The 56415-nt window shown below is 65.5% G+C and carries 52 protein-coding genes, 1 tRNA gene and 1 pseudogene (2 of these 54 running past the window's edge); 10 read left to right on the forward strand and 44 right to left on the reverse strand.

Going from position 1 to position 56415, the window contains the following annotated elements:
- Positions 1–765: the 3' portion of an electron transfer flavoprotein subunit alpha/FixB family protein gene (locus LK996_RS05820; RefSeq protein ID WP_230526180.1), read on the forward strand. It extends 174 nt beyond the left edge of the window; 765 of the gene's 939 nt are visible here — the last part of the coding sequence; its start codon lies off the left edge, out of view; the stop codon is at positions 763–765.
- Positions 765–1907, forward strand: coding sequence for a non-hydrolyzing UDP-N-acetylglucosamine 2-epimerase (gene wecB / locus LK996_RS05825; protein WP_230526181.1), 1143 nt, complete (start codon positions 765–767; stop codon positions 1905–1907). Before LK996_RS05820 ends, wecB begins: the two co-directional genes overlap by 1 nt.
- A 3-nt stretch (positions 1908–1910) precedes the next feature.
- Here wecB and LK996_RS05830 read toward each other — a convergent pair whose 3' ends face one another.
- The 16 genes from LK996_RS05830 to LK996_RS05900 all read right to left on the reverse strand — a co-directional run bounded on the left by LK996_RS05830 (position 1911) and on the right by LK996_RS05900 (position 20398).
- On the reverse strand, positions 1911–2627 hold the full coding sequence (locus tag LK996_RS05830) for a DUF6270 domain-containing protein (RefSeq protein WP_230526182.1): 717 nt from the start codon (positions 2625–2627) through the stop codon (positions 1911–1913).
- Between the two features lie 19 nt (positions 2628–2646).
- Positions 2647–3039 carry a GtrA family protein gene (locus LK996_RS05835; RefSeq protein ID WP_230526183.1) on the reverse strand — a complete coding sequence of 131 codons (393 nt, stop codon included), beginning with the start codon at positions 3037–3039 and terminating at the stop codon, positions 2647–2649.
- Positions 3040–3059: 20 nt separating this feature from the next.
- Positions 3060–4019 carry a glycosyltransferase family 2 protein gene (locus tag LK996_RS05840; RefSeq protein WP_230526184.1) on the reverse strand — a complete coding sequence of 320 codons (960 nt, stop codon included), beginning with the start codon at positions 4017–4019 and terminating at the stop codon, positions 3060–3062.
- On the reverse strand, positions 4016–5653 hold the full coding sequence (locus tag LK996_RS05845; protein WP_230526185.1) for an ArnT family glycosyltransferase: 1638 nt from the start codon (positions 5651–5653) through the stop codon (positions 4016–4018). Before LK996_RS05845 ends, LK996_RS05840 begins: the two co-directional genes overlap by 4 nt.
- A 101-nt stretch (positions 5654–5754) precedes the next feature.
- Positions 5755–6231: a hypothetical protein gene (locus LK996_RS05850; RefSeq protein WP_230526186.1), complete on the reverse strand. Its 477-nt coding sequence runs from the start codon at positions 6229–6231 to the stop codon at positions 5755–5757.
- A 44-nt stretch (positions 6232–6275) separates the two neighbouring features.
- The gene (locus LK996_RS05855; protein ID WP_230526187.1) at positions 6276–8471 is read right to left on the reverse strand and encodes a glycosyltransferase; all 2196 of its coding nucleotides are present in this window, start codon (positions 8469–8471) and stop codon (positions 6276–6278) included.
- 16 nt (positions 8472–8487) lie between these two features.
- Positions 8488–11553, reverse strand: a complete 3066-nt coding sequence (locus LK996_RS05860) for a glycosyltransferase family protein (protein ID WP_230526188.1) — start codon at positions 11551–11553, stop codon at positions 8488–8490.
- A 14-nt stretch (positions 11554–11567) separates the two neighbouring features.
- Positions 11568–12878: a UDP-N-acetyl-D-mannosamine dehydrogenase gene (wecC, locus tag LK996_RS05865; RefSeq protein ID WP_255656395.1), complete on the reverse strand. Its 1311-nt coding sequence runs from the start codon at positions 12876–12878 to the stop codon at positions 11568–11570.
- Positions 12875–14275 carry a glycosyltransferase gene (locus tag LK996_RS05870; protein ID WP_230526189.1) on the reverse strand — a complete coding sequence of 467 codons (1401 nt, stop codon included), beginning with the start codon at positions 14273–14275 and terminating at the stop codon, positions 12875–12877. Before LK996_RS05870 ends, wecC begins: the two co-directional genes overlap by 4 nt.
- Before the next feature lie 4 nt (positions 14276–14279).
- Complete coding sequence (locus tag LK996_RS05875; RefSeq protein ID WP_230526190.1) at positions 14280–15047, reverse strand: ABC transporter ATP-binding protein; 768 nt, start codon at positions 15045–15047, stop codon at positions 14280–14282.
- 4 nt (positions 15048–15051) lie between these two features.
- Positions 15052–15837, reverse strand: a complete 786-nt coding sequence (locus LK996_RS05880; RefSeq protein WP_230526191.1) for an ABC transporter permease — start codon at positions 15835–15837, stop codon at positions 15052–15054.
- A 1-nt stretch (position 15838) separates the two neighbouring features.
- Complete coding sequence (locus tag LK996_RS05885; protein WP_230526192.1) at positions 15839–17005, reverse strand: cystathionine gamma-synthase; 1167 nt, start codon at positions 17003–17005, stop codon at positions 15839–15841.
- Positions 17006–17053: 48 nt separating this feature from the next.
- Positions 17054–18424 carry a pyridoxal-phosphate dependent enzyme gene (locus LK996_RS05890; protein WP_230526193.1) on the reverse strand — a complete coding sequence of 457 codons (1371 nt, stop codon included), beginning with the start codon at positions 18422–18424 and terminating at the stop codon, positions 17054–17056.
- A gap of 165 nt (positions 18425–18589) precedes the next feature.
- Positions 18590–18805 (reverse strand): HP1242/YdcH family protein, encoded by a 216-nt coding sequence (locus tag LK996_RS05895; RefSeq protein ID WP_230526194.1) that lies wholly within the window; start codon positions 18803–18805, stop codon positions 18590–18592.
- A 51-nt stretch (positions 18806–18856) separates the two neighbouring features.
- Entirely contained in the window at positions 18857–18979 is a 123-nt protein-coding gene (locus LK996_RS16570) for a hypothetical protein (protein WP_255656396.1), read from the reverse strand.
- A gap of 147 nt (positions 18980–19126) precedes the next feature.
- Positions 19127–20398, reverse strand: a complete 1272-nt coding sequence (locus tag LK996_RS05900; RefSeq protein ID WP_230526195.1) for an OmpA family protein — start codon at positions 20396–20398, stop codon at positions 19127–19129.
- 169 nt (positions 20399–20567) lie between these two features.
- Between LK996_RS05900 and LK996_RS05905 the strand changes: the two genes are divergently transcribed.
- Positions 20568–21680 (forward strand): PilT/PilU family type 4a pilus ATPase, encoded by a 1113-nt coding sequence (locus LK996_RS05905; RefSeq protein WP_230526196.1) that lies wholly within the window; start codon positions 20568–20570, stop codon positions 21678–21680.
- Here the strand turns inward: LK996_RS05905 and maiA are convergent.
- The 6 genes from maiA to LK996_RS05935 form a co-directional block, all read right to left on the reverse strand.
- Positions 21673–22335, reverse strand: coding sequence for a maleylacetoacetate isomerase (gene maiA, locus LK996_RS05910; protein WP_230526197.1), 663 nt, complete (start codon positions 22333–22335; stop codon positions 21673–21675). The genes LK996_RS05905 and maiA overlap by 8 nt on opposite strands.
- Before the next feature lie 39 nt (positions 22336–22374).
- Positions 22375–23355, reverse strand: a complete 981-nt coding sequence (locus LK996_RS05915; protein WP_230526198.1) for a fumarylacetoacetate hydrolase family protein — start codon at positions 23353–23355, stop codon at positions 22375–22377.
- An 83-nt stretch (positions 23356–23438) separates the two neighbouring features.
- Positions 23439–23513, reverse strand: a tRNA-Gln gene (locus LK996_RS05920).
- Between the two features lie 59 nt (positions 23514–23572).
- Positions 23573–23965, reverse strand: a complete 393-nt coding sequence (rpsI, locus tag LK996_RS05925; RefSeq protein WP_230526199.1) for a 30S ribosomal protein S9 — start codon at positions 23963–23965, stop codon at positions 23573–23575.
- A 9-nt stretch (positions 23966–23974) separates the two neighbouring features.
- A complete protein-coding gene (gene rplM, locus LK996_RS05930) occupies positions 23975–24403 on the reverse strand; it encodes a 50S ribosomal protein L13 (RefSeq protein ID WP_230526200.1) in 429 nt (142 codons plus the stop codon).
- A 183-nt stretch (positions 24404–24586) separates the two neighbouring features.
- The gene (locus tag LK996_RS05935) at positions 24587–25021 is read right to left on the reverse strand and encodes an EF-hand domain-containing protein (RefSeq protein WP_230526201.1); all 435 of its coding nucleotides are present in this window, start codon (positions 25019–25021) and stop codon (positions 24587–24589) included.
- A gap of 47 nt (positions 25022–25068) precedes the next feature.
- Between LK996_RS05935 and coq7 the strand changes: the two genes are divergently transcribed.
- Positions 25069–25707 (forward strand): 2-polyprenyl-3-methyl-6-methoxy-1,4-benzoquinone monooxygenase, encoded by a 639-nt coding sequence (gene coq7, locus LK996_RS05940; protein ID WP_230526202.1) that lies wholly within the window; start codon positions 25069–25071, stop codon positions 25705–25707.
- A gap of 52 nt (positions 25708–25759) precedes the next feature.
- On the opposite strand, the gene speD is transcribed toward coq7, so the two are convergent.
- On the reverse strand, positions 25760–26551 hold the full coding sequence (gene speD, locus LK996_RS05945) for an adenosylmethionine decarboxylase (RefSeq protein WP_230526203.1): 792 nt from the start codon (positions 26549–26551) through the stop codon (positions 25760–25762).
- A gap of 175 nt (positions 26552–26726) precedes the next feature.
- Here speD and crp point away from each other — a divergent pair, with 175 nt between their 5' ends.
- Both crp and LK996_RS05955 read left to right on the forward strand, forming a co-directional pair.
- The gene (gene crp / locus LK996_RS05950) at positions 26727–27416 is read left to right on the forward strand and encodes a cAMP-activated global transcriptional regulator CRP (RefSeq protein WP_230526204.1); all 690 of its coding nucleotides are present in this window, start codon (positions 26727–26729) and stop codon (positions 27414–27416) included.
- Positions 27416–27868: a GNAT family N-acetyltransferase gene (locus tag LK996_RS05955; protein WP_230526205.1), complete on the forward strand. Its 453-nt coding sequence runs from the start codon at positions 27416–27418 to the stop codon at positions 27866–27868. The genes crp and LK996_RS05955 overlap by 1 nt, the downstream gene beginning before the upstream one ends.
- Before the next feature lie 72 nt (positions 27869–27940).
- On the opposite strand, the gene LK996_RS05960 is transcribed toward LK996_RS05955, so the two are convergent.
- From LK996_RS05960 to LK996_RS05995, 8 genes are all read right to left on the reverse strand, one after another.
- The gene (locus LK996_RS05960) at positions 27941–28639 is read right to left on the reverse strand and encodes a haloacid dehalogenase-like hydrolase (protein WP_230526206.1); all 699 of its coding nucleotides are present in this window, start codon (positions 28637–28639) and stop codon (positions 27941–27943) included.
- Positions 28636–29424 carry an indole-3-glycerol phosphate synthase TrpC gene (gene trpC, locus LK996_RS05965; protein ID WP_230526207.1) on the reverse strand — a complete coding sequence of 263 codons (789 nt, stop codon included), beginning with the start codon at positions 29422–29424 and terminating at the stop codon, positions 28636–28638. The genes LK996_RS05960 and trpC overlap by 4 nt, the downstream gene beginning before the upstream one ends.
- A 16-nt stretch (positions 29425–29440) precedes the next feature.
- Positions 29441–29788, reverse strand: a complete 348-nt coding sequence (locus LK996_RS05970; protein ID WP_230526208.1) for an antibiotic biosynthesis monooxygenase family protein — start codon at positions 29786–29788, stop codon at positions 29441–29443.
- Positions 29785–30825, reverse strand: a complete 1041-nt coding sequence (gene trpD / locus LK996_RS05975; protein WP_230526209.1) for an anthranilate phosphoribosyltransferase — start codon at positions 30823–30825, stop codon at positions 29785–29787. The genes LK996_RS05970 and trpD overlap by 4 nt, the downstream gene beginning before the upstream one ends.
- 2 nt (positions 30826–30827) lie before the next feature.
- Complete coding sequence (locus tag LK996_RS05980; RefSeq protein WP_230526210.1) at positions 30828–31406, reverse strand: anthranilate synthase component II; 579 nt, start codon at positions 31404–31406, stop codon at positions 30828–30830.
- A 256-nt stretch (positions 31407–31662) separates the two neighbouring features.
- Positions 31663–33135, reverse strand: a complete 1473-nt coding sequence (locus LK996_RS05985; protein ID WP_230526211.1) for a class I SAM-dependent DNA methyltransferase — start codon at positions 33133–33135, stop codon at positions 31663–31665.
- Positions 33132–34664 carry a restriction endonuclease subunit S gene (locus LK996_RS05990; RefSeq protein WP_230526212.1) on the reverse strand — a complete coding sequence of 511 codons (1533 nt, stop codon included), beginning with the start codon at positions 34662–34664 and terminating at the stop codon, positions 33132–33134. The genes LK996_RS05985 and LK996_RS05990 overlap by 4 nt, the downstream gene beginning before the upstream one ends.
- Complete coding sequence (locus LK996_RS05995) at positions 34661–37471, reverse strand: type I restriction endonuclease subunit R (RefSeq protein ID WP_230526213.1); 2811 nt, start codon at positions 37469–37471, stop codon at positions 34661–34663. The genes LK996_RS05990 and LK996_RS05995 overlap by 4 nt, the downstream gene beginning before the upstream one ends.
- 95 nt (positions 37472–37566) lie before the next feature.
- On the opposite strand from LK996_RS05995, the gene LK996_RS06000 reads away from it, so the two are divergent.
- Entirely contained in the window at positions 37567–44133 is a 6567-nt protein-coding gene (locus LK996_RS06000) for an NACHT domain-containing protein (RefSeq protein WP_230526214.1), read from the forward strand.
- On the opposite strand, the gene LK996_RS16740 is transcribed toward LK996_RS06000, so the two are convergent.
- The 10 genes from LK996_RS16740 to LK996_RS06050 form a co-directional block, all read right to left on the reverse strand.
- Positions 44057–44689 carry an Ohr family peroxiredoxin gene (locus LK996_RS16740; protein WP_425493709.1) on the reverse strand — a complete coding sequence of 211 codons (633 nt, stop codon included), beginning with the start codon at positions 44687–44689 and terminating at the stop codon, positions 44057–44059. The genes LK996_RS06000 and LK996_RS16740 overlap by 77 nt on opposite strands.
- Before the next feature lie 189 nt (positions 44690–44878).
- On the reverse strand, positions 44879–45334 hold the full coding sequence (locus LK996_RS06010; RefSeq protein ID WP_305068718.1) for an organic hydroperoxide resistance protein: 456 nt from the start codon (positions 45332–45334) through the stop codon (positions 44879–44881).
- A 50-nt stretch (positions 45335–45384) separates the two neighbouring features.
- Positions 45385–46341 carry an alpha/beta fold hydrolase gene (locus tag LK996_RS06015; RefSeq protein WP_230526216.1) on the reverse strand — a complete coding sequence of 319 codons (957 nt, stop codon included), beginning with the start codon at positions 46339–46341 and terminating at the stop codon, positions 45385–45387.
- Positions 46342–46346: 5 nt separating this feature from the next.
- Positions 46347–47063, reverse strand: a complete 717-nt coding sequence (locus LK996_RS06020) for an aldehyde dehydrogenase family protein (RefSeq protein WP_230526217.1) — start codon at positions 47061–47063, stop codon at positions 46347–46349.
- Positions 47064–47546: 483 nt separating this feature from the next.
- Positions 47547–48707 carry an IS30 family transposase gene (locus tag LK996_RS06025; RefSeq protein WP_230526855.1) on the reverse strand — a complete coding sequence of 387 codons (1161 nt, stop codon included), beginning with the start codon at positions 48705–48707 and terminating at the stop codon, positions 47547–47549.
- Between the two features lie 119 nt (positions 48708–48826).
- Positions 48827–49189: a hypothetical protein gene (locus LK996_RS06030; protein WP_230526218.1), complete on the reverse strand. Its 363-nt coding sequence runs from the start codon at positions 49187–49189 to the stop codon at positions 48827–48829.
- Positions 49190–49208: 19 nt separating this feature from the next.
- A complete protein-coding gene (locus LK996_RS06035; protein WP_230526219.1) occupies positions 49209–49433 on the reverse strand; it encodes a hypothetical protein in 225 nt (74 codons plus the stop codon).
- 36 nt (positions 49434–49469) lie between these two features.
- Positions 49470–49670: a hypothetical protein gene (locus LK996_RS06040; RefSeq protein ID WP_230526220.1), complete on the reverse strand. Its 201-nt coding sequence runs from the start codon at positions 49668–49670 to the stop codon at positions 49470–49472.
- Between the two features lie 55 nt (positions 49671–49725).
- The gene (locus LK996_RS06045; protein WP_230526221.1) at positions 49726–50226 is read right to left on the reverse strand and encodes an Hsp20/alpha crystallin family protein; all 501 of its coding nucleotides are present in this window, start codon (positions 50224–50226) and stop codon (positions 49726–49728) included.
- A gap of 1197 nt (positions 50227–51423) precedes the next feature.
- Positions 51424–51882 (reverse strand): hypothetical protein, encoded by a 459-nt coding sequence (locus tag LK996_RS06050; protein ID WP_230526222.1) that lies wholly within the window; start codon positions 51880–51882, stop codon positions 51424–51426.
- A 637-nt stretch (positions 51883–52519) separates the two neighbouring features.
- On the opposite strand from LK996_RS06050, the gene LK996_RS06055 reads away from it, so the two are divergent.
- Together LK996_RS06055 and LK996_RS06060 are read left to right on the forward strand one after the other, a co-directional pair.
- On the forward strand, positions 52520–52909 hold the full coding sequence (locus LK996_RS06055; protein WP_230526223.1) for a hypothetical protein: 390 nt from the start codon (positions 52520–52522) through the stop codon (positions 52907–52909).
- Positions 52910–53263: 354 nt separating this feature from the next.
- On the forward strand, positions 53264–53674 hold the full coding sequence (locus tag LK996_RS06060) for a hypothetical protein (RefSeq protein ID WP_230526224.1): 411 nt from the start codon (positions 53264–53266) through the stop codon (positions 53672–53674).
- Between the two features lie 670 nt (positions 53675–54344).
- Here the strand turns inward: LK996_RS06060 and LK996_RS06065 are convergent.
- A complete protein-coding gene (locus LK996_RS06065) occupies positions 54345–54536 on the reverse strand; it encodes a hypothetical protein (RefSeq protein WP_230526225.1) in 192 nt (63 codons plus the stop codon).
- Between the two features lie 312 nt (positions 54537–54848).
- Here LK996_RS06065 and LK996_RS06070 point away from each other — a divergent pair, with 312 nt between their 5' ends.
- Positions 54849–55085, forward strand: coding sequence for a hypothetical protein (locus LK996_RS06070; RefSeq protein ID WP_230526226.1), 237 nt, complete (start codon positions 54849–54851; stop codon positions 55083–55085).
- A gap of 158 nt (positions 55086–55243) precedes the next feature.
- Here LK996_RS06070 and LK996_RS06075 read toward each other — a convergent pair whose 3' ends face one another.
- Together LK996_RS06075 and LK996_RS06080 are read right to left on the reverse strand one after the other, a co-directional pair.
- A complete protein-coding gene (locus LK996_RS06075; protein ID WP_230526227.1) occupies positions 55244–56107 on the reverse strand; it encodes an NAD(P)H-hydrate dehydratase in 864 nt (287 codons plus the stop codon).
- Positions 56104–56415 (reverse strand): annotated as a pseudogene (locus LK996_RS06080) (histidine phosphatase family protein) (its annotated part continues 78 nt past the right edge of the window); the annotation flags it as partial. The pseudogene LK996_RS06080 and the gene LK996_RS06075, both read right to left, overlap by 4 nt.

Here is a 56415-nt window from a genome sequence, read left to right on the forward strand (position 1 = left end):
GTGCTCGCGGTGGCCAACGCGGCGAACGCGAATCCGGTCGCGCAGGTGCTCGCGCCGCAGGTGGCGAAGCTCGCCGACGGTTACACGCACGTGTTCGGCCCCAGCACCACGTTCGGCAAGGACCTGATGCCGTGCGTCGCGGCGCTGCTGCACGTCGCGCAGGTGTCCGACGTGATGGCGGTGGAAGGCACGCATACATTCAAGCGCCCGATCTACGCGGGCAACGCGATCGTCACCGTCGAAGCGCCGCAGGGCCGCACGGTGGTCGCGACGGTGCGCACCGCATCGTGGCCGGAAGTCGCGCGCGACGGCAACGCCGCCGTCGAAACCGCGAACGTCGACGCGACGCTGCCGACGCACACGCGTTACGTCGGCCTGGCCGCCGGCAAGTCCGATCGCCCCGACCTGCAGAGCGCGCGTCGCGTCGTCTCCGGCGGTCGCGGTGTCGGCTCGGCGGAAAACTTCAGGATCGTCTACGACCTTGCCGACAAGCTCGGCGCCGCGGTCGGCGCATCGCGCGCCGCCGTCGACGCCGGTTACGTGCCGAACGAACTGCAGGTCGGCCAGACCGGCAAGATCATCGCGCCGGAGCTGTACGTCGCGGTCGGCATCAGCGGCGCGATCCAGCACCTGACCGGCATCAAGGACGCGGGCACGATCGTGGCGATCAACAAGGATCCGGAAGCGCCGATCTTCGAGATCGCCGACATCGGCCTGGTCGGCGACCTGTTCAAGCTGCTGCCGGAACTGGAGCAGGCGCTCTGATGACGTCGAAGAAGAAGGTCATGGTGGTGTTCGGGACGCGTCCCGAAGCCATCAAGATGGCCCCGGTCGTGCATGCGATCCAGGCCCATCCGGCACTCGAAGCGCAGGTCGTCGTCACCGCGCAGCACCGCCAGATGCTCGACCAGGTGCTCGCGATCTTCGCGATCCGCCCGGATGCCGACCTCGACATCATGCAACCGGGCCAGACGCTGCCGGACATCACCGGGCGCATCCTGCAGGGAATGACGCCGGTGTTCGCGCAGTTGCAGCCGGACATGGTCCTCGTGCACGGCGATACGTCGACCACGCTGTCGACGGCGCTCGCGGGCTTCTACGCGCGCATCCCGATCGGCCACGTCGAAGCGGGCCTGCGCACCGGCAACATGCACGCGCCGTGGCCGGAGGAAATGAACCGCCGCCTCACCGCGCCGCTGTGCGCGCTGCACTTCGCGCCGACGGAAGGCTCGCGCGCGAACCTGCTGCGCGAGGGCCTCGCCACCGACCACATCCACGTCACCGGCAACACCGTCATCGACGCGTTGCTCGAAGTGGACGCTCGCCTGAAGGGCGACGAGGCGCTGCACGAATCGATGCGCCAGCGGTTTCCGTTCCTCGATCCGTCGAAGAAGCTGGTGCTGGTCACCGGCCATCGCCGCGAGAACTTCGGCGCGGGCTTCGAACGCATCTGCAAGGCGCTGGCGGCGATCGCGCAGCGCGACGACGTGCAGGTCGTCTACCCGGTGCACCTGAACCCGAACGTGCAGGAGCCGGTGCGCCGCCATCTCTCGCAGCTCGACAACGTGCACCTCATCGAACCGCAGGATTACCTGCCGTTCGTGTACCTGATGCAGCAGGCGCACCTGATCCTGACCGACTCGGGCGGCGTGCAGGAAGAAGCGCCTTCGCTCGGCAAGCCGGTGCTGGTGATGCGCGACACGACCGAACGCCCGGAAGCCATCGACGCGGGCACCGTGCGCCTGGTCGGCACCGACGATGCGCGCATCGTGTCCGCGGTGCTGCAGTTGCTCGACGACCGCGCGGAATACGCGCGGATGTCCGAAGCGCACAACCCGTACGGCGACGGCCTGGCCGCGCGGCGCATCGCCGATCTGGTCGCCGCGCACCTCGGCGCGCAGGCCTGACCGTCAGCGGGCGTCGACGAGCGCCCGCAGCGACGCGATCGTGTGTTCGTAGAAGGGTTGCGTGTAGTGGTACGGCGCGACGCCCCAGCGATGCGCCGGGTCTCCGACGATCAACGCGTCCGGGTAGTCGATGCTCGGCAGCGTCCAGCGCTCCGCGACGACGTCGTAGAGACGGCACAACGTCGCGTTGCTGCGCCGGATCCAGCCCATGCTCGACACCGGGGTGCCATCCGGGAAGTGTTCGGCCCACAACGCGCGATTGAGCACGACTCGCGACGTATCGATCGCGCCGAGGAATTTCTCGAACCCGGCGAGCCACGCTTCGACGAACGCATCGCTGTCCGGCGCGATCGTTTCGCGTCCCTCGATCGACAGCCCGCCCTTCTGCATTTCGCCCGAGTAGCTGTAGAAGCTATCGTCCGCCCGCACCAGCGGAAAGCGTTCGTCGATGCAATCGACGAGCAGCACGTCGTGCGGCGTGGCGGCGATGGTCGCGAGCGTCGTCTTGTCGAGATCGTTGAAGAGCATGCGGCGCTGGAACGCGCTCGGGAGATTCGCGACGACTTCGCGCGCGGACGCGTCGTCGACGCGCGCCATGCCGATGCTCGCCATCGAGGTGCGCGCGAGGTACGCGGCCACTTCGAACGCACCGGGCACCTGCTCCAGCGCATCGCGCGAGACGCAGCTGCCGAGGATGAAGACGCGCTTCAAGGATTCCACCAGGCGTTCCTCCACTCCGTCAGATCGTCGCGCTGGCCGGCCTGCCGTAGACCCAGGTCCGCATCACGACGAAGCTGACGACGGCCAGGCAGGCTTCGACCACGAGTTTCATGAGCCATGCCGGCGCGACGTGCAGGGCATTCAGGCCAATGAGTGCGAGCGTCCCCAGCAACGTCATGGCGCACCAGGTCGCCACGAAGCGCGCGCCCGAGCCGACGCCGATGACGCGCCCGGCATCGCTCGAGAACGTCACCGTGCCGTTGAGCACGTAGCCGAACGCGGCGCCGCACAACCGCGCGGCCACGTTGGCGACGCCGATGTCCACGCCCAGCGTCGTGAGCGACACGAACGCGAGCCAGTCGATCGCGACCTGCACGAGTCCCACCACGACGAACATCATCCCCTGCCGCATCGACTTCACTCCGGGTGCGCTCAGGTCCGATCCATCGGATCGCGCGGCGTGGCGGAAATGTCGTAAGCGAGGAACGCAAGGACAAGCTGCAAGCCGAGGATGATGGACAGCGCCGAGATCATGACCGTGCCCGCGGTGCTGGGCACGTCGGTGCGGATCGACTGCACCCATTCCGATGCGCCGAACACGATGCCGAAACCGAGCAGGCAGACGCCCGCCACCAGCTCCACGCTGGCGATCGAGAAGTCGCGGAGGAAGTAGTTGTAGAAGATGCGCTTGGCGAACGTCACCGCGTGGCGCACCGCGAACTCCGGCAGCACCTTCGTCACCCGCAGGCTGCTCTTCTCGTCGCCGTAGACGGCATCCATGTTGATGTCGCGCACCACCGCACGCAGCGTGTTGAGCCGGAACAGCATGTCGGTCTCGAAGAAGTAGCGCTTGCTGATGCTTTCCAGCGGCAGGTGCGACAACGCGCGGCGGTGGATCGCGGTGTAACCGTTGGTGGGATCGAAGATGCTCCAGTAGCCGGTGGAGAGCTTCGTCATGAACGACAGGCCGGCATTCCCGACCAGGCGCACGAAGGGCATCCTGCTCATCACGCGCAGGTCGAAGAAGCGATTGCCCTTGGTGTAGTCGGCTTTGCCCTGCAGCAGCGGCGCCACGAAACGCGGGATCAGCGCCGGGTCCATCTGCCCGTCGCCATCCACCTTCACCACGACATCCGCGCCGTCCACCAGCGCCTGCGCGTAACCCGCCATCACCGCGCCGCCGACGCCGAGGTTCACCGGATTGCGCAGGACCTGCACGCGCGGATCGCGGCAATTGGCTTGCACGAAATCGCCGGAATGCTCCGGGCACGCATCGTCGACGACGTAGATCCGCCCGACGCTGTCCGGGATGCGCTCGATCACGCCGAGCACGTGCTCGCGCACCCGGTAGGACGGGATGACGACGCAGATCGCGGGCGCCTCAGGGGTCATTGCGCTTCTCCAGTCGGGGTGACCAGGAAAATCTCGGAATGCATTTCGCGCTTCATCCACGGGATGTAGCCCGCGGGAACGCGAGCTTCCTTGTATGCGGCTTCATCCAGTTCGAACTTCCTGACGATCGCGCGCTGCCTGGGGAGCCACCACGTGCCATCGTCCGCATCGGAGTCGGCGAAGTAGTACCCGACGAAATCCAGGCGCCATTCGCCGCGCGCGACGCGCCGCACGACTTCCTGGTTCAACGGCGCCTTCGAAGTCCACAGCGTCTTCGCATCGGTGCCGTACAACAGGAACGGCCCGGGCGGCAGGTGCGCGACGTCGAGCTTGCTCGCATCCGCATCGCGATACCCGGCTTCGGCGAGCAGCAGCAGGCGGCAACGCTTGAGGTCGACGTGGCCGAGTTCGGAGACGTCGTAGATCGGCAGGCCCGGCGCCTTCGACGTCATGTCGGTGATCACCAGGCGGATCGCATTCTGCGCGCGCGAGGAGTAGGCGACGCCCCGCTCGCCGAACTGGCGCGTGACGCCCACGGCGAGCATCGCCACCACGGCGATGCCGGCCACCAGCGCCACGCGATCGCGCCAACCCTCGCGCTTGCCGAGCGCGATGAAGATCAGCACCACGGCGGGGAACATGCACGGCGCGTAGTAGCGCGCCTGCATCACCGGCGGAACGTACTCGTGGAAACTCGCGGTGCCGATCGTGAAATAGACCAGCGGCCAGACGAAGAACAGCGCCGGCACGATCCACTCCATCGCCTCGATGCGCGTGCGCCGAAGGAGCGTCGCAACCGTCAGGACGATGGCGACCGCCAGTGCGATGCCGAACAACGTGGTCGTCCACGGATCCAGGCTGTCGTAGAGGAACGTGAAGCGCTCGACGGGCGTGTGGCCCTGCGCGTCCAGGTAGCTCTGGAAGTTGTGCGACTCGGCGGTGTTCAGCAGCGCGACGTGCCACTGGCCCGCGAAGATCTTGTGCGCGATCGCTTCGGCCGCGAGGAACGCGAGCGCGCCCGCGACCAGCAGGAAACATTCGCGCCATGCGGTGCGCGCGAACTTCCGTCGCAGCAGGTCGATGCCGATGAAGCCGGCGGGAATCAACGCGATGACGGCGTTGCTTTCCTTGACCGCCGCACCGAAGACCATCAACGCACCCAGCGCGACGGCGATCCATGCCCGCGGTTGCCTGCCCTCGCGGTTCGCGCGCAGCCACTTCGCGAGCAGGACCAGCTGCATCGCCACGAGGCACGAGCTGAAGATGTCGGGGAGCAGCGCGCCCGAATTGACATACAGCAGCGGGCACAGGGCCACCGCGATGGAGGCCAGCAACGCGCGCGACTCGCCATGTCGCCGCACGACCGCCCACGCCAGGAACGGCAGGGCGACGTAGAACAGCGAGTACGACACGATGGCCGCGTCGATCGACGTTCCCCCCGACGCCCACAGGAAGAGCGCACCCGGCAGCAGGAAGACGAGCCTGCGCTCGGCGTTCGAATGCAGGTCGATCCACTCGCCGCCGACGATCTTCTGGATGCCGATCAGGTAGCGGGTGTCATCGCTGCAGTACAGGCCCGTGTAGAAGAGATACGCCAGGACCACGGCCAGGGCCGGGCCCACGAAGGGCAACACGTGGCAAAAGCGAGCTGTTGCAGGCAAGAGTCACCCCTCGTGACGTCGAGCAATCCATTTGCGAGGGCGCGCGCATCCGGCGCGCCCGGTGTCGGCAAGGCTTATTCGGGCTTCCAGACGAAGTAGACCGTGCCACGCGAGTCCGCGTTGAGCATGGTCATGCCCGGCTGCGCCTGGGTCGTCGTCGCGGTGATGCGATGACCGCTGTTCCTGCCGTAGTCGCCCACGAACGCGCCATTCGGTTCCTGGAAGGCCTTGTAACGGCGATAGCCCAGGGCGGCCAGCTTCGACTCGATGCGCTTGTCGATCTCCGCCGCGTCGACTTGCTGGAATTCGATCACGAGCTTGCGATAGCGCTCGGCGCCCTGGTCTTCGGTCTTCTTCGAGCGGATCTGGTACTTGAAGTCCGGCACGAACCCGCCCGGGAACTCGTTGCTGTCCGGCGCGACGGCCGGCGTGGTCGCGAGGGCGGCGGCGCCTTCGGCCGCGGTCTGCTTCGGCGCCTGCTGGGCGGACTTGTCCGAGCACGCGGCAAGGGCGGCCACGAGGACCATCGTCCCGATCATCTGCTTGTACATGGTGTGTTCCTGGAAATTGAGGGGAGACATCGACAGCGTGTCGCTTAGGTCAGTGCGCGAAGCGTGGCAGCGTGGTTCGACGTCAGGTGGTGCCAGCTGTTGGCCTGCGCGCGCTCGATTCGCGCGGCGACGGCCTGCTCGCCGGTGAAATCCTCGCCGAGCGCCTGGTGGATCGCATCGACCCATGCATCGGGCCCATCCGCGACGATCAGTGCCGGTGCTTGCTCGGTGATCGCGTCCATGGGCGTCGACACCACCGGGCGACCGGTCGCGAAGTACTCCCACAGCTTCAACGGATTCACCGCATGCATGGCCTCGTTCACCACGAACGGAATCAGCAGCACGTCGTACCGGTTGATCGCGGCCGCACCGAGTTCCCGGCCGACACGCGCGGTGAAGCGCACGTTGTCGAGGCCAGCCAGTTGCCGCTGGAGCTCCCACCGCGTGTCGCCTTCGGCGAGTTCCACCTGGCCGTGCAGGACGAAATCGACCTCCGGCATCCGCCGGCAGACTTCCAGGACCAGCGCCCAGTCGAAGAAGTTCGAAAGATTCCCGAGGTAGCCCGCGACCGGCCGGCCAGGCACGCGATGGTTGCCGAGGTGGTAGCGCGCGAACGTATCGAACGCCACGCCGTTGCCCACCAGGCTTGCCGCTCGCGCCGATGCGGCCTTGCGGTCGAACAGCGGTTGCGACGTGAAGAATACATGCTCGGCCTGCGCCAGCGCCTTCGGCTCGGCGTCGAGCGTGGCCCGATGCACTTCGCCCGTTCCGAAATCCATCGTGTAGTCGTCGTAGACCTCGTACACGTAGCGGCGCTTGTCGCCGAGGCGCAACGCCTGGTCCGGCTTGTAGACCCAGTGCAGGACCCGCGCGCCGCGCCAGTGCTCGGCGACCAGGCCGTCGAGGACGGCCAGCGGATCGTCGCCTTTCCCCTGGTATTTCGCCGATGCGACCTCCGGCGGCATGCCGCCGGTGAACAGGCGGGTCCGGAAGATGTTGTCGTGTTCGTGGACGAGTTCGCCGGCGGCCATGCGCTTCAACTCGGACGCAGGCGCCCAGCCCAGCTTCGCGATGGTCGCGTAGTGGCTTCCGGGCTCGATCACCAGGACGTCGAAGCGGTCGGCCACGTTCGCGGCCAACGCCTCCAGCATTTCGCGCCGATGGAAGTTGCGCCATTTGTCGATGGCCCACACCACCAGCACGTCGCGCCGCTTGCCGGACTTCGCGGGCTGCGCTTGCGCGTCGCCGCCGCCCGACAGGAGTCGATCCCACTCGCCGACGATCTCCGACGTGTCGTAGCGACTGCGGATGATGTCCTTCGCCTGTTGCCGGACACGCGCGCCCGCGGCGCTGCGGTTATGGAATTCGATCAGCGCCGCCGCTTCGCCCGCGTCGCGGACCAACGGGAATTCCGGATAGATGTCCTGCGCGCCTTCGCGCGCCCACAGCACCGGGACCGCGCCCGATGCCGCGCCTTCGGACAAGGCCATGTGGAAGCTCTCGTGGTCCGAAGGCGAGAGGATCGCGCCGATCATCTGCAGCCAGTGATGCACGTCGTTGCCCTGCGGGTCGAAGATGACCCGGTGGCGCAACGGTCCTGCATTGATGCGCGCGTACACCTGCATGTAGTAGTCGCGTTCGGCGGTCCGCGCCCAGAGCCACGGAATGGTCGCCGGGTTGGCGCCCTTCACGCGCAGGCAGTAGCGGTCGTCGCGGCGCGCGAGCAGTTCGAGCGTGTCGATCGCGAGATCCAGGCGCTTGCTCGACGGCGCCGTTCCGATGAGGCCGAGCGTGAACTCCGCGCCACCGTGCTTGGGCAGGTTGTAGCGATCGACGTCGACGAAGTTCGCGAGCACCGAACAGATCTCCGGCGGGATCGCAAATTTTTCGACGCAGTCGTGGAGGATGTGCGCACCGACGAACAGCACGCGCTCCACCTTCGAGTAGTCGATCTGGCCCGGGAACGCCGTGCGGCGTTCCTGCTGGTGCAGGCGGACGATCAGTCGCTGGTGCGGGCGCTTGTGGCGCGCGTAATACACCGCATTGCCCAGCGCCCATTCGGCCACGAGGATGTCGGCCCACTCCAGCAGCGCCTGCGATTGCGCGGGGTCGTGCGCGTCGTGCCCGGTCCAGGCGTCTTCGCGGAACTCGTACTTCCCCGTCTTCTCCAGCGCGCGCTGCAGCGGATACCAGAACTTGAGGTCATGCCCGCTGACCCCGACTCGAATCTTCCTGCTCATTCCCGGTGTTCCCGATTTATTCCACGAGCGCCCGTGCTTCGGCGCCCTGCCCCGACCGCACGAAGTTGGCGGTGTCGCTTGCAAACGTCTTGATGCCTTCGGGCAGCCCGCTCGCGGATTGGCCGAAGAACGATTTCGCGACCCGGCGATTGGCGGCGAGCAACTCGCGACGGCACATCAGCGTGAGCGGATCGAGTGCGATGCCCGACTGGTACTGCGAGTCCTCGCGACCGTCCGCCGGCTTGCCGGTCAGATCGGCGCCGCCATAGCGCGCGGCATGCAGCAGGTCCTGCAGGTAGTGCTGGCCGTAGGCGGCCGTCGGGGACAGGCGCGCGATCATGCCGCAGCCCTCCTCGGCGTGGCCGCGCGACAGCGCGTCCTCCACGCCTCCGTCCACGCGCGCGACGACAACGTGCGGCGCATCGGCGCGGATCTCCGCGGCCGATGCGAGCAACAGGCGCGCGTGCACGCCGGGCGCCAGCGCCTGGCGCTGGAACGCAGCGACCACGGCATCGGCCTGCGCCTGGTCGCCGACGTCGGCGACGACGAGCGCGTCTTCGAACACATCCGCTGCGGGCGACTCGATTTCCAGCATGTCGAGCACCTGGCGGAAGCGGTGGCGATACGTGTGCCGCGCGAACACGGCGCGGATGCCGGCGAGGCTGCGGCGACGCCATTCGGCATCGTCCGTCATCAGCACGCGGATGGCCTCCTCCGCCTCTTCGCGCGTCCGCACATGCCACACCAGGTCGTTGCCGAACGCTTCCTCGGTCCCGCGCGACCACGTGCTGACGATGGGCGTGCCGCACGCGAGCAACTCGAACACGCGACGGGAGAACATCGTCGGCGAATCGATCACCGAGTTCACGTTGAGGAAGACACGGTAGTTGCGATACGCCTGCCCGACTTCCGCGTACGGCAGGCGGCCGCGCACGAAGGGCGAGAAACGTTCGGGGAACGCGAAGTCGGAGGGCGCGCTCGCATTCGCGGAGTAGTTGCGGTCGAAGATGTCCAGGTCGAACGCGGTGGCCGCATCGAGCAGCATCAGCTGGTCGGCGCGACGGTCCTCGAAACGATTCGCGTAATAGCTGCCGGCGAAGCAGACCTTGTCGTTGCGCGCCGCGGAGCCGATCGGGTTGTGCAGCGATTCCTCGGCCGCGAACTGCAGCACGCCCACGCGCGCTTCGGTGCGGGCCTCGTACTCGGGAACGGCTTCCGCGGCCGTGGTCAGGACCACGTCGAAACGCTTGGCGTTGTCGATGAAGTTGTTGAAGTGGACCGGGTCTTCCTTGTTCCAGAAGACCGTGGGCACGCCGCGGCTCTGGAAGCCATCCACCATTTCGCCCAGTTCACGACCCGGCGGATTGGCGTAGCTCGCCACGCGGTACTGCCACGTGCCGTGGTTGCCCTTCCACGAGGACTCGACGAACAGGAAGCGCGGCTTGCACGTCTCCAGCAGTCCTTCCCAGTTGTCCGGGCGCGGTTCGATCATCGAGGCGTGCGGTGCGAAGCAAGCGCGCGAGAACTCGTCCATCACGCTCATCACCGGCACGGTGCCCGGCCGGATGTCCTGCTTCCAGCCGATCGTCGACAACGCGTTGGCCGGATCGCCCGCGGGCATCGCGGGAATCGACGACCTGGCCGCCGATCCGCCCGTCGAGGCCAGCGGCGGGACCACCACGGGCCTGAGTTCGGGCAGCGGAGCAGGCGTGGCCGGGATGCCGTCGCTTCCGCGACGACGGTAGGCACGCGCGGCGCGCACGATCGCGCGGGGAAAACCGATGATGCCGCGCGGGCTGCGCAGGCCGAGGAAGGCCTGTCCGATCGCGAGCGCAACGGAGTGTTTGTAACGCTCGTTTTCCTCGTGGAGGCGGTTGACCACTTCGGTGAACTTGACCGCGCGCTCGCGCTCGGCCTCCAGGTGCGCGTAGTGACCGCTGCGCTTGTGCTGCGCGTGGACGAGTTCCTGTCGCAACTCGTCCATTTTCCCGCGCGTCTGCTTCGCGCTGTCCTGCAACTCGGTCGCGCGCTTCGCGGACGCCTCGAGCTGCTGCTGCATGGCGCGGACGCGATCGGCCTCGGCGCGTTCGCTGCCGCGCACCTTGACGAGCTCCGACTGCAGCTCGACGACCTGGGTCTGCAGGGCGGCGATGCGTTTCGCATCGACCGCATGTTCTTCGCGCAGCGCATGCATCTGCGTCGACTGCTCGGCGTGCGCCTTGTTCGCGGTGTCCAGCGCGGCCTGCAGGCCGTTGCCGCGCTCGGTGCGCACGGCGAGATCGCGTTCGAGTTCGAACGCGCGCGTGGTCATCTTCTGCTGCGCCTCGCGCAGGACCTTGGCGTTCTGCTCGAGGGTCGCGTTGGCCTTCGCGCGTTCCTGCGCGATGGCGCTGAGGGTGTAGTAGCCGGTCTGCACGTCGAGGGCGCCGGTTTCGGTCGCGCGCAGCAGGCCATCCGATTCGTCGCGCGCGGCTTCGCCGGCGGGGCGACGGTCGGCGACGATGCGGATGTAGCCTTCCAGGACTTCGATGGCGTCCAGCGTGAATTCGTCGGCGAGCGCTTCGTGCAGGTGGCGCGGGAAGATCGTCGACTTGTGGTCCGGCCACGGGTGCAGGCCGTAGGGCACGGTGACGACGATGCGCCCACCGGGTGCGACGCGCGCCGCGCCCTGGCGGATGAAGCGCACGGGGTTGGTCTGGTGTTCGACGACCTCGCCCATGATCACCGTGTCGTACTGGCCGTCTCCGAGCGCGGCGAGTTCGCCGCAGCGGAAATCCAGGCGCTCCTGCACCGTCGCGATTTCCTTCGCACGCTCGCCCATCGCGTATTCGATCGCGGGCGGGTAGATGTCCAGCCCGGTCACGCGCAGGCCTTCGCGCGCCATCAGGATCGAGGCGATGCCCTGGCTGCAGCCGACGTCGAGCACGGTGTCGCCGCGCGCCTGCGCGCACATCCAGTTGATGCGTTCGCGCGTCTTCTGGCCGAAGGCGGCGCCCATCGCATCGTAGTAGGCCTCGTTGATGCGATCGGCCCACGGGTTGTCGTCGTGGCCGTCGTGATCGTGATCGTCGTGCATGGTCATGTGGCGGCCTTGCGTCAGGACTTCGTGGTGTTCCAGAAACCGGTGGCGTCGATGACGGCCTTGCCGGCGGGGCGTTGCATGCTGCGGAACGCGGAGTGCCCGACCAGCATGACGATGACGTCGGCGGCCTGCACGGTGGACTCCAGCGGGCCGAAGACGATCCCGTCGGTCGCTTCGCCGGAATGGCCGATCGCATCGGAATACGGGTCGATGCACGTCACGCGGCCCGGATAGCGCGCGGCGATCGCGCGCGCGATCTGCAGCGAGGGGCTTTCGCGGAAGTCGTCGACGTCGGGCTTGTAGGTCAGGCCCATGCACGCGATGCGCGGATTCGGCACGCTCGCCGCGGCGACGGCGTGCGCGACCTGTTCGAGCACGTACATCGGCTTGGCGTCGTTGACTTCGCGCGCGGTGCGGATCAGGCGCGCGCGTTCCGGCGCACCCGACACGATGAACCAGGGATCGACCGCGATGCAGTGGCCGCCGACGCCCGGGCCCGGGTTGAGGATGTTCACGCGCGGATGGTGGTTGGCGAGCGCGATGACCTTCCACGCGTCCAGGCCCCAGTCGCCGCAGATCATCGAAAGCTCGTTCGCGAAGGCGATGTTGACGTCGCGGAACGCGTTCTCGGTGAGCTTGCACAACTCGGCGGTGCGGTCGTCGGCGGGGATGCACGCGCCGCGCACGAACGCGTGGTACAGCGCGGTGACGCGCTCGGTGCAGCTCGGCGACATGCCGCCGATGATGCGATCGTTCTCGACGAGTTCCTGCAGCATGCGGCCGGGAATGATGCGCTCCGGGCAGTACGCGACGTGCACGTCCGGCGCAGTCTCGCCGTCGAGCGGGAAGCGCAGGTCGGGGCGCAGCGACGCGAGCAGGCGCGCCATCGATTGCGTGGTGCCGACCGGCGAGGTGGATTCGAGCACGACGATATTGCCCTTCGCGAGCACCGGCGCGATCGAACGCGCGGCGGCTTCGACGTAGCGCACGTCCGGCGCGTGCGTGTCGTGGTCGGCCGGCGTCGGCACGGCGATGATGAACGCATCGGCCGCGGCGGGCGCGATGGCCGCGCGCAGCGAGCCACCGTCGACGCAACGACGCACGAGTTCCGGCAGGCCGGTTTCCTCGATCGGCGTTTCGCCGGCGTTGACCGCGTCGACGACGCGACGCGCGATGTCGATGCCCAGCACGCGCTTGCCGCTCGACGCGAACATCGCGGCCGTGGGCAGCCCGATGTAGCCGAGGCCGACGACGGCGACGTCGGCGCGCGTCGCGTCCGACCCGGCCTCCGCGGCGCGAGCGGGGTTCTGGATGGTGTCGTTCATCGATGTCCTCTGATCGCGATGCGCGGCGCTTCGTTGGCGTCGGCATGCGCGTGGTCGTTCCGTGGTTCGGTCTCGATGGCGCGCACGAGCGTGGAAGCAAGGCGGTGCCAGGCGTGTCGGGTGATGTCGTAACCGGCGTTGCCGGGACGCGCGACGCGGCCATTGCGCGCCTTCTCGTCCAGCAGCGCGCGCAGGCGCGCGGCCAGCGCATCGGCGTCGCCGCGCTCGCACCATCCGAGGCCCGCGTCGCGCACGAGCTGCGCGCCCGCGTCGTCGTCGATGCCGCCGACCTGCAGGATGGGCGCGCCGGCGCCGAGGTATTCGTAGAGTTTGCCGGGGACCTGCACCGGGTCGTCGTTGGCGATGTTCACCAGCACGTCGCACTTGCGCTGCAGCGCGAGCGCGCGGCGGTGCGAGACGAAACCGAACAGGCGGACCTGCCCGGGCTGCGTGGCGGCTACTTCGACGATCGCCGACGGCACGTGCGCGCTGGCGATGTTGAGGCGCACGCCGGGCGTCGCGGCGATCGCGTGCAGCAACGCATCGACGCGGCGGAACGCGTAGAAGCTGCCGGTGTAGAGCAACTCCAGCCGCTGCGGATCGAAGGCCGGCACGGGGAGCGAAGTCGGGTCGAACGTCGCGTCGTAACCTTGCGTCAGCACCAGGCAGCGCTCGCGCGGCAGGCCGTGGCGCTCCGCGAGCAGCGCGCACGTGCGCGCACTCGTGACGGTGACGAGGTCCGCGCGTTCGCACGTCGCGCGTTCGATCCTGTGTGCGCGGCGACGCCAGCGGCGCGGCGTGTACGGCGCGAGGACCGGATCGCCCAGGTCGGCGATCCAGCGGAAGCCGCGCTCGCGCGCCTGCAGGCCGAGTTGCAGCGTGTTCGCCGGTTCGTGCGAGGTGATCACCGCATCCGGGCGGAACTCGTCGAGGACCGCGTCGAGTCGCTTGCGCGCCCACGGCAGCCACTCGGTGCGCGCGTCGGGATAGAGCACGAAGGCTTCGATCGCCTTCAGCACTTCCATCACGTGGCCCTTCCAGTTCAGGCCGTGCGCGAAGCGGCGCTTGATCAGCTTCTCGGTGCGATCGCGCAGGCGGCCCTTCCAGTTGAGGCCGTCGGTCGACACGTTCCACTCGGTGACCGAGTCGTCGATCGCCCCCTGCGGCTGGCGACGCTGGCGCGAGGCGACGAAGCCCGCGAGCGGACCCGGATACACGCGATGCACGACGACGCTCGCCGGCAATTCGGGCATGCCCGGGCCGCGCGACACGAGATCGGGTGCGAGCACCTGCACGTCGTGCCCGGCGTTCGCGAGCTCGCGCGCCAGGTACGCCCAGCGGATCGCCTGCGGCGACGGCATGGGCGGGAAGTCGTAGGCGACGAGCAGCAGGCGCATGCGATCAGGCCGCGCTGGCCGGCGCGGGTGCGCGCAGGCTTTCTTCGTAGGACTTGATCGCCGACTCGATGTCGCCGAAATGCACGAGCTTGCCTTCCTGCAGCACCAGCCCCTTGTTGCACACGTCGCGCAGCAGCGCGGTGTTGTGGCTGGCGAGCACGACGATCTTGGCGCCGTCGACGCGGCTGCGCATGCGGTCGCGCGCCTTGTGGATGAACGCCGCGTCGCCCGCGCCGATCCACTCGTCCATGATCATGATGTCGTGCTGCTCGGCCGTCGCGATCGCGAAGCCCAGGCGCAAACGCTGCCCGGACGACAGTGTCTTGAGGCGATGGTGCGTCTTGTCCTCGAGTTCGGCGAACTCGAGCACGGGCAACACGACATCGCGGACCTGCGACGCGCGCAGGCCCATCGCGGTGCCGCGCAGGTAGATGTTTTCCAGCACCGTGGCTTCGTTGTTGAACCCGAGCGAGACGTTGAGCAACGCCTGGCGCGAGCCTTCGATGTCCACGTGTCCCGTCGTGGGCTGGTACGCACCGGTCAGGATGCGCAGCAGGCTCGATTTGCCGGCGCCGTTGCGCCCCAGCAGACCGATGCGGTCGCCCGCGTTCGCGGTGAACGACACGCGGTCGAGGATCGTGCGGAACTCGCGGCGCGGCGGATCGAAGGCCGCGCCCCACAGCGTCTTGAACAGCGATGTCGCCGAGCGCGCGTTCTGCAGGAACAGCGGCAGCTCGAGGGTGATGTCGTGGGCGTGGATGTGCGTGCTCATGGCCTTACACCCACACCGGCACGTAGCGCGAATAACGCCGGTACAGCACGGCCGCGGCCGTCCAGCCGATCACCGTCATGGCGGCCATGTAGACGTACGTGAGCGTCTCGATGTGATTGCCGAACAACGGCGCGCGGATGATTTCGATCATGTGGTACAGCGGGTTGGCGCGCATGAACCATCCGTGCGGCGTTCCCCACGGCGCCATCTCCGGCGGCCACAGGATCGGCGTGAGGATGAACGCGAAGATGAAGATGCTGCCGGTGAGTTCGTTGACGTCCGGATAGCGCGCGCCGAGGAGCGCAACGACGACCGAGATCCAGAACAGGTTCGACACCACGAGGAAGAACGCAGCCGGCAACGTCAGCAGCCCCGTCCAGTGCAGCGCCGGCGACAGCAGCAGCACCACGACCACCAGCGGCATCGCGGCGAGCAGGTAGAACAGCGACTTCGCGAGCACGCGGAACATGAAATCGGTGAGGCGCAGGTGCCCGTCGAGGATGAAGCCCGAATGGCCCAGCAGCACCGTGCACGATTCGGTGATCACCGAGGCGAACAGGCGGTACAACAGGTAGCCGATCGCGAACACCGGGATCGACGCCATCGGATCCTTGTTCTGCAGCAACGCGTAGAAATAGCCGATGCCGCCGACGTACAGCATCGGCGGCAACAACAGCCACACCATGCCCAGCCGCGAACGGCGGTACTTGGTGACGATGTCCAGCCAGCTGGAATAGGCCCAGAACCCGGGCTCGCGCACGCTGGCGCGGATGTGGTCGAACAGTTCCATCTCAGGCCAGCGCGCGGTCGAGGTCGCGACGCAGATCGTCGAGGTCTTCCACGCCGACGCTCAGGCGCACGAGGTTGTCGAACAGGCCCAGCTGCTCGCGACGCTCGGGCGGGATCGACGCGTGCGTCATGATCGCCGGGTGGTTCACCAGGCTTTCGACGCCGCCCAGCGATTCGGCGAGCGTGAACAGTTCGGTGCGTTCGCAGAAACGCTTCGCGCCGTCGAGGCCGCCCTTCACGAAGATCGTGACGATGCCGCCGAAGCCGTCCATCTGCTTCTGCGCGAGCGCGCGCTGCGGGTGCGAAGCGAGGCCCGGGTAGGCGACGCGTTCGATCGACGGATGCGATTCGAGCCACTGCGCCAGCGCGAGTGCGTTGTCGCAGTGCGCGCGCATGCGCAGGTGCAGCGTCTTCAGGCCGCGCAGGGCGAGGAAGCTGTCGAACGGCCCCTGCACCGCGCCGATCGAGTTCTGCAGGAACGCGAGCTTGTCCGCGAGTTCGGCGTTGTCGCCGACCACGAGGATGCCGCCGACCATGTCGCTGTGGCCGTTGAGGTACTTCGTCGCCGAGTGCATGACGATGTCGGCGCCGTGTTCGAGCGGGCGCTGCACCATCGGCGAGGAGAAGGTGTTGTCGACCACCACGAGCAGGCCGCGCGCCTTGGCGATCTTCGCGATCGCGGCGATGTCGACGAGCTTCAGCAGCGGGTTGGTCGGGGTTTCGATCCAGACCAGCTTCGTGTTGGGCTTGAGCGCGGCTTCGAACTTCGCCGTGTCGCTCATGTCGACGTACGAGAAATCCAGGCCGGCCGAACGGCGGCGCACGCGTTCGAACAGGCGGAACGTGCCGCCGTACAGGTCGTCCATCGCGACGACGTGGTCGCCGCTGTCGAGCAGTTCGAGCAGCGTTGAGGTCGCCGCCAGGCCCGAGGCGAACGCGAACCCGCGCGTGCCGCCTTCGAGGCCGGCGATGCAGCGCTCGTAGGCGAAGCGCGTCGGGTTGTGCGTGCGGGAGTACTCGAAGCCCTGGTGCACGCCCGGGCTCGACTGCGCGTACGTCGAAGTCGCGTAGATCGGCGTCATCACCGCGCCGGTCGACGGATCCGGCGATTGTCCCGCGTGGATGGCCAATGTGCCCCGGCCGTAGGCCTTGCCCGTCTCGTCCTTCATGTCGCCCTGCCCGGCCGTGAAAATGCCGTCCAGTTTAGCATCGGCCGCTTACTGGACCCTGCGGCGGAGCCAGTTCAGCAAGTCGATCCGCGTGATGAGTCCCAGGAAACGGGTCCCATCCGTGACGATGGCCACGTGGCCGCGGTCGAAGACCGGCAGCAGGGCCTCCATGGGCGATCCCACGTCGAGGATGTCGAGCTTGGACACCATCGCGGTCGAGACCGGGTCGCGGAAGCGGTTCTCGTCGCCGTAGACATGCAGGAGCACGTCCGACTCGTCGACGATGCCGACGATCTTCTCCCCGTCCATGACCGGCAGCTGCGAGACGTCGTACAGCTTCATGCGCTGGTAGGCGGTGACCAGCAGGTCGTTGGGACCGACGACGATGGTGTCCTTGCGCGAATACGGGCGCAGGATCAGGTCGCGCAGGTCGCCCTGCGATTCGCGCTCCAGGAAGCCGTTGTCCAGCATCCAGTAGTCGTTGTACATCTTCGACAGGTACTTGTTGCCGGTGTCGCACACGAACACGAGCACGCGCTTGGGCTCGGTCTGTTCGCGGCACCAGCGCAGCGCGGCGGCGAGCAGCGTGCCGGTCGAGGAGCCACCGAGGATGCCTTCCTTCTCCAGCAGCATGCGCGCGGTGAGGAAGCTTTCCTTGTCGGGGATCGCGTAGGCCTTCTTCACCCGCGTGAAGTCGGAGATCGGCGGGAGGAAGTCTTCGCCGATGCCTTCGACCATCCAGCTCGCCGACTTGTCGGACAGCGTGCCGCGGTTGATGTATTCCTCGAGGATCGAGCCGACGGGATCGGCGAGGATCAACTCGGTCTTCGGCGAATGATTGGCGAAGCAGCGCGACAGGCCGGTCATCGTGCCCGAACTGCCGCAACCGAACACGATCGCGTCGAGGTCGCCGTCCATCTGGCGCAGGATCTCGGGGCCCGTGCCGAACTCGTGCGCGGCCGGGTTGTCGGGGTTGCCGAACTGGTTGATGAAATACGCGCCGGGCGTTTCGCGCGCGATGCGTTCGGCCATGTCCTGGTAGTAGTCCGGATGGCCCTTGGCGACGTCGCTGCGCGTGAGCACGACCTGCGCGCCCATCGCCTTGAGGTTGAAGATCTTCTCGCGGCTCATCTTGTCCGGGACGACGAGGATGAGCTTGTAGCCCTTCTGCTGCGCGACGAGCGCAAGGCCGATGCCGGTGTTGCCGGCCGTGCCTTCGACGAGCGTGTCGCCCGGCCTGATATCGCCGCGCTTTTCCGCGGCTTCGATCATCGAGATGCCGATGCGGTCCTTGACCGAGCCGCCGGGATTCTGGCTCTCGAGCTTGAGGAACAGCGTGCACGGGCCGGCGTCGAGACGCTGGGCCTGCACGACCGGCGTTTCGCCGATCAGTTCGAGCACGGATTGATGGATCGGCATGCGCGTTTCGTCCCGCTGGCGGCCGCGTGCGTGCGGCGGAGCAGGAGATTATGCCGGGGAGAAGCATGCGGCGGAGATGCCACCGCGGGCGGCGCCTGCAGACGAGGACGCCGGCGCCGCCCGCGACGGTGGTGAAGCGTGTTGCGATGAATCGTGTCGGGGCCGCTAGTGGTTGGCGGCGTACATCGACGTGAGGCGGTCCTTCGCGAGAAGCTTTTCGCGCTTCATCTTCGACAGTGTGAGGTCGTCGATGGCGAGGACGCCGAGTTCGGCGTCGAGTACTTGTTTGTCGAGTTCCTTGTGGCGCTGGTACAGGGTCTTGAACTCCGGGTTGGCCTTGATCAGCGCATCGAGTTCCGCCTGCGGTTGCCCTTCGAACATGTCAGCCTCCTCTGGATCGTGATGCCTCAAAACGCAAACGCCCCGGGCCGGTCACGGCACGAGGCGTTCGAAGATTCGGTCGATTTCATCGCGGGTCGCCTGGACATTCATCGGGGCGCCCGCCCGGAAGGATTTTCCGGTGGCACGCTCCTCGAATGCGGGCGTCTGGGTCATCGGCCTGGTCTCTTCAAGCCGAGCAAACGGAGTGCTCGGGGAATCGACGCTACTCCTCCGCCGTGGCGGCGGCAAGGGGACCTTCGATGATTTGCGGCGCCCTGCCGACGGTCGGCAAGGCGCTGTCAAATGATTGAAAATAAAAGGTTATTTATCGGCGACGATGATCTCGACGCGGCGGTTGCGCGCCCGGCCCGCCGCGGTGCCGTCGTCTGCGATCGGAGCCGTTTCGCCCATGCCCGTGGCCTGCATTCGCGACTTCGGCACGCCTGCGTTCGCCAAGGTGTCGCGCACGGCGTTGGCGCGGCGTTGCGAGAGCTGCTGGTTCGCGTCGGCTTCGCCCTGGCCGTCGGTGTGGGCCTCGATCGAGATGCGGCCGGTCGGCGCCGCGGCGATGTAGGCGCCCAGTGCGGCGACGTTCGCGGAGGCGGCCGCGGTCAGCGTCGACTTGCCCGAACCGAAGGACGTGCCGTCGAGCGTGAAGACCTCGCCGCGCGCATCGCGCTTCGACGCCGGCAGCGATCCGGCGCCGGTGAGTGCCGCCTCCTGGCGGGCGAGCGCGGCTTCCTTCTCGCGTGCGGCGGAGAGCTTCGATTTCTGGTCTCCGGCGACGTCGAGGATGATCTCCTCGGCCTGCATGCGCGCGGCGGATTCGGCTTCGACGCTCGCGCGCAGGCGCTGCGCTTCTTCCATCTGGATCTGCGCTTCCACGCGCATGCGCTCGGCTTCCTGGCGCGCGCGTTCGGCTTCCTGGCGGCTCGCTTCGACGAGGAGGTCGCTGCGTTCGCGGTCGAGGCGATCGACGTCGCGGCGCGTGGCCTCGGTGCGCGCGGAGAGTTCCGCCGTTTCCACGCGCCGCTGCGCGACCTGCGTGGCCTGCGCGCGGTCGCTCTTGCGCACGTTGGCGAGCGCGTCGACCGACTGGCGTGCTTGCAGGCGCTCGTAGGACGCCATGCCCTGGAGGCGGGCATCGGCGTCGAGCGCGATGAGGCGTTGCGACATCGCGGTCTGCGCGTCGGCGTTGGCCGGCACGTTCGGCTCGGTCCAGGCCAGCGGCGCCGGGCCCGCATCGTCGGCGCCCAGCTGCAGGCGTTGGCGAAGATCGGCGATCTCGTTGCGGCGCTGGTCGTAGTCGGCCTGCGTGCTCGCGGCGCGGCTGCGGGCGAGCGCGAGGTCGCCCCACGATGCGGCCGACTCGGCCAGCAGGCGCGCATCGTCCTCCTCTCCCTCGGACATCGCCGACTGCGCCCGGCCCAGCGCGTTGCGCGCATTGGCCAGCTCGGCGGCCGCGTACTGGTCCGCATCGGCGTTCTCGGCACGCGCCACCGACTGCTGCGCTCCCGCCAACTCGTTGGTCGGCGGCGGCAGGCTCGAGCAGCCCGACAACATCGCCGTCGTGACCAGCGCGACAGCGATCACAAGGCCGCGCAGCCTCGCATGTTGCGTTTCAGGGAAGTGTGCGAAGCTTGGGCGCATAGGGGTGCCGTGCCTGGGTTCGTAGGGGATTCGACGCGCGGTCATTGTGGCAAGCCGGGCCGCGCATGCAAACGGTCGCATCGGGGCACTGAATACCAAGGGGTACGCAAAAATGGACATCGGCTATTTCCTGAAGCTGATGACGGAGAAGAACGCCTCCGACATGTTCCTGACCACCGGCGCGCCGGTGTACATCAAGGTCGAAGGCAAGCTTTATCCGCTCGGCAACACGGGCCTGCCCGCGGGCATGGTGAAGAAGATCGCCTACTCGCTCATGGATGAAGGCCAGGTGCCGATGTTCGAGCGCGATCTCGAACTCAACATGGCGATCGCCCTGCCCGACTCCGGCCGCTTCCGCGTGAACGTGTTCAAGCAGCGCGGCGAAGTCGGCATGGTGATCCGCGCGATCCGCAGCGTGATCCCGTCGATCGAGGAGCTGCAGCTGCCGCAGGTGCTCAAGGAGATCATCATGGCCCCGCGCGGCCTGGTGCTGATCGTGGGCTCCACGGGTTCGGGCAAGTCGACCACGCTCGCCTCGATGATCGACCACCGCAACAGCACGTCGGCCGGCCACATCCTCACCATCGAGGATCCGATCGAATACCTGCACAAGCACAAGAAGTCGATCGTGAACCAGCGCGAAGTCGGCCTGGACACGCACGCTTTCCACAACGCGCTGAAGAACGCGATGCGCGAAGCGCCCGACGTCATCCTCATCGGCGAAATCCTCGACGCGACCACGATGGAAGCGGCGATCGCGTTCGCCGAAACCGGCCACATCTGCCTGGCGACGCTGCACTCCAACAACGCCGACCAGACGATCGAGCGCATCCTCAACTTCTTCCCCGAGGCCGCGCACAAGAACGTGCTGATGAACCTCGCGCTCAACCTCAAGGCGGTGGTGTCGCAACGCCTGGTGGTCGGCGTCGACGGGCGCCGCGTGCCGGCGGCCGAAGTGCTGATCAACACGCCGATGATCCGCGACCTGCTGCGCCGCGGCCAGGTGCACGAGATCAAGCAGGCGATGGAAGAGTCGCTGGAAGCAGGCATGGAGTCGTTCGACCAATGCCTGTTCCGCCTCTACAAGGAAGGCAAGATCGAGAAGGAAAACGCGTTGAACGCGGCCGACTCGCGCGATGGCCTCGCCCTCAAGTTCCGCCTGTCCGAAGGCGCGACCGGCGAACACGACCCCTACGCGGACGTGTTCGACGCCAAGGTCAACTGACGGGCGCGTCGGGCTGCTTTTCCGGGCGCGCGGCGTCGAAGGCCGGCAGCGCCAGGCACGCCTGTTCGATGCGCACGATCGTCGGGAAGCGCGCGACGTCGATGCCGAAGCGGCGCGCGTTGTAGACCTGCGGGATGAGGCAGCAATCGGCGAGCGTCGGCATGTCGCCGTCGCAGAACGCGCCGGTCGAGGGATGGTCGACGAGCATCGCCTCGAACGCCTCGAACCCCTCGATGATCCAGTGCCGCACCCATTCGTCGCGCTCGGGCTGCGGCACGTGCCACTCGCGCTCGAAGTACTGCAGCACGCGCAGGTTGTTGAGCGGATGGATGTCGCAGGCGACGAGCTGCGCGAGCCCGCGCACGCGCTGACGGTCGCGCGCCGTGGCGGGCAGCAGCGGGGACTCGGGCCACACTTCGTCGAGGTATTCGAGGATCGCCATCGACTGGCGCAGCATGCGCTGGCCGTGTTCGAGGACGGGCACGAGGCCCTGCGGATTGGCGGTGCGGAATTCGGGGCGGTGCTGCTCGCCGCCGTCGCGCAGCAGGTGCACGGGGTACGACTCGTACGGCAGGCCCTTGAGGTTCAGGCCGATGCGCACGCGATACGCGGCGCTGGAGCGCCAGTACGAGTACAACCGCAACCGATCGTTCACGTCAGCCCTGCTCCCCAGTGCGCCCGCGTGGGTTGCACCTTAGCTCGCTTCGATGCGCTGGTCGATGGCGCCGAAGATCGAGTCGCCGTTCGCATCGAACATCTCGATGCGCACGCTGTCGCCGAAGGACAGGAAGGGCGTGGTCGGCTTGCCGTGCTCCAGCGTTTCCACCGTGCGCTTCTCGGCGAAGCACGAGGCGCCCTTCGAGGTGTCCTCGTTGGCGATCGTGCCCGAACCGACGATCGTGCCCGCCGACAGCGGGCGCGTCTTTGCCGCGTGGGCGACGAGCTGGGCGAAGTCGAACTGCATGTCGACGCCCGCTTCCGGCGCGCCGAACCAGGCGCCGTTGACGTGCGTCACGAGGGGCAGGTGGACCTTGTTCGACTGCCACGCATCGCCCAGTTCGTCGGGCGTGACGAACACCGGCGACAGCGCGGAGCGCGGCTTGGACTGCAGGAAGCCGAAGCCCTTGGCGAGTTCGGCGGGAATGAGGTTGCGCAGCGAGACGTCGTTGACCAGGCCCACGAGCTGGATGTGCGTGGCCGCGCGTTCCGGCGAGACCGCCATCGGCACGTCGTCGGTGACGATCACGATCTCGGCTTCGAGGTCGATGCCATAGCTTTCGTCGACGACCTTCACCGCGTCGCGCGGACCCAGGAAGCCGGCGCTCGTCGCCTGGTACATCAGCGGGTCGACGTAGAAGGATTCCGGCACTTCGGCGCCGCGCGCGCGGCGCACGCGTTCGACGTGCGGGAGATACGCGCTGCCGTCGACGAATTCGTACGCGCGCGGCAGCGGCGCTGCGAGCGCGGCGACGTCGAGGTCGAACGCGTCCTGCGCTTCGCCTGCGTTCAATGCATCGGAGAGTGCGTTCAGGCGCGGGGCGGCGTTCGACCAGTCTTCCAGCGCGCGCTGCAGCGTCGGCGCGATGGCGGTGGCGCGCACGGCGCGCGTGAGGTCGCGGGAGACGACGACGAGCGTGCCGTCGCGGCCGCCTTCCTTGAGGGAACCAAGCTTCATGCGGAGACTCTCGAACGCGTGGGAGCCGCGCATTGTAAGCGCCTGAACGAAAAAACCCGCCTTTCGGCGGGTTCGTTCGTATTTGGCAGCCCCGGATGGATTCGAACCACCGAATGCCTGAGTCAGAGTCAGGTGCCTTACCGCTTGGCGACGGGGCTGTATAAAGCTGGGCTTGCGATTGTACCGCGATTCGCGAAGCGGATCGTGCTCTGCAGGATCAGCGCTTCGAGAACTGCGTGGCGCGGCGGGCCTTGTGGAGACCGACCTTCTTGCGCTCGACTTCACGCGCGTCGCGGGTCATGAAACCGGCCTTGCGCAGTTCGGTCTTCAGCGTTTCGTCGTATTCGACGAGCGCGCGCGAGATGCCGAGGCGGATCGCACCGGCCTGGCCGGTGATGCCGCCGCCTTCGACCGTCACGACGACGTCGAACTTGTCGGTCGACTGCGTCAGCTCGAGCGGCTGGCGCACGATCATGCGGGCCGTTTCGCGACCGAAGAAGTCTTCGATCGTGCGGTCGTTGATGGTGATGGTGCCGTTGCCCTTGCGCAGGAACACGCGGGCGGTGGAGGACTTGCGACGGCCGGTGCCGTAATTCTGCTGGATCGCCATGACGTTACCTTAGATATCCAGGGGCTGCGGCTGCTGGGCCGTGTGCGGGTGGTTCGGGCCGGCGTACACCTTGAGCTTGCGATACATGGCGCGGCCAAGCGGATTCTTCGGGAGCATGCCCTTCACGGCGGTCTCGATGACGCGCTCGGGATGGCGCTCCAGCGCCTGGGCGAGGGACTCGGTCTTCAGGTTGCCGATGTAACCGGTGAACCGGTGGTACATCTTGTCCTGGAGCTTCTTGCCGGTCACGTGGATCTTCTCGGCGTTGATCACCACGAGGTAATCGCCGGTATCGACGTGGGGCGTGTAGACGGGCTTGTGCTTGCCGCGGAGGCGGCGGGCGAGCTCGGTGGCGAGGCGGCCGAGGGTCTTGCCGTCGGCATCGACGATGTACCAGTCACGCTGGACGGTCTCGTTCTTGGCGCTGAAAGTCTTCATGCGTAACTCTTCTTGGGTACATGGTCGGGCTTGTTCCGGCGACCCGTTGCAGGAGCCGGAAGGTTGCCGCGCGATGTAGGGCGGAACAAAAGAGGCGGAATGATAGCCGCGCCCCGGGGCCGCCGCAACCCTTCAGGTCGCGTGGATCGCGGGGGCGGCGGGCCATCCGGGGGGCGCGGGGCCTTATTTGGCCTGCGGCGCGGCCGCCGGGACCAGGCGCACGGAGCCCTTGATGTACTCGATGTACTCGGGGAACTCGAGGCCGTTGTTCTTGTTGGCGTCGTACGCCGACATGGGCGGCGCCGACTTGCCGAGGCGCTGCACGATCAGCAGGTTGGCGAACTCGCCCGCTTCGAGCTTCCCGCTCTTGTCGGCATCCTGGCGCACGAACTCGGCCTGCATGCGCTGCATCACCATGTCGCTGCGCAGCGCGGCCCAACCGACGAGGAACTCGTTCTTCGACAGCGTGCCGTTCTTGTCGGTGTCCCACTGGGCGAACACGGCGTCGGGACCGCCCTGCTGCTGCGCGGCGGCGGGTTGCGCGGGCGCAGGCTTGTTCTGCGCGAACGCCGGCGAAGCGGCCACGAGCGCGATCAGGAAAACGTTGCGGATGTTCATGCGGCCTCCGAGGGGGAACTGAGCGCCCGGAAGTTTAAACTGCCCCCATGGACCGCGCCCTGACCCCGCTCGATCGCGTGCTGGCCGATGCCCAGAACGCCCTCTCCACCGTCTTCGGCCGCCCCGACGCGGGCCGCGCGAACCCGGCCGGAGACACCGCCGACGTGGTCATGGAGGACGATGAACGCCGCCACGCGGCCGGGCTCATGCGCATCAACCATGTCGGCGAAGTCTGCGCGCAGGCGCTTTACGTCGGCCAGGCCGCGGTCGCGCGCGACCCGCGCACGCGCGAGCAACTGCTGGCCGCCGCCGCCGAGGAAACCGACCACCTCGCGTGGTGCGCAGACCGCCTCGCCGAACTCGATTCGCGCCCCAGCCTGCTCAACCCCGTCTGGTACGCCGGCAGCTACGCGATCGGCGTGATCGCCGGCCTGCGCGGCGATGGCTGGAACCTGGGCTTCGTCGTGGAAACCGAACGCCAGGTCGAAGCCCACCTGCACGAACACCTCGAGCAACTTCCCGCCGCCGACCTGCGGAGCCGCGCGATCCTCGAAACGATGAAGGAAGACGAAGCACGCCACGCCGACCATGCGCAGGCGCAAGGCGCGCGCGTGTTGCCGCAACCGGTGCCGACCATCATGGCGGCCGCATCGAACCTGATGAAGACGATCGCCTACCGCATCTGACGCGATCGGCGACGCAAACAAAAAGGCCGGCGATTCGCCGGCCTTTTTCGTATCACTCGGACAAATTTCGCCCGTGGTACAGCTCTTCGATTTCGCGCTTGAGGCGCGCCTCGATCTTCATGCGCTCCTTGAACGAGAGGTTCTTCGCCTTCTCTTCGAAGAGGTAGTTGTCGAGGTCGAATTCCTTCAGGTGCATCTTCGTGTGGAAGATGTTTTCCTGGTAGACGTTGACGTCGAGCATCTCGTAGCGCGACTTCACGTTCTTCGCCAGGTAGTCCTGGATCGAGTTGATCTTGTGGTCGATGTAATGCTTCTTGCCCTTGATGTCGCGGGTGAAGCCACGCACGCGGTAGTCCATCACCACGATGTCGGATTCGAGCGACTCGATCAGGTAGTTCAATGCCTTCAGCGGCGAGATCACGCCGCAGGTCGCGACGTCGATGTCGGCGCGGAAAGTCGCGATGCCGTTGTCCGGATGGGTTTCCGGGTACGTGTGCACCGTGATGTGCGACTTGTCCATGTGCGCGACCACCGCCTCGGAGATCACGCCCTTGGCGAGCGCCTTCTCCACGACCGGCTGTTCGCTGATCAGGATGGTCACCGACGCGCCCTGCGGGTCGTAATCCTGGCGGGCGACGTTGAGGATGTTCGCGCCGATGATCTCCGCCACGTCCGTCAGGATCTGGGTGAGGCGGTCGGCGTTGTATTCCTCGTCGATGTATTCGATGTAGCGCTGGCGCTGCTCTTCCGACACCGCGTAGCAGACGTCGTAGATGTTGAACGACAGCGCCTTGGTCAGGTTGTTGAAACCCTGGAGCTTGAGGCGCGGCAGCGGCTTGACCATCTGTCGAATCCTTGGGTGGTGCACGGCGAGGGGGTGCCGTCGAGGGGCGCGATTATGCGGCATGCGGGCCCGTAGGGGGATCGCGCGGCGTGCACGCTATCTACCGCTGCTCGGAAATTGGGCCTAAGCTCCAGCGATCCCCCGTTCCACTCCCCTTGTTCACGACGCCGAGCCCATGAGCCCAACCCTGTCGCCGCACGCCACGCCGCTCCGTCGCGCCACCAGTCCCCTTGCCCCCGACGCGCCCACGCTGGAGCGTTTCCTCGCCCAGTGCCACCGCCGTCGCTATCCCACGCGCACCGATGTCTTCCGCCCCGGCGACCCGGCCGGCACGCTCTATTACGTCGTCAACGGCTCGGTGAGCATCATCACCGAGGAAGACGACGGGCGTGAGCTGGTGCTCGGCTACCTCGGCGCCGGCGAGTTCGTCGGCGAGATGGGCCTGTTCATCGAAACCGAGAAGCGCGAAGTGGCGCTGCGCACGCGCACGCCCTGCGAGCTCGCCGAGATCAGCTACGAGCGCCTGTATCAACTGCTGCTCGGCCCGCTGGTCGCCGACGCGCCGAAGATCCTCTACATGATCGGCGCGCAGCTTTCGCGCCGCCTGCTCGATACGAGCCGCAAGGCCGGTCGCCTCGCCTTCCTCGACGTCACCGACCGCATCGTGCGCACGCTCCACGACCTGGCCCGCGAGCCGGAATCGATGAGCCATCCGCAGGGCACGCAGCTGCGCGTGTCGCGCCAGGAGCTCGCGCGCCTGGTCGGTTGCTCGCGCGAAATGGCGGGCCGCGTGCTCAAGAAGCTCGAAGCCGAGGGCAAGCTCCACGCCCGCGGCAAGACCGTCGTGCTGTACGGGACGCGCTGATGGAAGCCGACGCCGCCGTGACCCTGCGGGTACGAGGCGTCGGCCCGGACGACGCGAAGGCGGTCGCCGCCCTGCTCGACGTGCTCGGCTATCCGTGCACGGCCGAGGAAGCCACCGCGCGCATCGCGGCCTGCCGTGAAGAACCGCGGCAGTTCCTGGTGCTCTGCGAATGCAACGGCGAGCCCGCCGGGCTCGCCGCGATGAAGCTGAACTACTCGATCACGCGCGGCGCCGACGTCGCGCGCATCACCGCGATGGTCGTCGACGAAGCGCACCACGGCGTTGGCATCGGTCGGCGCCTGCTGCGCGAAATGGAAACGCTCGCGCGCCGCAACGGCGCGGTGCGGCTCGAAGTCACCAGCAATCCTTCACGCAGCGGCGCGCACGCCTTCTATCACGCGTGCGGGTACTCGGATGGGTCGCGGCACTTCGTGAAGCTGCTGGGCGACTGAGGAGCAAAAACAGGGGTCAGAGCACCATTTCGACGAAATGGTGCTCTGACCCCTGTTTTTGCTTGCCTCTGGTTACTCGCCGCCGCGCTCGACGCAACCCCAGTTGAGGATCGGCGTGCCAGCCGGCAACACGCGGCGGAACATCTCGATGCGGCCCGGCTTCGGGTTCACCACCACCGGCTTGCGCGCCGCGAGCAGCAACGGCAAATCGGCTGCGCTGTCGGAATACGCGACTTCGATCGGCCCATAGCCCGCGCCGCGCACCATGCGCATCTTGTTTTCGTGGTGGCAGTGCTCGCGCGTGACGAGGCCGCCGAGGAAAGGGCGCGAGAGGCTGCCGATCACGGGCAGGTCCTTGTGCGCGACGAAGTCGAGGATCGCGCGCGCGAGTTCCGGCGGCGCGCCGGTGGCGACGAGGACGCGGTCGCCGGCCTTGCGATGCGCTTCGAGCACTGCGAGCGCCTTCGGAAGCAGGCGCGAACGGATGCGTTGTTCGTCGCTCGCGACGTATTGGTCGATCAGCCTGTCGAGCTCGTTGCGCTCATGCAGTCCAAGCGTTCCGATCCAAAGGAACCCCGAGATCCCGAACCGCCGCGTCGGCAGGAACGCGACGAGCGGCAGCAGCAAGGGCGCGGCGAGGATCGCCGCAACGCGACGCCACCAGCTGCGCTTGATCAGCCACAGCACCAGGTGTCCGCCCGAATCGCCGTCGTACAGCGTGTGGTCGAAGTCGAAGACGACCAGCGGCGGCGTTGCGTCGTTGGCGCTCATGCGAACAACTCGCGCAGCGCTTTGCCCGGATCCTGCGCACGCATGAAGGTTTCGCCGACGAGGAACGCGTTGATGCCCGCGTCGCGCATGCGCGCCACGTCGGCGCGCGTGCCGATGCCGCTCTCGGTGACGAGGATGCGGTCGCGCGGCACCGCGTCGCGCAGTGCGAGCGTGGTGTCGAGCGACACGTCGAAGGTGCGCAGGTTGCGGTTGTTCACGCCGAGCAGCGGCGCGGGCACCTGCAGCGCGCGTTCGAGTTCGTCGATGTCGTGGACTTCCACCAGCACGTCCATGCCGAGTTCGAGCGCGAACACGGTGAGGTCGGCCAGCTGCAGGTCGTCGAGCGCGGCGACGATCAACAGGATGCAGTCGGCGCCGAGCGCGCGCGCTTCGTAGACCTGGTAGGCGTCGATCGTGAAGTCCTTGCGCAGCACCGGCAACGCGCAGGCCTCGCGGGCCTGCCGCAGGTACGCGTTGCTGCCCTGGAAGTAGTCCACGTCGGTGAGCACGGACAAGCACGCCGCGCCGCCGGCTTCGTAGCTGCGCGCGATGGCCGCGGGATCGAAGTTCGCGCGGATCACGCCCTTCGACGGGCTCGCCTTCTTCACCTCGGCGATCACCGCGGGCAGGTCCCGTGCACGCTTGTCGCGGATCGCCTGCGCGAATCCGCGCGGCGCCGGCTGCGCGAGCGCTGCTTCGCGCATCACGGCGAGTGGACGCATGCGCTGGCGTTCTTCGATTTCCTCGACCTTGCGCGCGAGGATGGCCTGCAACACGTCGTTCATGCGGTCATTCTGCCCGTTATCCCCGCGTCGGCTTGCCATAGGCGCGTTCGACTTTCGCCACGCGCAACTCGAAGTGCGCGTACCAATGGTTGCGGCCGTGCGCGCGCGTCGCCGCATGGTCGGCCTGGTGTTTCCACGCGCTGATCGCCGCTTCGCTCGCCCAGTACGAGACGGTGATGCCGAAGCCGTCGCTCCCGCGCACGGTTTCCGCGCCGAGGTAGCCGGGCTGTTGCTCCGCGAGCGCGAGCATGCGGTCGGCGGCTTCGGCGTACCCGGGTTCGTCCTCGCCATTGCGCAGCGAAGAGAAGATCACCGCGTAATACGGCGGGTCGGGCAGCGCTGCGAATCCCGGCGGCAAGGTCATGGGTCGACTTCCGCGAGGCTGCGCGTGGTGGAGACGAACTCGTCGAGCTTCGCGCGCGCAGCACCGGATGCAATCGTGCGTCGCGCGAGCGCGATGCCTTCGTCGAACGATTCCGCGAGCCCCGCGACATACAGCGCCGCGCCCGAATTCAACGCGACGATCTCGCGCGGCAGGCCCGGCATGTCTTCCAGCGCCGCGAGCAACATGATCTTCGACTCGCCCGCGTCGTTGACCCGCAGGTTGCGCGAGGCGGCCATCGCGATGCCGAAGTCTTCCGGATGCACGTCGTATTCGCGCACCACGCCATCGCGCAGTTCGCCGACCAGCGTGCCGGCGCCGAGCGAGATCTCGTCCATGCCGTCGCGGCCCCACACGACCAGCGCACGCTGCGCGCCGAGTTCCTGCAGCACGCGCACCTGGATGCCGACGAGATCGGGATGGAACACGCCCATCAGGATGTTCGACGCGCCCGCGGGATTGGTGAGCGGGCCGAGGATGTTGAAGATCGTGCGCACGCCCATTTCGCGGCGCACCGGCGCGACGACCTTCATCGCCGGATGGTGCAGCGGCGCGAACATGAAGCCGATGCCGGTGCGCTCGATGCATTCGGCGACGCGCTCGGGTGAGAGTTCGATCTTCGCGTCCAGCGCTTCGAGCACGTCCGCGCTGCCCGACTTCGACGACACGCCGCGACCGCCGTGCTTCGCCACGCGCCCGCCCGCCGCGGCGACGACGAACATCGACGCGGTGGAAATGTTGAACGAACTCGCGCCGTCGCCGCCGGTTCCGACGATGTCGACAAGATGCGTGCGATCGCGCACCGGCACCGGCAGCGCGAACTCGCGCAGCACCGACGCCGCGCCGGCGATCTCGCCGACGGTTTCCTTCTTGACGCGCAGGCCGGTGAGGATCGCCGCGGTCATCGTCGGCGACACTTCGCCGCGCATGATCGCGCGCATCAACTCGACCATCTCGTCGTGGAAGATCTCGCGATGCTCGATCGTGCGTTGCAACGCTTCCTGGGGCGTGAGGGCCATCGTCAGCGTTCCAGGAAATTCTTGAGCAGCGCGTGCCCGTGTTCGGTGAGGATCGACTCGGGATGGAACTGCACGCCTTCGACCGGCAACGTGCGATGGCGCAGGCCCATGATCTCGTCGAACGAACCGTCCGCGTTCTCCGTCCACGCCGTGATTTCGAGGCAGTCCGGCAACGTATCCTTCGCGACGACGAGCGAGTGGTAGCGCGTCGCTTCGTATCCATCGGGCAGCCCGGCGAACACGCCGAGGCCTTCGTGGCGGATGCGCGAGGTCTTGCCGTGCATGATCGTCTTCGCGCGCACGACGTCGCCGCCGTAGACCTGGCCGAGGCTCTGGTGGCCCAGGCACACCCCGAACACCGGAATGCGCGGGCCGAGTTCGCGGATCACATCGAGCGACACGCCCGCATCGTTCGGCGTGCCGGGCCCCGGCGAAATCATGATGCGTTCCGGCGCGAGCTTCTCGATTTCCCCCACCGTCAGCGCATCGTTGCGCACGACCTGGACTTCCGCCCCCAACGTCTGCAGGTACTGCACGAGGTTGAAGGTGAAGCTGTCGTAGTTGTCGATCATCAACAGCATGGCGCCAATATCACCTTGAATTTGCAGGATCTTTTCCGCCAAAGCTGAGCGCTGGACCACCTTTGGGACCACCTCGGCCGGCGGACGGGTGCCACGAGCCGATACATGATGCCTCCACCCTGCCTGTATTCATACGCGGCTCGTTGAGGCGGTCCTCAGCCCCATGTCCGCGCCCCGCATCGGTACGCAGATCGATTCCTCGAATTTCCGGGCGTTGGCAATCGATTGCGCCAAGGGGCCAAGGGCTTCAGCGCGCTCAATGCTGAATTTCTGATCGCGGGAGCCCTGCAGCCACCTCACGAAACGAGGCCAGGGCGGCCTCTAGGTGTTCGATGATCTCCAGCGCGAGCACATCCGGCGACGGAAGATTGTCGAGATCGTCGAGGCTGTCGTCTTTGAGCCAGAAGATGTCCAAGCTGGCTTTGTCGCGCGCAACCAGGTCCTTGTAGTCGAAATAGCGGAATCGCTCCGACTCCTTGCGCTTATGGCGATTGGCTGGGCTGTATGCGTCGACGAATTCCTGCAGATCCTCGCGGCGCAACTGCTTGGTCTTCAGGGTGAAGTGCTTGTTGGTGCGCAGGTCGTAGATCCACACCCCCTTGGTGTGGACCTTGCCGTCCTTTGGCTTGGCGTCGAAGAACAGCACGTTCGCCTTGACGCCTTGGGCATAGAAGATGCCGGTGGGCAGACGCAGCAGCGTGTGGACGTCGCAGGTTTCCAATAGCTTGCGGCGGATCTTCTCGCCGGCGCCGCCTTCGAACAGCACGTTGTCCGGCAGCACCACCGCAGCCTGGCCGGTTATCTTGAGCATCGAGACGATGTGCTGAAGGAAGTTGAGCTGCTTATTCGAAGTGGTCTGCCAGAAGTCCTGGCGCTCGTAGGTGAGCGCGTCGCGGTCCTCCTCGCCATCCTCGTTGGTGATGGTCATGCTGCTCTTCTTGCCGAAGGGCGGATTGGCCAGCACGTAGTCGAACTTCTGCTTCGGCTCGGAAATCAGGGCGTCGGAGCGATCCACTGTCGGTTCGCCGTCGAGGTCACCGACGTTGTGCAGGAACAGATTCATCAGGCACAGACGGCGTGTGGCGGCGACGATCTCGTTGCCGAAGAAGGTCTTGTGCTTCAGGAATTTCTGTTGGTTCTTGTCCAGCTTCACGCCGTTACGGGTGAGCCAGTTATAGGCGCCGAGGAAGAAGCCGCCGGTGCCACAGGCCGGGTCGGCGATGGTCTTGCCGGGGTCAGGCTGCACACATTCGACTATTGCCTCGATCAGCACGCGCGGGGTGAAGTACTGACCGGCGCCGCTCTTGGTGTCTTCGGCATTCTTCTGCAGCAGGCCTTCGTACAGGTCGCCCTTGGTGTCAGCGTCGAGGCTGATCCAATTCTCGGCGTCGATCATCTGCACGAGCCGCGCTAGCTTGGCCGGGTCCTGGATCTTGTTCTGCGCCTTGAAGAAGATCGCGCCGAGCATGTCGGGCTCTTCGCCCAGCTTGTGCAGGACCTTCAGGTAGTGCGCTTCCAGCGGCTCGCCGGTTTTGCCGCGCAGGCCGGTCCAGTCGCAGCTCTTGGGGATGTGGGTGTCGCGGTTGTAGGGAGGCTGCGAATATTCGTGGGCCAGTTTCAGGAACAGCAAGTAAGTCAGCTGTTCGAGGTAGTCGCCGTATCCGACGCCGTCGTCGCGCAAGGTGTGGCAGAAATTCCAGATCTTCTGGACGAGGGCGGTGCTGTTCATGAGGTCTTCCTGCGGCGGCGTTGGGTGCTGCCGTTATTGCTGGCGCGTTCTGCGCGGATCCGTGCCAGCAGTTCGCTGGCGGGTTCTTCGTCTAGGTCTTGTGGGACCAATTGGCCGGCGAACGCGGCCTTTAGCAGGTTCTTGCGTTGAGCGGCAGCCTGTTTTAGCGACCGTTCCGTCGCGGCCACTTGCCCCCTAGATTCAGCGAGCGTCGCGGCAAGGCTTTCCATGGCGACGTCCTGCTCCGACAAAGGAGGCAATGGCACCGGAATCTTTGAAATCTTTCCAACGCTCAATGTGTAAAGGCCACTGGTTGTTGCGGCAAGCGCTGTCATGCGCTGGATGCCACGCAGTGAGTTCAGCCATGCCTCAATGAACTCGCCTTTGACTAGAACAGGACGAGCGCGAATCAGGTGGTTCTGATGGACAGCATTTTCGATAGAGCCATCCCATAGCGCACAACGGCCAATTTCAGTGAGGCTCCCATTTCCTTCGACGACTAGGATGTCCCCCTTTTGAAGAGCGAGCCTCTCGAGCTCACCTTCAAAGAGCTCGATCTCGTGGATCTCATCCAGCTTCAGATGACCTCGCGCCACGTTTGCGACGCGCAGAAATGGGTAGCGATTTGCCACTGGCGCGCGAGATGGCTGTTTCTGGATGCCGCCTTGTATCTCGGCCAACTGATCCAAGCTCGCCCACGTCCAGCCGTCCGGCAGTGGTGGCAGGTCGGCGAGATCTGGCGCAACGGGCTCGGAGTACTTGGCTCGCCAGCCTTTGGGCGGCGCGGTGCCTTGCTCGGCGAACTTGGCTAGTTGCTTCTGCTCCCAGCGGGCGCGGCGTTCGCGCAGGATGCGTTGCAGCAGGTCGGCGCCGGTTTCCTGCGGCTTACCGGGGGCCGCGCGCCAGTCGGCCGTTAGTGCGCCTTCCACCGCTGCCTTCAGCAGTGACTGGCGGTACTGCGCCAGCTTGCGCTGCGCGGCCTTCAGTTCGGCCACACCTGCATCGAGGTCGGACAACAGTTCTTCCAGCTTTTCGATGATGCGGGCCTGTTCCTTGCACGGCGGAATCAAAACGTCGAGGTCAAGCAGGATGCGCTGATTCAGATTCACCATCGTTGTGCCGACCGCCTCAGCCGTCAGGTGCTTGACGACTGCATCGCTTGACAACAAACCTTGCAGGAAATCAGAGGCGATGCCTTGTCGGGGTCGAACGATGAGAGACCCTGTTCCACATAGCCAGCCCACCTGGGTGGCCTGCACAACCGCGCAGCGCCCCATTTCGCCTCGCCGACCGAGGACCACGTCGCCAAAGTCGAGCCGAAACTCATTCAGGCGCTCTGCAGTTTCCTGACTCACACGATGCTTCTGGGACGGGTTTATTCGCCCATTTTCAATGTGCATCGGGTTGACAATGGGAATGCCGCCGTCGACGTAGTCATGCTGATGTAGCGAACTGCCAAATGGGCCCGTTCTGAGTTCGACGACGTCCTTCAGTTTTGCCGATTCCCACCCGCTTGGTACTTCTCTCAAGCCACCAACTCCTCATTCATCTCAGTCAGCAGTTCATCCAGCTGCCCGCCGAATACATTCCACGCCTTCTGCAGCCCGCCCTTGCCGGCCAGCTGCGCGTAGTCAAAATCGTCGCGCTCGATGCGGCAGCTGCTGGCGATATGGTCCTTGACCAGTCGCAGCCACTCCATCTGCTCCGGCGTGAACGCAGTCGCGCGCCGGGCATTGTGGCGGAACACCCATTCGGCGAAGCGCTTGTCCACGCTGTCGGCGAACGGCCGCAGCTCCTCGTCCATGCCTAGGGCGAAGCGCACCAGCGAGACCATGTCCGTCAACTGCCGGCGCACGCCGTTGCCGCGGACCTTGCTCTCCTGCACGCGCGCGTAGGCCGACCACAGCTTCTCGGTGGTCAGCATCAGCGGCGGCCGCGACAGTGCATCGTGCAGCTCGTCGATCATATCGAGGGTCAGCTCGCGCCGGCTGTAGGGTTGGGCGTAGAAGAAGCCCAGCGCCGCGATTTCGTCGCGATGGTTTTCCAGGAATTCGCAGAAGCGGCTGACCGTCGCCTCGGCATTGGCCTGCGCCTGCGCGGCAAACTCGCTGCGCGTGACAGTGTCGAGGTTGAGGTGGTCGATCAGCTGCTCGCGTTCGCGGCGGGCAGATTCGATCAATTCGCGCAGGGCCGGGGCGTCGAACGGCTGGCACGCGGCGTCCACGCGCTTGCGTCGTGCCGCGTCCAATTCCGCTTCGGTCAGCGTGGCTTCGCTCCGGGTGACGCCGGCGGCCTTTGCCGTGTCCAATGCATCGGCGGCGACGCGGTCGGGGTCGAGCGCCTGCACGAGGCCGCGCGCGAGGTCCTGTAGGCCGAGACCGCCGCTGGCCTGCTTGATCCGGATCAGCGCCTTGTCGTCCAGCTGCTTGGCCAGCCGCACCAGGCGATTGCCAAGGCTCAGTACCGTGTCCGGATCACGCGCGCCCACGGCCACGCCCTTGAGCAGGTTATCCAGGCTGAGCGTGGGCGTGCGCTCCAGCGGCCGGCTTTCGGTCTTGAGCGATTTCTCCACGCCCACCGCGTCGATTAGGACGAAGTGGGTCTTGGCGCCGTCGGCGGAGTTGCTGACCTTCTTCAGCGACTCGGCATCGAGGCTGCGCACGCCGCGGCCCTTCATCTGCTCGTAGTAGCCCTTGCTGCGCACGTCGCGCATGAACAGCAGCACTTCCAGCGGTTTGACGTCGGTGCCGGTGGCGATCATGTCAACGGTGACGGCGATGCGCGGGTTGTAGTCGTTGCGGAAGCTGGCGAGCACCGTGTCGGCGTCGTCGCCGGCCACGGGCTTCCCGGTCTCCGGATCGAGGCCGGCGCGGTAGGTGACCTTCTTGCAGAAGGCGTTGCCCTCGTCGTAGATCTCGCGCACGGTGCGGATGATGTCGTCGGCGTGGCTGTCGGTCTTGGCGAAGATTAGGGTCTTCGGGGTTTCCTTGCGGTGTGGGAAGATCCTGGTCTCCACCGCGGTCTTCATCGCCTGGATGACCTGGCGGATCTGGCTAGGGTTGACCACCGACTTGTCCAGGTCGGTGGCGCCGTAGGCGGTGTCTTCCTCGGTTTGTGCCCAGCGCTTGGCCCGGGTTTCGCGGTCGCGGTGGTCGACCCATTCCTGCGCCTTCAGTTCAGCGCCCTTGCTGGTGACCTCGGTTTCGATCTCATACACGTCGTAGCCGACGTTGACGCCATCGACCACGGACTGCTCGTAACTGTACTCGGCGACAACGTTCTCGTTGAAGAAGCCGTAGGTGCGCTTGTCCGGTGTGGCGGTGAGGCCGATCAGGAAGGCGTCGAAGTAGTCCAGCACCTGCTTCCAAAGGTTGTAGATACTGCGGTGGCACTCGTCAATGACGATGAAGTCGAATTGCTCGATTGGCACCTGCGGGTTGTATTGCACCAGCCGCGCCTGGGTGTCGGCCTGGCCGACTTCGTTGAGCGAGATGTCTTCGCTGGTTTCGGCCAACTCGGTGCCGGACAAGATCGAGTACATGCGCTGGATGGTGCTGATGCAGACCTGCGCGTGCGGATCGATGTTGCTGGAGGACAACCGCTGAACGTTGTAGAGCTCGGTGAACTTGCGGGCGTCGTCCGGCGGCGTGTAGGCCATGAACTCCTGGTGCGCCTGCTTGCCGAGGTTGCGGGTGTCGACCAGGAACAGGATGCGTTTGGCGCCGCCGAACTTGAGCAGGCGGTAGACCGATGTAATGGCGGTGAAGGTTTTGCCGGCGCCGGTAGCCATGTGGATCAAAGCGCGCGGTTTGTTCCTGGCCAGTGACTTCTCGAGGCCGGTGACCGCGTTGATCTGGCAGTCGCGCAGGTTGCGCTCCAGCAGCGGCGGCATCTGGGTGAGGCGACCGCGCAGGGTGTCGGGTTGTGCGGCCCAGTCGGCAAGGGTTTGCGGGCGGAAGAAGTTGAACAGCTCGCGGGCCCGCGGCGCGGGGTCGGCGCCGTCGGTGAAGTAGATGATCTGGCCGGTGCCTTCGTAGAGGAAGCGCAGGGGCTTGCCGCCGTTGCGCCATTTCAGCGTCGCGTTGGCATAACGCTCGGTCTGAGCCTCATGAGCGCTTAGGTTGGCGCCGGCTTCGTCGCGCTTCGCTTCGATGACGCCTACGGGTTCGCGGTCGACGAACAGCAGGTAATCAGCTGGACCCGTGTCGGTCGGGTATTCGCGGACTGCGACGCCCTGCCCCGCCCCCAAGTTGACGTGCTTAGTGTCCTGGACGAACCAGCCGGCGGCTTCCAGCTTACGGTCGATTAGTTGGCGTGCGCGCGCTTCCGGCGTCATGCAGATCCCTCCCCAGACATCACTATAGCCGGCCCCGGCCCGCTGACCCCTGTGCCCCTCGGTATCCTTGCTAGGGGATCTCGGCGGAACAGGCGATGGAGAAGACGAAACGAAAGCCCACAGCAAAGCGCAAGGCTGCCCCCCCGGGGAACGTCAAGCCAAAGCCCAAGGCGTCGCCGAAAACCCGCGAACGAGGGAAATCCCAGGTGCGTCCGGCGGTGGACACTGTGCGCGCATCCCGCGACGGCCACGAGTTCCACGAAGCTTGGGTTGCGCGTAAGTGTTTGGGCTTGCTGTTGCCTCGGGATGAGCTGGTCGGCATTGCAGTAGAAGGTTTTGCCAACGAAGACCAGCGCGGTGTCTCGAACGAAGGCAACGAGATCGCCGACGCGGTGCTGTACTTCGGACGAAGTGCCAACCTCCAGCACGCCAAGCGCGTGGTCGCGGTCCAGGTGAAGTACTCCAAGGCGGCCGAGCACAAGCCGTTTCGGGCGGCCGACGCCAAGAAGACGATCGGCAAGTTCGCGCGCACGTATCGCGCCTGCAAAGCTTCGCTTGGCACGAAGAAGGCGTGGGAGAAGCTGCGTTTCGAGCTGGTCACCAACCGGCCGATCGAGCCCGCGCTAGTCGACGCGATACAAGGGCTGGCGGCGCAAAGCCCACTCAAGGGCCAAGCGAAAGAGCAGGCGAAACAGGTGGCGGACGCCTGCAAGCTGACCGGCACGGACCTCGCTGAGTTCGCCGCGAGGCTAGAAATGATCGGCCTGACGGGCGATCTGCGCGATAACAAGCAACAGCTCGCGCTCACCTTGGTGGACTGGTCGGATGCGCGGGACCACATGGCCCGTCGCCGGCTCGCGGATATTCGCGACATGGCGCGCGACAAGGCCGGTCTAGTCAAGCAGCACCGCAACGTCATCGTGCGCACGGATGTGCTGGCTGCCCTGCACCTGACCAGCGATCGCGACCTACTTCCGGCGCCGGCGAGCTTTCCGTCGATCGGGAAGGTCGTCGATCGCGTGCAGTTGGAGGACACCGTCAACCGCATCCCGCGGCTCACACGACCGCTGGTCGTGCATGCCGAGGGCGGCTTCGGAAAGACTGTCTTCATGAACTCGTTGGCCGCCCGCCTGGGTGACCAGCACGAGACGATCCTGTTCGACTGCTTCGGCATGGGCCAATACCGTGCGTCTGACGACAGCAGGCACCTGCCGAACCGCGGCCTAGTGCACATCGCGAATGAGCTTGCCTGTCGGGGCCTGTGCGACCCCTTGCTTCCCTCGACCAGCCATAGCGAGGACATCCTCCGCGCCTTCCGCACGCGCTTGGAACAGGTCGTCGCGACATTGCGCCGGGGCTCGGCGGACCGGCAGCTGATCCTACTGCTCGATGCGATCGACAACGCCAGCGAGATCGCCCGCGATCGCAACCAGGATTCGTTCCCGCGCCTGTTGCTGCAAAGCCTGGAGCATGGCACTCCCATTGCCGGCCTGCAGGTCGTCGTCAGCGCTCGAACTCACCGGCGATTGGACGCGACCGGCGAGATCTCCGCCGACGAGCTCGAGCTGCAGCCCTTCGTTGAGCAGGAAACCCGGGCGTTCCTTCGCACCCGCGTAACCAAGTTGACCGAGGTCATGGTCCAAGTGGGGCAGGCCCGGTCTAAAGGCAATGCGCGCGTGCTGGAACACCTGGCGGCGGAACCGGACCTGCTGGCGCCGAGCGAAATCGACAAGCCCATCGACTTGGACGATCTCATTCAGCACCGCATCGATCAGGCCTTGGTCGAGGCGCGCAAGTTGGGCAATGCCGAGCAAAACATCCGCGCCTTCCTCGCGGGCCTCGCAACCTTGCCTCCCCCGGTTCCGCTCAAGGAGTTCGCCCAGGTCAACGGCATGCCAGAAGGCGCGGTCGTCAGCTTTGCTGCGGACCTGTCACCGCTGTTCGAGCAGACTAAGCACGGCCTGATGTTCCGAGACGAGCCCACGGAAACGCTCATCCGGCAGAAGTACGCCGGCGACGCGGCGCCGCTGCGCGAGCTGGCGAACAACCTGTTCGCCATGCAGGCCGAATCGGTCTACGCGGCCACCACGCTCCCTGATCTGCTGCTCCAACTCGAAGATGGCGAGAAGCTCTTCCACCTCGCCTTCGACGAGCGGCTGCCTTCAAGCATCACTGGCACCGTGGGCCAGCAGGCAATTCGGCATGCGCGGTTGCGCGCCGCGGTGGCGCACGCCGTTCGCGTCAACGACCTCGACCGCCTGGTGCCCCTGCTCGTCGAGTTGTCGACCTTGGCGGCGATGGACGAGCGGGGAACGACGTACCTGCTGGACTACCCCGATCTAGTGGTCGCGTCGGCCGATCCTGATTCGCTTCGGCGCATGTTCGATGCGCGAACCAAATGGCCCGGTTCCCGCCACGCCCGCCTTGCGATCGCGCACGCGCTGATGGGCGAGACCGCCGAGGCGATCTGGCACGCGCAGTGGGTCTACGAGTGGCGTGAGCACTATCTCAATCAGAGGAACGAAGACCACGACCGCGCGCACCCGACGATGCTGGACATGGCGTCGCTCCCGTTCTGCAGCTTGCTCCAGGGCGACGGCACGGCCGCGGCCCGCGACCTATCGGGCTGGGTCAGCGCCGAGTACGGGTACGACGTCGCCGCGGCGATGTTCGGACTGGCGCGACGGCCCGAAGCGGCGCGCATCCTCCCGCCTGAGGTGATCCGAGCTTGCGTCGACGCACTGGCGTCCATCGGGCCTATCGCCGCAGCGATCCGTTACGCGGCCGGGAATCCGGAGCAGCAGCGCGTCCAGCTCAAGTCGCTCGCGGCGAAGTGCACGGCGGACGGTCCGGTGAAGCTTCGCGACCACTACCGATCCGAGGAACGCGCTCTTGTGCAGGGCCTGGTGGAAGCCGCGGCAATGGCGGTGCGCATGGCGATGCCCGTTCAGGCGACATCGATCCTTGCGGCACTGCCGCTGGCTCCGCCCCGCCTCCATGTATTCATGGATGCGTCGTATTGGACGGGTGAGATCGCTACATACATCGCCCGGCAGGTCATCGCCTGCTGTGCGGCCGGCACACCGGTAGGGCCGCGCAACTTGCTGCCGCGCGAGCTGGACGAACTCGCGGCGACGTTGCCCTCCAATCTGTCGGACGAGGCGTTCCGCAAGGCCCTCAATGACGCGCTGGACGCGGACTACCAAGCGAAGGCCAATTCCGCTCGGGACGCCAAGGAAGACTCGAGTCATCACTACAGCCACAAGTCATCGGCCCAGGAGTTCATCTCCCGGCGACTGTCGCAGTGGCTGGACCTCGCGCGCGACTTCGCGAAGGCGCTGGTCGGCTCGGATGTCGCCAACCCAACCTTGTCGCCGCTGACGGCACGATGGATCACGCTCCGCAACACTTCGGATTACCACTCGGGAGGACACTCGGCGCAACGGCAACACAACGCGGTCGGCGAGCGCTTGCTCGCGACTGCTCTTGCTGCGAATGACGGATGTCCTCCCGACGAAGTGAGCGCGTACATCGACGCAGCTAGCGAGCCAGACACCACGCCCCTGCCCAACCTGATCGGCCTCGTCGCCTTGCTAGCATCGCGGCCAGCCTTCCATGCAATGGCCGGCGCGCTTGCGATCAAGGCGAACACGGCCATCGAGAGAGAACACGACGTCCCCGATCGCGCGAAGCACTTCGCGCGACTCGGTCGGGCGATCGCAATGGCCAGCCCCGCAGAGGCAGTTGCGTACTTCCGCAAGGGGCTCGAACAGTTGGACGCGATCGGTTCGGGCGATTACCGCTACGTCGAGGGGCTGATGCATCTCGCCGGCGCCCTGACGGGCGAGGGCCTCGGTCAGCGTGAGAGCCACACTCTGTCCAACATTTGCGAGCTCAACCTTGGCGAGGAGCGCAAGTTCGGCTGGGGTCCTTACGGCGCTGCGATGAGCAGGGCCGCCGGTTTGACTGGCTTGGGAAAGCTGGCGCGGTGGCAGGACCGCAATCGGATCTCGTTGGACTACACGCTGTTGCCGTACGTGCGTGCGTTGGTGCAGGACGACAAGCTCGATGCACCGCTCGCGATGACGCTGCTGCGACTGTCCAACCCGGCGGAGCTGTACGAGTGCGGGACGTCGCAGCTCGTCGCCACATTCGAAAGCAAGCCGTCGGCGCGTGACCCCGGCGTGGCGACCGAGCTCGTCACGCAGTACCTCCAGAACAATCCCGGTTCATTGGGCTCGGACACACCTCGCACGCTCGCACGCTTTGCCGGGGCGGTGCTGGGCGAGAACGCGTGGGAGCGCCAATACCTGGAAGCGGCGGCAGACCAGATCGCAGTGAAGCGCGATGACTACAACACGCGCACGAACTGGCGGGCGCCCGGCGCCGATGCCTCGCCGCGAACCTGGGAGGCCGAACAGGCCGCGGCGAAGTCGCACATCCTGCAGCTCGCCGCTGGCATCGATCCGCTCGATGAGGTCGCAGTGGCGCGCGTTCTCGATGTGGCCCGCACATATCACCGGAACATGCGCTACTCCGGCGATGTCCTCGATTCGCTGCGTTCGAGGGTCGCCTTCCAGGCTTGGCCGGACTATCTCGCGCTCGTCGCGCGGCTCGAGGTGTTGAACCTCTACGAAAAGGAACAGGAGCTACGCGCCTGCAAAGCGCAATGGGCAGCCGCCTCGCTCGCCGTGGCTGACGCGCTCAAAGCGTGCGCGGCGGTTATCGCACGCGTGAACGCGCGCGAGTACATCTCATACGAGTATCTGTCGGTCTCACATGTCCGCGCCCTAGAGGAGATTTGCGGTCTGGAGCGTCGCGACGTGCTAATGCTCCTGATCCACGAATTCACCCGCCCCAAGATGGCGGTGCCGGCCTCGGTGTGGCTCAACTTCGCTGCGGAGTTCAACGCGCGAACCAGCGTGGGCGTGGGTGAGCAATCCCTCATGCGCCTTCTGCGGAGCGGCCCGGCGCGGCTGGCGTCGAACACCGAGGACGGCGCGTGGCAGCAGTCGCTGAGCTTCACCGGAGATGCGGTCGAGGCGACTGCGGGCATGATCTGGTACCAGCTCGGGTCGCCGGTCACCCGGCAGCGGTGGTTGGCCGCCCACAGCCTGCGCACAGCGGTCCGACTGGGCCGCCCCGACGTGCTGGATGCTGTCGTGACGAAGTATCGGCGCCAAGAAGCGGTGCCCTTCCAAGCGCCGGAACTGCCGTTCTACTACCAGCACGCCCAGCTGTGGCTGCTGATCGCAATGGCCCGCATCGCGCTGGATGCGCCGAAGCACATCGCTCGACACGCCGACTTCCTCGAAGCGATCACCTTCGACTCCGCGGACCGCCACGTGCTTCGTCGACATTTCGCGGCGCAGGCCTTGCTGGCGTGCGCGGATGCAGGTCAGGTGAGCTTGTCCAAAGCGCGCCTCCAGAAGCTGAAGAGCGTAAACCGTTCGGGCTTCGCTAGCAGGAAGGAGAAAAACTATTACGGGACCGACTTCTCCCCTATGCGCCCCAAAGGCATGGCCGAGCCGCAGCCCGAACTGCACTTGGATTACGACTTCAGCAAGGACGACGTCGGACGGCTAGCGCGCCTGTTCCGGCGCCCGCATTGGGAAACGGTCGATGCCCTCGTCGCCAAGGTGCGCGAACATGATGCGGACATCGTGTACATGAGCGATCGGAAAGGACGATCGCGGCCAGGGCGTGATCATTATTCGCGCGGCATCGATTCGGAGTACCAGAGTTACGGCGAGCATCTGGCCTGGCATGCCTTGTTTTCGCTGGCCGGGGATCTGCTCGCCAAGTACCCAGTGGTCTGGCCTAGTTACGAGGCGGACGATCCTTGGGCCGATTGGCTGTCGCGTGGGATCGTGACGCACCCGGGCGGCTTCTGGCTGGCGGACGGCACGGACCCCCAGCCGCTGGACACGTGGCTCTCATTGACGGTCGCAGGTGAATCCTCAATGGATCTCACGGCGGACCCGACTGCACTACGGACGTTGCTCGGAATCCGCGATACGGTCGGAGATTGGCTCACAATCGATGGCAGTTGGCACTCCAACGAAGGCGTCGAGATCCGGGTGATGTCGGCGCTGGCGTCGCGGAACGAAAGCCTCGCGTTGGCCAAGGACGTGGCCGCGATGGGTCCATTCCAAGCCTACCTGCCACAACTGCAGACGTATGAGGACGACGGTACGGCCTCGAAGCGCGATGCGCCCTACGTGCCGTGGATTGTGCGCAACGAGGCCTATTCGCGCCTGGACGAGACGGATGCTTTGGGCGCCGCGGGCGCGGTGCAGCGCCCGCGATTGAGCCACGACGCGACCACGTTCGGCAATCTGCGACCCGTCGATGCCTTCGGCCGCACCTGGGCGGATGCCGCCGGTGAGACCGTGTTACGGGCCGACGCATGGGTCGAGTCGGACCGTGAGGGGAAGAGCGAAGGCTCGCGCTTGTGGTGTCGCACCGACTTCGTGGGTGCGTATCTAGAAGCCCGCGGCGCGGACTTGCTTTGGCTGGTGCTTCTGCGTCGCTACAAGGAAGGCTCCGGAGGCGGGCCCAGCCGCTTCTGGCACACCACCGCGGTCATCCGACTGAAATCGTCGCTCGAGGTGACCTACTACGCGGGCCGGGCCAACGAACTCGACGAGTCGAAGTTCTAGCCTTCATGCAATCAATTTCAGTTTGGCGGAAGTAGGCGGAAGGATTCACTACCCCCAAACTAAGTGAATGGCGAGTTAAGGGGAAGCGTCCGGCGAGTGCCCGACGCCGGATGCGACCGACCGCATCCGGCGGCACGGCGATCAATGCTTGTGTTCCAGTTCGCCGGTGATGACGAAGTCCTGGACGATTTCCTGGAACACGGTGTGGTTCGCGTCGACCAGGGAGATTTTGACTTTGTGGGGACCAACCTTCAGGTTGGCGATGTCGATCGACGTTGTTGCGAACGGCTTTTGAGTACGGACAGGTCTGGTGCGCGGCGTCGACGATTGCCCGTGCTGCGACGTGATCGAAACCGGGGATGCGTACGTCCAGCCGCCCCTGAAGGAAGAAGGACTCGCCCGCCAGGACAAGGTCGACCTCGGCATCGATCGAGACGTCCGGCGGAAGTGCGACCTTCGCCCTGCGCGCGGCAAAAGCCATCGCCGATTCGAAGCACGCCGACCAACCGGCGGCGAACAGTTGCTCCAGATTGGTGCCGGCCGCGCTCGGCAGCACGCTATGGCAGGCGGTGGGACAGCTCAGCTCGTGGGCGCGCGAGCATGTGGACGAGATCCTCGTGTCGAGGAAACAGTTCGACGAAAACGTCTCGAAATGGTTACCGCGTGACCATGGAAAGGCGCGGCTGAACCAATGGATGGGTGCGCCGCGTGTGGCCCCCGGTTCGCGGGGGCCACACGGTTCGAATCAGACGACGTTGATCTCTACATCGATGTTGCCGCGCGACGCCTTCGAGTACGGACAGGTCTTGTGCGCCTTCGCGACCAGGGCCTCGGCGACTTCGCGTTCGATGCCCGGCAGGCTGACGTTCAAACGCGCCGCAAGAAACGCGGACTCACCGGTCAGTCCGAGATCGACTTCGGCATCCACTGCTGCGTCGGTCGGCAACGCGACCTTCGCTGCTTGGGCCGCCTTGGCGACGGCGGAGAGGAAACAGGCCGACCAGCCTGCAGCGAACAGCTGCTCGGGATTTGTGCCGGGGCCGTTGCTGCCAGGCGGGGACAGGTCGACGACCAGTCGATCGTCGCTGCTGCGGGATTTGCCGTGGCGACCACCAGTCGTATGCGTCTTGCCGGTGTAAACCACTTTCTCGATAACGTTGATCATGAAATCACTACTTCTTGCTGTGGGGGGGTTCGCCATTGCGTGCGACCCGTCCGGCGATGGCGGACACCGGACGGCGAGTTGCGCAGTCATCGGAACGATGCGCGGATCTCTTCGATCGCCTGTGCCGGCGCCTGCAGATGCGGGTAGTGGCCGACGCCAGGCAGCACGCGCAGTTCCACGTTGGTCTTGCGTGCGAGTTCTGCACCCATGTCCGTCTTGATGTAGACGTCCTTCTCGCCCCAGACGATCTTGACTGGCGTGCGGAGGCGCGCGACGTTCGACTCGAAGTGGTCCTGGTCGCGCGTGAAGTGCGCGTAGTAGTTGGCGAAGGCATCCACGGGGGTCGTCGTCCCGGCGTCGCTCCATGCGCGCGCGATGTCCTCCTTGAACTCGCGCGGGATCTCGTAACGCGCGTCGTCCGGCAATCCTCGGAAGAAGGTGTTCGCGAGGATCTCGTCGCGATTCTTATTCATGAAAGCGCGCACCTGGTCGGCCTTGGGCTGCGCCTTCAATGCTTGCAGGCTCTCGTACATGTACGCCGGCCGGTCGAACGGCGCGAAGTCGCCCACGATGATCGTTTTAGCGATGTCGGGCTCATCCAGTGCGAGGAGTAGCGCCGGCAGCGCGCCGATGTCCGTGGCGTAGATCGTGAGCGTCGATCGATCGAGCCCAGCCTTGGCGATGTATTGCCCGAGGACGCGCGCATAGTCCTTGGGCGCGTAAGCGAAGCGGTCTGTGCTCGGCCGCGACGACAGGCCGTATCCGGGCCAGTCGAACGCATGGACGTCGTAGTCCTTGCCCAGTTCGACAGCGATGTCCTTGTAGGCGTACACCGATTCCGGAAACCCGTGCAGGAGCAGCACGGTTCCCTTTGGGTGCGCATTGCGCACGACCATCCTACGGAGCGTGATGTCCTTGTCGATGTCGACGAAGTCGATCTTCGCTTCCGGCGGCTTGTCGGCGCGCTCGGCGGCGGACGCCGACGTGACCAGCACGCCGCCGATGAGCGCAGGCGCGAAGAATTTGAAGAGCAAGTGGTTCATGGTAGTCAACCTCGATGCTTGAATGAATAAGGGGGCGTGTGCGTAAACCTCCAGCCGCGCATGGCGACGTGCTTGTACTCGACGAAGTCTTCCAACGCCGCCAGGCCGTTGAGGCGTCCGAGCCCCGATTGCTTGAAGCCGCCTTCCTCGAGCGCGTCGTGCACAAGCGCCCAGTCGTTGATCCAGACGGTACCCACATCCAGTGCCCGCGCGACGCGCATCGAGCGCGCCGAATCGCGCGTCCACACGCTGGCGGCAAGGCCGTATTCGCTGTCGTTGGCGAGTGCGGTGCCCTGCTGCTCGGTGTCGAACACCTGCAGGGTCAGCACCGGGCCGAAGGTTTCCTTCTGCACAATGTCCATCGACGCATCGTCGATTTCCAGCAGGGTCGGCCGGTAGAACGCACCGAACGCAAGCGGTCCGTCTTCCACCGGGCCGCCCCGCACCAGCGCCTTCGCACCGGCGGCGATCGCGGTCTGCACGGCCGAATCGACGCGCTGCACGTTGGCCTTGTCGATCAGCGGGCCCATGTCGCTGGCCGGGTCGTTCCCGGGCCCGACGTTCACGGCGGCGATCCGCTCCGCGAGACGATTTCGCAACGCCTCCGCGACGCCGCGCTGCACGAGCACGCGCGAGCCAGTCATGCAGAACTGTCCGGAGAACACGGTCAACGCCTTGGCCAACGTGGGAACGGCCAAATCCAGGTCGGCGTCGTCGAACACCAGGGGGTTATGTCACGGAACTTGAGTCGAGCGTCGATGGCCTTCTGTTCGGCCTTCAGGCGCAGCAGCTCGCGCCGCTTGCGCTCAGTTCGACGGAACGATCGTGCCCGACGGCGTGGATCGCATGGAATCGCTGCGCATGAGATGCGCGCACGCTCGATCACCTGAAGGAACAGTATCGCCATTGCAAGGCGCTTCTGGTCGTCGGCGATGGGGCGGCGCTGCTCGATGCGACGGGCATTCCGCGCGAATTGCCGGACGGCGCACCCGATGAGGGCATCGTCTTCGGCGAGGATCCGCGGCGCGCGATCCGCGCCTACATGGACGTCGCCGGTCGGCGACACTGGCAACGGGAAAGCGACCCGCCTCGGGTTTGACTCGACGAGGACTGTTGGCGAACGGCTAGTAGGAGAACCACCGGCAAAGCGGGGCCAGACCAAGAAGCCGGGTTCGACCCGCGAATGTCCGCTTTCGGTGGCGGTTTCAACCGGTCAACGCAACAGCCTGTCGATATCGCTCGATCGGTGTTTCGAAGTTCAAGGTCTTACGTGGCCGTTCGTTGAGCTGCCTGGCGACTTCATCGAGCTTGGCTTGGGAGAAGTTCGACAGGTCGATGCCTTTCGGGAAGTACTGCCGCAGCAGGCCGTTGGTGTTCTCATTCGACCCGCGTTGCCAAGGGCTTTGCGGATCGCAGAAGTAGACTTGGATGTCGGTCGCCAGCGTGAAGCGGCGATGGTCGGCCAACTCCTTGCCGCGATCCCATGTCAGTGATTTGTAGAGCTCGTCAGGGAGCAGGCGTGCAGTGCGGATCAACGCATCCACCACCGTCTGCGTGTCCTTGCGATCGACTTTGACGAGCATGACGTAGCGCGTGCTGCGCTCGACCAATGTGGCGATCTGGCTGTTGCCACTGCCGCACAACAGGTCGCCTTCCCAATGCCCGGGAACGGCCCGGTCATCGGCGTCGGCCGGGCGCTCGCGGATCGACACGGTGTCGCTGATCCGGCCGTGGTCGCTGTTCTTCTGCGTGTGGTGGCGCGAACGACGCATCGCCCGCGTGCATCGCAGGTGCTCCAGCAATTCTTTCTTCAGCGCGCCCCGCGACTGGATGAAGAGCGTGCGATAGATCGTTTCGTGGGACACCTGGCTGGTCGCATCGTCCGGAAAGGTACGCATCAACCAACCAGCGATCTGCTGCGGCGACCAGCGCTGTTGCAGCTTGTCCGCCACCCGTTCCGCCAGCGTTGGATGCAACGCCAGCTTACAAGTCTTCGGCCGATGTGCCCGGTCCCAGGCCGCCTGGTCGGCATGGCTTGCGCGATAGCGTTCGGCGCCGCCGTTGCGTCGGATCTCCCGGCTGATCGTCGACGGTGATCGACCAAGCTTCGCCGCAATCGAACGAATGGATTGCCCGACCACCAGCGCCCGCGAGACGTCTTCGCGTTCGGCCAGGCTCAATGCTCGAACCGATCGACGTCGCGCCGGCGGTCGAATGCCGCCGGACTCTGCGAGGACCCCGCGCACCGAGGTGTGGTGCCGATCAAAGAGCCGGGCAATCTGGTGCAGCGACTCGCCCTTCGCCCAGCGATCCCACATCAGGGCCTTCTGCGCGTCGGTGTATCGGATCCGGGTCCTTTGCTTCAATCGCAACACTCCTGCTGCCTTTGCAGCCAGCCTTGTGTTGCGTCGATCGTATGAAACCGCCGCCAAAAGCGGACATTAGACCGGCCTACTGGCGTCCCCTTTATTGTGGTCCAGCATATTCATACGCGAGACTTAATCATTCCCGCGCAGCCCTGGGTCCACTTGGGGTCGCTGGAGTCGAGACCCGAAATGATCCGCACACGTTGCCTGTCCGCCGAGGTGGCGCGGCCGCGCGCGATCACGTCGACTAGTTCCGCAGTCCAGTCCCCCGCGAATACCTGCATGTGTTGCGAGAGCCAGTCGCTCGATCGTGCATCGGCAGGTACGGCATACGCCTGCGCGACGCGGTCGGCGCGAAGCCTGCGCCATTGCTGCAGCAGCACGTCTGGTTGAGGGTGACTGTGCACCAGGCTCTGCAACACCAGGTGCTGCACCGCCACTTGAGCCTGGACAACCGCAAGCTCGTCGCGCCAGGTTTCCATGTCCCGCTCCGGGCGATGGTCAATTCGGCTCGCTCGTCGCCGTCGCGAGGGAGGCCTTCTGGATCTCGTCGACAACGAGATCCCACGGCGGCCCGTCGGCTCCGCGCAGATCCTCCCAAGCTTCGGCAAGCACGGGCTCCAATTCTTCCCACGTCGCGTGCGCGCATTCCTCCTTGGCTGTGCGGATGATTGCCGTCAGCAAGTGTGGTTCGGCCGCGTTTGGCATTGTGTTGTAGTACGACATGACACCACCGTTCGAATGCAATTTGGTCGTCGCCTTTCAATGCAGGAACCACGTTTCGCGAACGAAGTCGCGCACGTGTTCCCAGGGCAGACGCTCCCGGAGGGGTGAGCGCGCGGTCCACGCCTGGCGGGCTCGCGGCTCCACCTCGTTCCAACGCAAGCCCCGGCAAAGCTTCTGCAGGAACTTGGCGAAGGACGCGACCTCGGCGGCATCGGAGAGGAGCTTCCTGGTATCCATGGCATCCACCTAACATAGCGGCCGGCCCACCCACGTGAGCCGGCCGGAGAAACGCTCACTGACTGGAGGTTTGGTCCTCCAGCACGCGGCCACCCAGGTGGTTCACCTGGATGCGGCGGGGGGTCGTTTCGGGTCGTTTCGGGATGGACACTTCCAGCACGCCGTTGCGGCCCTGCGCCGAAATGCCCTGGGCATCGGCGCTGCCAGGCAAGGCGAATCGCCGATGGAAGACCCCGTAGCTGCGCTCGATGCGCGAGAAGCGATTGGTGCGCGATGCAGTCTCGCTTTTGCGCTCGCCCTTGATGGTGAGGATGCCGTCGTCCATCGAGACTTCGATGTCGGCAGGCTCAATGCCCGGCAAGTCGGCGAGCAGGAGGAACCGCTCGGGCTCCTCGAGGACGTCCACGCGCGGCGTCCATTGGCTGGTGACGATGGAACTGTCGTCGGTAGCGTCCTGTTCGAACCTGCCGCCTTCGAACATGCGGTCGACGACGCGGCGAAGTTCATTGTGCAAGTTGAGGCCCGTGGGCCAATCAGTCTGACGAACCATGTTCATGGCAAGTCTCCGGATTTTCCTGTGTTGATCCTGGTGGCGACGGGGGTTCCGTCGCGCGGGAAAATACCAATTCCGCTGCGAGTTTCAAGCCATCGGCGATGAGCGCTCTAAGGAAAAATTCAGGCAGATTTTTGCGGCGCACAATGCGGCGATGAGCCTTGGGAATCTGCTGAACACGCCGCTTGCCGAGCGTAAAACTCCGTCCGGCAAAAATTTCGCCCAGGATCTACTGCGGCTCGTACGAGGGCTCTACTTGACCGACGTAGTTGGCGACGCCAGTGCCGCGCGAAGGCAATTTCGCGGTCGCGCCGATCCTCGAAGCGGTTCGATTAGCCGCAGTTTGCAGGCGCGACGATGCTTCTCGTAGAGCGCGATGTGCTCGGCAATACCGAGGTGGACAGTTCCCACGCCCGGGCGAAGGGCTCATGGAGGGGCGCCCAGCCGAAGCCAAACGGCACGGACGTCGGCTTCCACCGAATCCCACGTGATCGCATGCGGGCTTGTGCCCCACGCGCTGCGGGCCCGCTGTTCAATATCAGGCCAACGCGAATGTGGAAAAACTTCGAAAAGCACATGCGCGAAAGCAGCGATCTCGGTAGACCGCCGATAGCCGTCTGGCTGGATGCCCATTAAAGCGCCTCCAAGGAGCGCGAGCTGCACTGAGGATCAACGTCGGCGATCCAATCGCTACCACGGTGCCGTCGAAACAAATTATGAACTGCATCGAGCGGGCGTGATCGAACTTAATCTAGCACCTCCCCTAGCAGGGCTCGTGAGTTGGCGACTACTCACGAGAAGTAAAAATCGCTCTTCGAGATCAGAGCAAAATTGCGCGTGGCCATCTCCCTTGCGACGGTCATGACCTGGCAAAAGGAATCTGCTCTGACCTCACCCAAGAACTCGACGGAGGGATTTTCGAACCACGGTGAGGTAGCGCCACTCGGCGCTAGGAGATAGCCTCCATCGCGACAGCGAAACGCAATGAATGTCTTCACTTCACCTCCGCTCAATCGCGATCCTTGGCATGAAAGCACTCAAGGCGGTATGCGAACGCGTGCAACCCGTGAGGCTTTACTGAGCGGTTGCTACAAAGTGGCCAACAATGCGGCCACGCCTCCGCCTCGCTAATTCAATGCCCCGAGAAGGTGAGAGGGCGCCAGGACAAATTTCCGCTAGCCGATAGCGGGCGTTTCGTCGTTACGCCGACTGCTCCTTGATCGCCGTCGTGCAAAGTCGCGCGTGGAGCGCGGAGAACAGGTCCAGCTCCTTAAGAGCGTCGAAGATCTTGCCTTCGTACGAACCACCGGCAATTATCGAGTCGCAGATTGCAAGGAAGTGCTTCTCATCGTCCGTCATGTTGAAATCGACTTCTAGCAGCCCTTGCTGAAGCACATCGACAAGCGTAAGTGCCTCGCCGCGAGTTAGCGACATTTGTTGGGACACGGTCGCAATCGCGTACGCAGCAAGAGTGAAAGCCTGCCGAATTGTTTCCGCAACCGCGTGTGGGCCGATCATGGTGTTGGATACCGCCGGAAGGTCGACCGCGGCACCGAGTCGCGCGATGCTGCCCTCTTGGTACGTCGCTACGCGGAACAAACTTTCCGCGGAGTGACGCAAGGCGTTCGCCGAATCTAACCAGATTGGTTGCGAATCCATTGCCGGTGCTTATGCGTTTGGACGATCTACGGTGCGCTTCGCGCGATGAACAAGCCATCACGATCAGCCATGACCAGGGCGGCGAATTTATCGCTGACTAGCCGTGTTTGATCGCGCCCGTGGAACCGGCGGGGGGAGCGACGGGGAACATGCGCTGCTCGCGCCATCTCACCTCGTTCCGAGCGTCGTCCGACGAAAGGCCGCTTTCGCAAAAGCGGACGCTGGCGCTTCAGGCGCCACACGGCGAAGGGTGACCTTTCGACACAAAAGAAGCAGGTTCCAAATCCAGCGAGCGCCTTAGCCCTCAGCCGTGAACGCATCTAAAGCTGTACGGCTTCCCTATACCCGTCATGGACATCACATCGAACGCTCAGAAGCGGTCCATAGTGGGATGCCACGCAACTCGCGCCGGTTCTCAGTAGCTCGCCTGACCGCCAGACCACTGAGGTCGCATGTCGGTCATGGCAAGCAAAAATGAAACTCAACAGACGCAATATCGTGCGTCGCGTGAGCAGCCTACTCCGCGGCTTCACCCCTCAGAGCCCTGTCTCGACCATCACACGCGATGGATGGCCCCCGATTTCGAGCACTCCGGAGCTGCGTCGTCGCAGCACCGATGCCTCTCCGTGGCTCCCTCATGGGCCTCGCGACGATTGGAAGCGTTGAGATGATGGCCATTGCAGATTCCAGATCAGGATCGATCAGCGCCCTTCACCTGGCGGTGGATAGCTACATCGCCAGCCTGCGACGTGCATTTCCTGCCGAACCCTGGCGGACGGTTAAGTACTACGCAGAGCGCGCATGGTTCGCAGCAGATCTGGCCGAAGTTCCTTGGGAACAGGTCGAATCTCGTATTGAAAGTGCGTGGGACAGGCCGGTTTCCGCTTCGCCGGCTGCGCGGCAGGCCGCCGCCGACTCAACCGAATACGCAGCGTTGCCCGTCGCCCGCCGGGCTCAGCAGGATGACGTAAGAGGGGGCCGCCAGACGCCACGCGACCCAGCCTGGGACTATGGCATGCACGGGTGACAACTCGGAGTGCCGCGATATCTCGAAGTTTTCGCGGCCCCACGAAGGACGGGGCTTGAGCCCCGTTTTCGTTTGCCGCTTGCCTGGCCGCGATCAACGTCGCGCGATGCTCAACGACGACGGGTGCGCGACGTCGATCCCCCGCTGAGCCCATAACTCAAGCGGCGCACGTAATGTCATGGCATGAAATTCTCGCGCTCGCGCCAAGGCACCCGGAGCGCTTGCGGAGTCACGAAGTCATGACAAGCAATGGCGCATGGTCTTCCTAGGCCGCCGTGCCATTCGCGTTATCTCGACATCCGCCGACTTGCGAATCGCTGAGCGCTTGGAGCGCCGGTAGGCGAGAGGTGTGAGATGGTTTCCTTCCCCAGATTGATTGAGTGGCGCACATGGCGCTGGCGTGCTGTCGTGTCCGCACTGCAGGCGACAACTCGCAGCTTCACTTTGCGTGACCTGCTGGATTCGCTCGAAATGTACCGCAATCGCACGAACTCGTCCCATCTCAGCCGTTTGATCGCTCTGTTGAAGGAGGATCTTGCGACTGCAGCGCGCTATCCGGAGCGACGCGGCGCGCCCGATACGCGCAGGACACTGGGTGGCTGGAGACAGCGCTACAACCATTTGGATCGATATTTGACGCTCGAAATTGCCGGGGCGCCGGATGGGCGCCAAGCGATTCTCGTACCAGATGATTGCAACACTCAGGCTTTGTCCGCGGCCGAGTACGAGGGCTGGCCGCTACCGCTTACGCGGAAAGGAGTATGAAATGGGAAACGAATGGACAAGTGGAATTGAACGTGCGCGCGAATCGGATTGCCATGTAGCAGCTTTGCTGACTTCTGCACTAATTGCGCGCGCTACGCACCCATGCGGAACAGGCGCCGAGTTGGAGGCTGCGAACGCGGTGAATCTATATCGTTGCGTGCTTGCGGCGCTGGCCCAGGGCGAGCGTGATCGGCTTGTGGGGGCTGGGAGTCCAACGAGGGATTCGGCGAACATGCAGGCGCTGGGCGTATCAAGGGACGGCGTGAAGTATCGGTATAAGACCTTCCTGTATGACAAACTCGATGACGCCTTGAACTATGCTCGGATCGATCGCGAGCGGGTCGACTAGCCTTGGCTGGCGGCGACTGGGTTCGCGGCGCCGACAAGCACATTGTCTTGGCGGCACCTGCACCTGGCGGCCTTATATTCGCGCGAGCCAGCGCCCCAGACGGACCCGGCCCGTCCTTGGTGCGCCGATTAACTCGGGGAGAGTATCCGTCTGAGGCGCACAAATTCTAAGCGGCCCAAGGCCTAGTGAGCGCAATCGCCAGTGTCCTTTTTGGCCAGAGCGTAGAGGCCTTAGCCGATGCTGCCCTTGGCTGAAGTGGCACTCTTTCCCACAAAAAACGGAGCTTTCGCTCCGTTTCTTTTGCCGCATGCCTGGCCTCGATTAACGTCGGGAAGTCCCCGCCGCATCGCTCTGGGCCGGAGCGGACTTTTCAGCGTTCACTTTTTCGCCGCTTTCCGTCGTGGACGGCTTGGCGTCCTTGTGGGACGCGTCTTTCGACCCAGTCTGCGCAGACTGTCCGGGCTGGACGTTGGACTGGCGCTCGTTGCTATTGGTGCTGTTGGTGCTGTTCATGGGAATTACCTTGCGAAATGGCCGAAGCCGTGGAGGAGCCAGCGAGAAGGCTGGCTTCGAAGGCTCAAGGGCGAGGTCGCAATTCAGTGAGTGCCGTCGGTGCCGGCGTCCGTGCCGTCCGGTGCTCAGTGACAATAGGGGGTGTGACGTGACAGGGGTGCGAGGGCTGGCTCGCGAAGGTTAGACATTGGAATGGCTACTCCTCGCCCTCCATGCGCGGGGCGTATCACAAGGTTCATCGCAATGAGCGTATGAGTCGGCTTCAAGACGGTCGCCAACTGAAGGGCGACGAGGACGTAGGCAGGAACAAAAATGGCCGCTTTCAACGACGAAGAGCGAGATGCGTTCTTCGGCTCCATCGCCAAGGATGGGACCGGGGCCGAACACCTTGTAGGCCTCACCGCGGCAGAAACTACCGAGTACCTCGCCTTTCGAAAGCAATCGCTGGATGGCCACACAGTTCACGCAGGCACCTTCAGCGAACACATGGCGCTTTACCAGAAGCATCGGAAAGCTTGCCGAGCCCGATTGATCGAACCCAGCGAGTAACCGCTGTTCCGGTGACGTGGTTCGATCGATAAAGCCGAATGTCCGCTTTGGGTCGAAAGCGGTCATCGATGAGGCGATTCGCAGCCACGACTCCTCCATGGAACGGCGGCTGACCACATGCAATCAATTTCAGTTTGGCGGCGAGATGCGGAAGAGGCTTAGGATCCGCGGTCGATCGCGTCGCGAATGGCGGGAACCTGCCCTGCGATCTCACGTGCAAGGAAACCGGTCGTGCCGATCGAGCGCTCGAGGCGTTCGCCGGCGCGTCCATGCAACGCCACGCCCCACACGGCCGCCTGGTCCGGCGCCGCGCCCTGCGCGATGAGCCCGCAGATGAGTCCGGCGAGCACGTCGCCGGAACCCGACGTGCCGAGCCCCGTGCAGCCGCGCGCGTGCCGCCAGGCTCGCCCCTCCGGGTTGGCGATGACGGTTTCCGCACTCTTCAACACGATGGTCACACCATGTTCGGTCGCGAACCCTCGAGCGATCCCGAGGGGGTCGGCTTCCACGTCCGATGCATCGATACCTAGGAGCGCCGCCATTTCCCCGAAGTGCGGCGTCATCACGCAGATTGCATAGCTGCCTTCCGTTGCCGCGGGCAACGCGCCCGCATCGAGCACGACCGCTTTCGCACGTTGGAGCACGCAGGTTGCGAAGCGCCGCGTCGCGGGCGTTTCCAGCATGCCGGGCCCGACGAGCACCGCATCCGCGCGTTCAACGTCTGTGTCGACATCGAGCCCGAGGCGTGCGATCTCGCCGTGTGCATCCTTGGGCAACCCCGACAGCTTCGCTTCTGGCAGCGCCACCGCCATCGTCATCGCGATCGATGCACTCGTCGCGACCTGCAGCTTGCCTGCGCCCGCGCGCATTGCGGCGATTGCTGCAAGCATCGCTGCGCCCGGAATGCGCGTGCTGCCGCCGATGATCAACACGCGCCCGCGCTCTTCCTTGCCTTCCATCGCCGCCGGATCGGGCAGCGGCCAGCGGCGTAGGAGCGCATCGGTCACGCGTCGGGGCGTCATTTCGGTCCCACGGGCCGGTCGGGCGCGGTGGTCACCGGCGCGCCCGCTTCCTGCAGTGGCAGGGCGAGGTTCGCCTGGACCAGGTGGAAGCGCGCGCCGGGTGCGTCGCGGTCGATGGCGTATTCGGTGATGCCGCAGTTCGGCACGTCCGCCTTCGCGTCGTGCGCGAGCACTTCGGCTTCGTCCATGCATTCGAGTAGGTAGCGGAAGCAGTTCACGATGACTTGATGCCCGACGATGAGCACGCGATCGCCCACGTGGTCGCGACGCAACACTTCCAGCAGGCTGCGCAGGCGCAGGATCACGTC

It is taken from the genome of Noviluteimonas lactosilytica, from assembly GCF_020866925.1.
GTDB classification, from domain to species: domain Bacteria; phylum Pseudomonadota; class Gammaproteobacteria; order Xanthomonadales; family Xanthomonadaceae; genus Noviluteimonas; species Noviluteimonas lactosilytica.

What these genes read in the sequence shown, in the direction of transcription:
- LK996_RS05935 (WP_230526201.1), bottom strand. Translation starts at nt 25,021, where the DNA reads ATGAACATCCGCAACGTTTTCCTGATCGCGCTCGTGGCCGCTTCGCCG.
- LK996_RS06010 (WP_305068718.1), bottom strand. Translation starts at nt 45,334, where the DNA reads ATGGCGAACCCCCCCACAGCAAGAAGTAGTGATTTCATGATCAACGTT.
- LK996_RS05980 (WP_230526210.1), bottom strand. Translation starts at nt 31,406, where the DNA reads ATGCTGTTGATGATCGACAACTACGACAGCTTCACCTTCAACCTCGTG.
- speD (WP_230526203.1), bottom strand. Translation starts at nt 26,551, where the DNA reads ATGGTCAAGCCGCTGCCGCGCCTCAAGCTCCAGGGTTTCAACAACCTG.
- LK996_RS06050 (WP_230526222.1), bottom strand. Translation starts at nt 51,882, where the DNA reads ATGGATTCGCAACCAATCTGGTTAGATTCGGCGAACGCCTTGCGTCAC.
- LK996_RS05895 (WP_230526194.1), bottom strand. Translation starts at nt 18,805, where the DNA reads ATGTTCGAAGGGCAACCGCAGGCGGAACTCGATGCGCTGATCAAGGCC.
- LK996_RS06030 (WP_230526218.1), bottom strand. Translation starts at nt 49,189, where the DNA reads ATGGAAACCTGGCGCGACGAGCTTGCGGTTGTCCAGGCTCAAGTGGCG.
- LK996_RS05955 (WP_230526205.1), top strand. Translation starts at nt 27,416, where the DNA reads ATGGAAGCCGACGCCGCCGTGACCCTGCGGGTACGAGGCGTCGGCCCG.
- LK996_RS05970 (WP_230526208.1), bottom strand. Translation starts at nt 29,788, where the DNA reads ATGACCTTGCCGCCGGGATTCGCAGCGCTGCCCGACCCGCCGTATTAC.
- LK996_RS05875 (WP_230526190.1), bottom strand. Translation starts at nt 15,047, where the DNA reads ATGAGCACGCACATCCACGCCCACGACATCACCCTCGAGCTGCCGCTG.
- LK996_RS05915 (WP_230526198.1), bottom strand. Translation starts at nt 23,355, where the DNA reads ATGAAGCTTGGTTCCCTCAAGGAAGGCGGCCGCGACGGCACGCTCGTC.
- crp (WP_230526204.1), top strand. Translation starts at nt 26,727, where the DNA reads ATGAGCCCAACCCTGTCGCCGCACGCCACGCCGCTCCGTCGCGCCACC.
- LK996_RS05890 (WP_230526193.1), bottom strand. Translation starts at nt 18,424, where the DNA reads ATGCCGATCCATCAATCCGTGCTCGAACTGATCGGCGAAACGCCGGTC.
- LK996_RS06040 (WP_230526220.1), bottom strand. Translation starts at nt 49,670, where the DNA reads ATGGATACCAGGAAGCTCCTCTCCGATGCCGCCGAGGTCGCGTCCTTC.
- LK996_RS05850 (WP_230526186.1), bottom strand. Translation starts at nt 6,231, where the DNA reads ATGTACAAGCAGATGATCGGGACGATGGTCCTCGTGGCCGCCCTTGCC.
- LK996_RS05870 (WP_230526189.1), bottom strand. Translation starts at nt 14,275, where the DNA reads ATGCGCCTGCTGCTCGTCGCCTACGACTTCCCGCCCATGCCGTCGCCG.
- LK996_RS05960 (WP_230526206.1), bottom strand. Translation starts at nt 28,639, where the DNA reads ATGAGCGCCAACGACGCAACGCCGCCGCTGGTCGTCTTCGACTTCGAC.
- rpsI (WP_230526199.1), bottom strand. Translation starts at nt 23,965, where the DNA reads ATGGCGATCCAGCAGAATTACGGCACCGGCCGTCGCAAGTCCTCCACC.
- coq7 (WP_230526202.1), top strand. Translation starts at nt 25,069, where the DNA reads ATGGACCGCGCCCTGACCCCGCTCGATCGCGTGCTGGCCGATGCCCAG.
- wecC (WP_255656395.1), bottom strand. Translation starts at nt 12,878, where the DNA reads ATGAACGACACCATCCAGAACCCCGCTCGCGCCGCGGAGGCCGGGTCG.
- LK996_RS06070 (WP_230526226.1), top strand. Translation starts at nt 54,849, where the DNA reads ATGGCCGCTTTCAACGACGAAGAGCGAGATGCGTTCTTCGGCTCCATC.
- LK996_RS05905 (WP_230526196.1), top strand. Translation starts at nt 20,568, where the DNA reads ATGGACATCGGCTATTTCCTGAAGCTGATGACGGAGAAGAACGCCTCC.
- LK996_RS05995 (WP_230526213.1), bottom strand. Translation starts at nt 37,471, where the DNA reads ATGACGCCGGAAGCGCGCGCACGCCAACTAATCGACCGTAAGCTGGAA.
- LK996_RS06045 (WP_230526221.1), bottom strand. Translation starts at nt 50,226, where the DNA reads ATGAACATGGTTCGTCAGACTGATTGGCCCACGGGCCTCAACTTGCAC.
- LK996_RS05855 (WP_230526187.1), bottom strand. Translation starts at nt 8,471, where the DNA reads ATGAGCAGGAAGATTCGAGTCGGGGTCAGCGGGCATGACCTCAAGTTC.
- LK996_RS06055 (WP_230526223.1), top strand. Translation starts at nt 52,520, where the DNA reads ATGGGCCTCGCGACGATTGGAAGCGTTGAGATGATGGCCATTGCAGAT.
- LK996_RS05835 (WP_230526183.1), bottom strand. Translation starts at nt 3,039, where the DNA reads ATGCGGCAGGGGATGATGTTCGTCGTGGTGGGACTCGTGCAGGTCGCG.
- LK996_RS05840 (WP_230526184.1), bottom strand. Translation starts at nt 4,019, where the DNA reads ATGACCCCTGAGGCGCCCGCGATCTGCGTCGTCATCCCGTCCTACCGG.
- LK996_RS06015 (WP_230526216.1), bottom strand. Translation starts at nt 46,341, where the DNA reads ATGAACCACTTGCTCTTCAAATTCTTCGCGCCTGCGCTCATCGGCGGC.
- LK996_RS05880 (WP_230526191.1), bottom strand. Translation starts at nt 15,837, where the DNA reads ATGGAACTGTTCGACCACATCCGCGCCAGCGTGCGCGAGCCCGGGTTC.
- trpD (WP_230526209.1), bottom strand. Translation starts at nt 30,825, where the DNA reads ATGGCCCTCACGCCCCAGGAAGCGTTGCAACGCACGATCGAGCATCGC.
- LK996_RS06035 (WP_230526219.1), bottom strand. Translation starts at nt 49,433, where the DNA reads ATGTCGTACTACAACACAATGCCAAACGCGGCCGAACCACACTTGCTG.
- rplM (WP_230526200.1), bottom strand. Translation starts at nt 24,403, where the DNA reads ATGAAGACTTTCAGCGCCAAGAACGAGACCGTCCAGCGTGACTGGTAC.
- LK996_RS05985 (WP_230526211.1), bottom strand. Translation starts at nt 33,135, where the DNA reads ATGAACAGCACCGCCCTCGTCCAGAAGATCTGGAATTTCTGCCACACC.
- LK996_RS06075 (WP_230526227.1), bottom strand. Translation starts at nt 56,107, where the DNA reads ATGACGCCCCGACGCGTGACCGATGCGCTCCTACGCCGCTGGCCGCTG.
- wecB (WP_230526181.1), top strand. Translation starts at nt 765, where the DNA reads ATGACGTCGAAGAAGAAGGTCATGGTGGTGTTCGGGACGCGTCCCGAA.
- LK996_RS06000 (WP_230526214.1), top strand. Translation starts at nt 37,567, where the DNA reads ATGGAGAAGACGAAACGAAAGCCCACAGCAAAGCGCAAGGCTGCCCCC.
- trpC (WP_230526207.1), bottom strand. Translation starts at nt 29,424, where the DNA reads ATGAACGACGTGTTGCAGGCCATCCTCGCGCGCAAGGTCGAGGAAATC.
- LK996_RS06060 (WP_230526224.1), top strand. Translation starts at nt 53,264, where the DNA reads ATGGTTTCCTTCCCCAGATTGATTGAGTGGCGCACATGGCGCTGGCGT.
- LK996_RS05885 (WP_230526192.1), bottom strand. Translation starts at nt 17,005, where the DNA reads ATGAAGGACGAGACGGGCAAGGCCTACGGCCGGGGCACATTGGCCATC.
- LK996_RS05860 (WP_230526188.1), bottom strand. Translation starts at nt 11,553, where the DNA reads ATGACCATGCACGACGATCACGATCACGACGGCCACGACGACAACCCG.
- LK996_RS16570 (WP_255656396.1), bottom strand. Translation starts at nt 18,979, where the DNA reads ATGACCCAGACGCCCGCATTCGAGGAGCGTGCCACCGGAAAATCCTTC.
- LK996_RS06065 (WP_230526225.1), bottom strand. Translation starts at nt 54,536, where the DNA reads ATGAACAGCACCAACAGCACCAATAGCAACGAGCGCCAGTCCAACGTC.